Source organism: Streptomyces corynorhini (assembly GCF_003346515.1).
GTDB classification, from domain to species: Bacteria; Actinomycetota; Actinomycetes; order Streptomycetales; family Streptomycetaceae; genus Streptomyces; species Streptomyces corynorhini.
In genome coordinates this window covers 1-46,811 of sequence record NZ_QQNA01000079.1, presented here as the reverse complement: position 1 = coordinate 46,811, position 46,811 = coordinate 1, and the positions used below count along the sequence as shown (strand labels likewise).

Sequence of the window (46,811 nt, the reverse complement as noted above, 5' to 3'; positions counted from 1 at the left end):
GCGTGAGCGCCCGCGGCGGGCGGGGAAGCGCGGCCGTTCGCGGCGGGCGTGGGCCCCTTGCCCGCCGCGAGCCTCCCGGCGCCCCGGAGCCTCCCGGCGGCCCCTCGGCGAGCCTCCCGGCGCCCCCGGACCTCTCAGCGCCCCGGACCTCTCAGCGCCCCCGGACCTCTCTGCGCCCCCGGGGCCTCCTCAGTGCCCGCGTCCGCGCCGCAGTTCGCCCAGGGTGTCCTCTATCCGGGCCAACTGCGGTCCCAGGACGGCGAGGTCGTTCGGCGCGGCGCTGCGCAGCGCGTCCTCGATCGAGGACAGCCGCCCGGCGATGTCCCCCAGATGCTCCTGCTCGCGCGTCAGCGCGCGCTCCAACTCCCGCTTCTTGCGGTGCAGATCCAGAAAGACGGTGACCTTGGCGCGCAGCATCCAGGGGTCGAACGGTTTGGTCAGGAAATCCGCGGCGCCCGTCGCGTACCCCCGGAAGGCATAACCGCTGTCGGACTCCGGCCCGTTCAGAAAGATGATCGGGATGTCCTTGGACCCGTCGAGCCGCTTGATCCGGTAGGCCGTCTCGAACCCGTCCATGCCGGGCATCCGCACATCCAGCAACACCACCGCGAACGGCTCGCGCAGCAGCGCCCGCACCGCCTCCTCGCCCGAACGGGCCCGTACGAGCGGCTCGTCCAGCGAGGCCAGCACCGCTTCGAGCGCGACGAGATTGTCCTCCATGTCGTCGACGAGCAGGATGCTCGCGCGCTCGGCGGTGACTGTTGTCCTGCTCATTTCCGTACTCCTTGTCCGGCCCACTGTGTTTCGGCCAGGCAGGCAAGAATGCTCTGTTCGAAGCCGTTCCGCACGTCGTTCGGCCGGTTTCGATCGTGTCGTGGCGCGAACGCCGTCCTTGATCCCGCTGTTCGCCGCTTGTCAATGCTTGGGACAAATCTGACGCGACTTCCCTGACTCCCCGCATGGGAGCGCGTTCCGTCTGTCACGCTGTCGGGATCGTAAGCGGCACAACGCCAGAACCGGATCAGGAGCCGCAGTGGGGCCCATTCCGATTCCGCGCGAGACCCATCACCTTCCGGCACCCCAGGTGCCGTTACGCGGGGGCGCGCGGTCCATCTCTCACACCAGTCTGCCCGGCAATCCGCTCGCCCCGGCCGCCGCCCGCCGCTTCGCGCGCGCGGCGCTCGCCGACTGGACCAGCCTCGGGTCCCTCGCGACCTGCACCTTCTGCCACGGCGACGAGAGCTGCTCGCCCGGCCGCCACAGCACCGATCTGCTCGCGGACGACGCCGTGCTGATCGTCGACGAACTCGTCACCAACGCCGTGGTGCACGCCGGGACCACCGTCGAGGTGCTCTGCCGCCTGGAGGCGCCCACCGAGGCCGCCCCGGGGGAGGCCGAGGAACCGGCCGCGCTCGTCCTGGAGGTCTCCGACCACCATCCCGCCCGCGCCGTGCGCGGCGACACGGACGACCCGGACGACCCGGACGCCGCGGGCGACATGGACGGCGACGTACGCGAACGCATGCCGTCCGGCATCCCCGAGTACGGCAGGGGACTGCAACTCGTCGCGGCCCTCGCCGAACGCTGGGGCATCACCTACCGCTCGGGCCTCAAGACCGTCTGGGCCCGGCTGCCGCTCGAAGGCCGCGACACGGCGCCAGGACGCCCCGCCGAGCCCGCGCTGCGCCGGGGACTGCGCGCCGCCGAGATCCTCGCGCCCGCGACCCGGCGGCCGGTCCGCGACGCCCCGGAATGGGCGGGCCGCGGCGCCCTCTCCTTTCTCGCCGAGGCGTCCGAACTGCTCGCGGGCCAGCTCGACGAGGAACTCGTCGCCGCGCTCTCCACCCAGCTCCTCGTCCCCAGGCTCGCCGAGTGGTGCGCGGTCTGGCTGGACGGGGAGCACGGCCAGTCCGGCGCCCCGCCCCGGCTCGCCCGCGTCTGGCACGCCGACGAGTCCCGGATCGAGCCCCTGCGCGCCGCGCTGGAGAAGGAGCCGCCGCGGCTGCCGGACCCGCCCAGGGGCGAGCCGGTACCGGTGCCCTGGCCGGACGGCGGCCCCGAGGACCGGGCGGGCGGCGGCGCCGCCCTCGCCTGCCGGCTGATGGCGAACGGGCGCGCCCTCGGCACGCTGCTGCTCGGCCGGCCGGGCCGGAGCACCGTCCCCGACGAAGTCGCGGCGCTCGTCGAGGACTTCGCGCGCCGCGTCGCCCTCGCGATCGGCGCGGCCCGCCGCTACACCCGGCAGGTCACCATCAGCCGCGTCCTGCAGCGCGGACTGCTGCCCAGCCAGGTGGCGCGGATCCCCGGAGTCGCCAGCTCCCTGGTGTACGAGCCGAGCGACGACGGCCTCGCGGGCGGCGACTTCTACGACGTCTTCCCGTGCCCGCCGGGCGACCGCTGGTGCTTCATGCTCGGCGACGTCCAGGGCAGCGGCCCCGAGGCCGCCGTCGTCACCGGTCTCGCCCGCCCCTGGCTGCGGCTGCTCGCCCGCGAGGGCTACCGGGTCGGCGCCGTGCTCGACCGCCTCAACCGGCTGCTCCTCGACGACGCGACCGAGGCGGCGGAGTCGGCGTCCCTGATGGCCGCGGCGGGCGTGGTGAGCGTCCCGGGCGCGGGCCCCGGCGGCGGGCACCAGAGCGGCCCCGGAGGCGGCTCCGAGGGCGGCCAGGCCCGCTTCCTGTCGCTGCTGTACGGCGAGCTGATGCCCCTGCCGGGCGAGGGCGGCGGTATCCGCTGCACCCTCGCCAGCGCCGGACACCCGCTGCCGCTGCTGCTGCGGCCCGACGGCACCGTACGGGCGGCGGCCGAGCCCCAACTGCTCCTCGGGGTCGTCGACAAGGTCGCCTACGAGAGCAGCACCTTCGACCTGGAGCCGGGCGACACCCTGCTCTGTGTCACCGACGGCGTCACCGAGCGCCGCTCGGGCCGCCGGATGCTGGACGACGGTGACGGGCTCGCACGGGCCCTGGCGGAGTGCGTGGGGATGACCGCACAGGGCGTGGCGGAGCGGATACGGCGTGCGGTGCACGAGTTCGCGGAGACGCCGCCGGGGGACGACCTGGCGCTGCTGGTGCTCCAGGCGGAGTGAGCCGGGCCGGATTCCCGTACGGGCGGGCGGTGGCGGACCTCCCGTTCGGGCGGCCGGGCGGTGCCGGACACCGCGCCCGTACGGGACACTGGGGACATGCCTTCCGCACTGCCCGACGGTGACCCCATGCCCGAGACCGGCGCGCTGCCCCCGCACGCGCTGGCGGGCGCGGCGGACCGGCCGCTCGGCTTCTACCTGCACGTTCCGTACTGCGCGACCCGCTGCGGCTACTGCGACTTCAACACGTACACGGCGACCGAGCTGCGCGGTTCCGGCGGTGTCCTGGCCTCCCGCGACAACTACGCCGAGACCCTCGCCGACGAGGTCCGGCTGGCCAGGAAGGTGCTGGGCGACGACCCCCGGCCGGTCCGTACCGTCTTCGTCGGAGGCGGCACCCCGACGCTGCTCGCCGCCGGGGACCTCGTACGGATGCTGGGGACGATCCGCGACGAGTTCGGGCTCGCGGACGACGCCGAGATCACCACCGAGGCCAACCCGGAATCGGTCGATCCGGCGTATCTGGCGGCCCTGCGGGAGGGCGGCTTCAACCGGATCTCCTTCGGGATGCAGAGCGCCAAGCAGCACGTGCTGAAGGTCCTGGACCGTACGCACACCCCCGGGCGCCCCGAGGCGTGCGTGGCGGAGGCCCGCGCGGCCGGATTCGACCACGTCAACCTCGACCTGATCTACGGCACGCCGGGGGAGAGCGACGACGACTGGCGCGACACCCTCGCGGCGGCGCTCGGCGCCGCCCCCGACCACATCTCGGCGTACGCGCTGATCGTCGAGGAGGGCACTCAGCTGGCCCGGCGCATCCGGCGCGGCGAGGTCCCGATGACGGACGACGACGAGCACGCCGACCGCTATCTGATCGCGGACCGGGCGCTCGCCGAGGCGGGCTTCTCCTGGTACGAGGTGTCCAACTGGGCCACCTCCGAGGCCGCCCGCTGCCTCCACAACGAGCTGTACTGGCGCGGCGCCGACTGGTGGGGCGCGGGCCCCGGCGCCCACAGCCACATGGGCGGCGTGCGCTGGTGGAACGTGAAGCACCCCGGCGCGTACGCCCAGGCGCTCGCGGAGGGCCGCTCACCGGGCGCGGGCCGCGAGATCCTCACCGACGAGGACCGCCGTGTGGAGCGCGTCCTGCTGGAACTGCGCCTGGCGGACGGCTGCGAGCTGTCCCTGCTGAACCCCGCGGGTGCGGCGGCGGCCGACCGCGCGGTAAGGGACGGCCTCCTGGAAGCCGGTCCTTACACGCGGGGCCGTGCGGTGCTGACGCTGCGGGGGAGGCTGCTGGCGGACGCGGTCGTCAGGGACCTGGTGGACTGATCACTCGCCGGGGTGAATCCCGGCGGGATCGGGCGCGGCTGCTTACCCTGTTTTCCTAGTCTGCTGCCAACAGAAGCGGCGGAATGTGGAGGTTCACGGAGATGACCGCTGTGGATGAGCGACCGATCACCAGCAGCATCGCCACGTTCTTCGAGGACCTTGAGGTCCCCGAGGGATACAAGGCGGAACTCCTCAGGGGGGACATTGTGATGATGGCCGGGCCCGACCGGGTCCACAACGGAATCGTGGAGTCCGTGCAGGACCAGATCCCGCGTAAACGCTGGAGGCGGCTCCAGACCCAGGACATCGCCATCCCCGGCGAGACGAGCGAACCCCAGCCCGATCTCGTCGTGCTCGCCCGGGGCGCCGAGGACGGCCCCGGGCGGCTCATCCCCGCCCCCGCCGTCACCCTGCTGGTGGAAGTGGTCTCCAAGACCAGCGTGGACCGCGACTACGGAATCAAGCGCTCCATGTACGCGGCGGGCGGGGTGCCCGCCTATCTGATCATCGACCCCATGGCAGCGCTCTGCCTGCTGCTCACCGAGCCGGCCCGCAAGGGGGAGGCCGCCGACTACCGGACAACGCGGACCACCAAATTCGGCGAGACCGCCACGCTGGAGATGCTCGGTGTCGAGCTGGACACCTCTGATTTCGAGACGCTTCCCGACATCAGGCGTCACTACCGGCCGTGACGAAGTCGATCAGCTCCTCCACCCGCCCCAGCAGCGCCGGTTCCAGGTCCTTGTACGAGTGCACCCTCGACAGGATGTGCTGCCAGGCCGCGCCCGTGTTCTGAGGCCAGCCCAGCGCCCGGCACACGCCCGTCTTCCAGTCCTCGCCCCTCGGCACCCTGGGCCACGCCGCGATGCCCACCGAGGACGGCTTCACGGCCTCCCAGACGTCGATGTACGGGTGGCCCACCACCAAGGCGTCCGCGCCCGTCACCGACGCCGCGATACGGGACTCCTTCGAGCCGGGGACCAGGTGGTCGACCAGGACGCCCAGGCGCGCGTCCGGGGCCGGGGCGAACTCGGTGACGATGGCGGGGAGGTCGTCGATGCCGCCGAGGTACTCCACCACCACCCCCTCGATGCGCAGGTCGTCGCCCCAGACCTTCTCGACCAGCTCCGCGTCGTGCCGCCCCTCCACGTAGATGCGCCCCGCCCTGGCGACCCGCGCCCGCGCGCCCGGGACAGCGACCGAGCCGGAGGCCGTACGGGCGGAACCCGCGGCCCGGCCCGGTGCGGCGGCCGAGGGGCGTACCAGGGTCACCACCCGGCCCTCCAGCAGGAAGCCGCCCGGCACCAGCGGGAAAACCCGGTGTTTGGAGAAGCGGTCCTCAAGAGTGACCGTCGGGCCCTCCGCGGTCTTCTCGCAGCGGATCACCGCGCCGCAGAAGCCCGTGGACACCTCCTCGACCACCAGGTCCGGTTCCGCGGGCACCTCCGGCACGGGGGCGGACCGCTTCTTCCACGGCGGGGTCAGATCGGGGCTGTAGCTGCGCATCCGAAGACGATAGGCGCCCACGCGCGCGGAGGCTACGACACGCCGAACCGCGCGATCAGCGCGTCGCGTTGCTCCCGTACGAACACCGCGTCCACCACCGCCCCGTGCCCCGGCACGTACAGCGCGTCCGAGCCGCCCAGCGCGAGCAGCCGGTCCAGGGCCGCCGGCCAGCCCGCCGGGACCGCGTCCGGTCCTGCCTGCGGCTCGCCGGACTCCTCGACGAGATCGCCGCAGAAGACGACCCCCGGGTAGCCCGGTGCCAGCATCGCCAGATCGTGCCCGGTGTGCCCGGGGCCCGCGTTCGCCAGCAGCACCCGCCGGCCGCCCAGGTCCAGCGTCAGCTCCCCGGCCACCGCGTGCCCGGGTGGCTCCAGCAGCCGCACCGCCGCCGCCGACTCGGCCGGGTCCGCGCCCTCCCGCACGGCGTCCCCGTACAGCTCCTCACCGCCTGCGGCCAGCACCTGCGCCATGCCCGCCGGGCCGTACACCACCGCCCCCGCGAACGCGGCCGTACCCAGCACATGATCGAAGTGCGGATGGCTGAGTGCGACATGCGTCACGCGCCGCCCGCCGAGCAGCGACCTGACCTGCGCGTGGAGTTCGGCGCCCTCGCGGACCGAGGAGCCAGTGTCGAACAGCAGGACCCCGTCCTCCCCGGCCACCAGGCCCACCGTCGCGTCCCAGCGCGGCAGCCGCCGCCGCCCGACCCCCGGAGCCAGCTCTTCCCACCCGTGCTCTTCCCAATGGACGTCCATACCGGGACGCTACGGGAGTCACCCGGCGCCGGTCCGGGTGACGGGCGGGCAGCGTGGTCGGCCGCCCTTGCTAGGGGTGCGGTTCCCGGCCGTACACTGACACAGGGAGTACTGGCACTCCCTGTGAGCGAGTGCCAAGCAGATTCCGACGGACGACAGCTGGAGGTGTGCCGCATGCTCAGCGAACGCAGGCTTGAGGTGCTGCGCGCGATCGTCCAGGACTACGTCGGCACGGAGGAGCCCGTCGGCTCCAAGGCGCTCACCGAGCGGCACAAGCTCGGTGTCTCCCCCGCCACCGTCCGCAACGACATGGCGGTGCTGGAGGACGAGGGCTTCATCGCCCAGCCGCACACCAGCGCCGGGCGCATCCCGACCGACAAGGGCTACCGGCTCTTCGTCGACCGGCTGGCCGGGGTCAAGCCCCTGTCGCTGCCCGAGCGCCGCGCCATCCAGAATCTGCTGGACGGCGCTGTCGACCTCGACGACGTCGTGGCCCGTACGGTGCGGCTGCTGGCGCAGCTGACCCGGCAGGTCGCCGTCGTCCAGTACCCTTCGCTGACCCGCTCGACGGTGCGGCACGTGGAGCTGCTGGCGCTCGCGCCCGCCCGGCTGATGCTCGTCCTGATCACGGACACCGGACGGGTCGAGCAGCGTATGGTCGACTGTCCCGCGCCCTTCGGCGAGACGTCGCTCGCGGACCTGCGGGCGCGGCTCAACAGCCGGATCGTCGGACGCCGCTTCGCGGACGTCCCGCAGCTGGTGCAGGACCTGCCCGACTCGTTCGAGCAGGAGGACCGCGGGACCGTCTCCACGGTGCTCGCGATCCTGCTGGAAACCCTGGTCGAGGAGACCGAGGAGCGGCTGATGATCGGCGGTACCGCCAACATCACCCGCTTCGGACACGACTTCCCTCTGACCATCCGGCCGGTGCTGGAGGCGCTGGAGGAGCATGTGGTGCTCCTCAAGCTGCTCGGTGAGGCGGCCGACCCGGGCATGACCGTACGTATCGGGCACGAGAACGCCCATGAGGGCCTCAACTCCACGTCCGTCGTCGCGGTCGGCTACGGTTCGGGCGACGAGGCAGTCGCAAAACTCGGCGTGGTCGGACCGACCCGCATGGACTACCCCGGAACGATGGGAGCGGTACGCGCAGTGGCACGTTACGTCGGACAGATCCTGGCGGAGTCGTAAGTGGCCACGGACTACTACGCCGTACTCGGCGTGCGCCGCGACGCTTCACAGGACGAGATCAAGAAGGCATTCCGGCGGCTCGCCCGCGAGCTGCACCCGGATGTCAATCCCGATCCCAAGACGCAGGAGCGTTTCAAGGAGATCAACGCCGCCTACGAGGTGTTGTCGGACCCGCAGAAGAAGCAGGTCTACGACCTCGGCGGCGACCCCCTCTCGGCCAACGGCGGGGGAGGCGCCGGTGGTTTCGGCGCCGGTGGCTTCGGCAACTTCTCCGACATCATGGACGCGTTCTTCGGCACGGCGTCGCAGCGCGGCCCGCGCTCGCGCACCCGGCGCGGCCAGGACGCCATGATCCGGCTGGAGATCGACCTCAACGAGGCGGCCTTCGGCACGACCAAGGACATCCAGGTCGACACGGCCGTCGTGTGCACGACGTGCTCGGGCGAGGGCGCCGCGCCCGGCACCTCCGCCCAGACCTGCGACATGTGCCGGGGCCGGGGCGAGGTCTCGCAGGTCACCCGGTCCTTCCTGGGCCAGGTCATGACCTCGCGGCCCTGCCCGCAGTGCCAGGGCTTCGGCACGGTCGTGCCGACGCCGTGCCCCGAGTGTGCGGGCGACGGGCGTATCCGCTCGCGCCGTACCCTCACGGTCAAGATCCCGGCCGGTGTCGACAACGGCACGCGTATCCAGCTCGCGGGCGAGGGCGAGGTCGGTCCGGGCGGCGGCCCCGCGGGCGATCTCTACGTGGAGATCCACGAGTTGGCGCACGCGATGTTCCAGCGCCGCGGCGACGACCTGCACTGCACCGTCACCGTGCCCATGACGGCGGCGTCGCTGGGCACCAAGTGTCCACTGGAGACGCTGGACGGCGTGGAGGACATCGACGTGAGACCGGGCACCCAGTCCGGCCAGTCGATCCCGCTGCACGGGCGCGGCATCACGCACCTGCGGGGCGGCGGCCGGGGCGACCTGATCGTGCACGTCGAGGTGATGACGCCGTCGAAGCTCGACCCCGAGCAGGAGCGGCTGCTGCGCGAGCTGGCGAAGCTGCGGGGCGAGGAACGGCCCACGGGCCAGTTCCAGCCCGGTCAGCAGGGACTGTTCTCGCGCTTGAAGGACGCGTTCAACGGGCGTTAGGCGACCCGTTCGACGGGGTGGGGCGCTTGACCGCCCGAGGGGCCCGGGGGATCTTCCCCCGGGCCCCGCCGTTTCGTTCGCACCGTCGAGCGTCAGCTCGGCGGGGCGAAGTGCTGCGAAGTGGCTGGTGCGGGTGTGGGCCCGTGGTGTGCCGGTGAGGTGGGCGCCGATGTGGTGGCCACGTTCGTGATCAGGTTCGGACCGCCGGTGCCGCAGCCCTCGGTGAGAGGGACCTTTCTCGGTGGGATGGACCTTGTATCCGTCCCACATGGTGTCCCGCTTGACGCTGCCGCGCCCCTCGATGTCATAGGGGGTGACCAGGCGCTTCGCGCCCGGCGGCCGGTCTTTTGGGTCCCGTCTGGCCACCTCGCCCGCCACCGGGGTGGACGTACTGGACCCAGACCTGCCGCAGGATCTCGACCTCATCGAGCGCGCGAAGCCGGTGCGGTGCACCGGGAGCGAAGACCGCTTCCAGCAGCCGCGTCCCGTCCGTCCCGATCCGCAGGCCCACCTCGTCCCGCCTGGCGCGGGCCTTCGGGAACCGGGAGTCCTCGGCCCGGGTCGCGCAGCGCCGGAACCAGTCCGGCTCGGCGACTCGGCTGCGTCGACATCCACACCCACCCCATACGACAACGTCGGCTCCCAAGACCACCACCAGGTCTTGGGAGCCGACGTCGCGCACGAGCCCGAATAAACCAGCAGCGTCGGGATCCGCCGGGCCTTCGGCCTACCGCCAGGGCCACCCCAGGAACCTTGCCCGGGGGTCAGAGCGTGTCGGCGACTTTGGTCAGCACGGCGGCGCTCGCCGGGACGTCGTGGCTGAGCCGGACCGCGCGGTGGGGCAGCTCGGCGAGCCGCGCCGCCACCTCGGCCCGCGCGCTCTCCCGGCCGCCGCCGTCCACGCCCTGCGCCTGACCGAAGACGTCGGGGTACCGGTCCTCCGTCTTCCCGGACATGAAGTCCGCCTCGCCCAGCGTCCGGGTGCCGTCGCTGACGTCCGGCGCCGCGTCGGCGTCGACCTGGGGGAAGAGGAGGCCGGCCGCCCGGCCGCCGGTGGCCAGCGGCACCCCGAACAGGGCCTCGAACTGGTCCGGGAACACCTGGACCTTCCGCTCCCGCCTCGCGTTCTCCCACAGCGGTGTGTGGTCGCCGGCGAGCAGCGCCTCGGTCACCGAGTCGTGCTGCGTCGGGTGGAAGCTGCCGCCGGACCGCAGGTGCTCGCGCGCCTGCTCGTCCCAGCCGAGCGAGTGGAGCAGGCCGAGGCCGAGCGCGGCGGCGGACGGCCAGGGCACGACCTCGACGCCCCGCTCGCCGGTCGGCCGGACCAGCACCCGGTCGTTGGCGAGGAGCTGCCAGCCGTGCGAGGCGAGCAGCAGCGCCGTGGTCGTCTTCCCCGCCCCCTTGTCCCCGAAGGTCAGCAGGGTCGCACCGTCTTCCGGCCGGACGACCGCGGAGGAGTGCAGCACCGCCCACCCGTCGCGGAGGAGCCGGCCCCGGATCGCCTCCCGCGCGAGACGCGCGGCGGCCAGGGCGAGGGGCTGAGCGTCGGCACCGGCGAGGACGAGGCGGCCCGAGGACGGCGTGCTGCGGTAGGCGATCCCTTCCTCCGGCGACGTGGCGATGATGTCCTCGCCGTCCTGCGCCAGCAGCAGCGGGTGCTTGGCGTAGTCCACCTCTTCGGTAGACCGGCCGTCGTGGACCAGAAGGGTGATCTCCTCGTAGTCCTCCGGCTTGACGTCCGCGATCACCACGGCCCCGGTGCACACGGCGGCGGCGTCCACCGTCGTGGCGTTCCACCAAGGGCCGAAGTAGCGCAGGGTCCAGTCGGTGACTTCCGGCCGGTTGCTGAGCACGGTGACGGCCGCCTGGGCGGCCTCAAGGCGAGTTGCTGTGATCACGTAGCGATCCTCTCGGGGAGAGCTGGGAGTTGGGCGTATGCGTCGCGGAGACTGCTGGCCGCAGAGTCCAGACGCAGGCGTTCGGAACGGGTGAGGGGAGGCACGGACGGTACGGCCTTGCCTCCGGTGAAGCGCAACGGAATTCCGAGGTAGACGTCCCCGTACGGGACGGACAGCTCCTCGATGCCGTCGGCCAGGCCGAGGGTCTTGCGGAGCGTGGAGAGCACCGCGCCGGCGGGACCGCAGCGGGTACGGCCGATGCCACCCCGGATCAGCGCCGGGCGCCGCTGGAGGTCGGCCACGACGGTGCGCACCGGGACCGCGATCGGGCGGCTGCCGACGGTGGTCGTCGACGCGCACACGACGGCGCGGTCACCGTGCTCGCCGATGACGTGGCCGCGCACCAGCTCCGGGGAGACCTGGGCGTAGCGGGCGAGCAGGAGCCGGTAGCGGGCCGAGTCGAGGTTCGATCCGATCCCGTAGACCCGGGAGCAGCCCGAGACCTCGCCGAACCGGCGGGCCATCAGGTCGACCGGGTTCGTCACGACGAGGACGGTTCCGCGGTACCCGCGCAGCTCCCGCGCCAGCGCGTCGAGGGCTGGCGCGTTGGCCGTCGCCCCGCCGCGCCGGATGTCCCGCTGGGCCGTGTTCGTGAAGCCGGTCCGCAGGGCGATCACGAGCGCATCGCAGCCGTGCAGGTCGGCGACCTCACCGGCCTCGACCTGGGACCGCGACCGGGCGGTGTGCGCGAGGTCCTGGAGGTCGGCGGTCAGGCCGTGAACCTGGTCCGGCTGGCGGGAAACGACGAGGAGCCGACCGGGCAGCGCGGCGGCGACAAGGCTGGCGGCGAGGGTCTGCCCGACGGCGCCCGACCCGACGATCCCTACGACCGGGCCGCTCATCGAGCGCTTCCAGCGGTGTGCTCGACCTCGGAGAAGACCGCGTCCAGAAGCCGGGGCCCGGCCATCGACCCGATGAGGAGTGCGCTCACCCGGTCGACGATGCCCGCCACCGTGCGGGCCTGCGCAACGAGCGCCTGCTGATGGGGAGCCAGGGGAAGGCCCACGGGCGCGCTGAGGCAGGTACTCAGAATGCTCACGGTGTCCATGAGCCACAGGACCATGACCTCGCGGAGCCGTCTCGTACGCTCGTGCTCGGGTAACGCGGCAGCGTGCCGGGCAAGGACGGACGCGGCCCCCCGCACGATCTGCTGTCCGGCCCGCGGGTCCGGGTGCCCGAGTGCCAGCAGCAGCGTCCGGCCGGTCAGCTTGGCGAGGTCCGGCCGGGGACCGGCCGCCCACCGCACGGCGGGGTCGATGTAGGTGAGGTGCGGGCCGTCGATGTACACGTGCTTGGGCTTGAGGTCCCCGAACACCGCGGTGTCCTGACGGGACGAGATCGCACCGGACATCCGCAGCAGCCGCCCCACCGTGTTCTGGACGAGCCCCACGATCTCTTGGCGCTCGCGCTCCGGGAGTCCGAGGTCCCGGCCGAGCGCCCGCAAATAGCTGCGGGAGCTGAGGCCGTTGAACTTCCGGCGGAAGACGTCGGTCACCGATCGCTCGCCGATCGGCGCCGCTCCGCGCAGGCACACGGCACCCGCAGGGCCGTGTAGCTCGTCGAGGGGAACAAGGGCCGCGTCCAGGAGAGCGCTCGTCTCCCACGGGCGGACCATCAGTTCGTCCGCCAGAGACGTCCCGGCTACGGTCCGACTGAAGAGGACTCCGCCGTACAGGCCGGCTGTCTCACACACCCGTGGGCGCCCGAGTGTGCGTAGAAACACCAGGTTCTGACTCTCGCGTGCCGTCAGCAGCTCGGTGCTCTGGACATAGGCGCGCTGCGCTTCCTGAACCTCTTCCCAGGTCCCTCCGGCGCCCCGGAGGAGGGACACCAAGGAGATACCCAGCCAGCTGTACTTGGCGATCAGCTCCTCGCCGTCCACCGTGACCCGGCAGACGTACGAGGTGACGCTCGGGCACTGGTGGCCGACGACGACCTGCTTGTCCGACCAGAGATCTTCAGCCGCACGGACGATCGCCCGCTGGCTCGCAGCCTGCAACAGCGCTGCGCTTACTGCCGTGTTCTCGCTCGTAGTGAGTGTCACCGGCCGACTCCTTGTGGGATCGCTTGGCTTCGGTGTGCAGGGCGTGCAGTCAGCGCCCGTTATGGGCGACGATCAGATCTTCGATTCGATGGATACATGGCAAGCAGCAAGAGAAGGGGGCATCGCCGTACTCCAAGCTCTTGGCGGGTCCAAGCCACAGGACCGGCACGCCCGACGCCCCGCATCGCCAGCACAGGCCGGTGGTCCACTCACGGTCCACCACGACTGTCCGTTCTTGATGCCGATGCACAGGGCACCGAGAAGCATGGCCAGGACCGCCACGTAGAGAATCTGGCGGGTGCGCTCACTCACCAGGCTCATCCTCCGGAGCGCCCACGTCCGCCCATACGCGCTTCCCCCACGGCAGCGAGTCGACACCCCACCGCCCGCCGCTCAGCGCGTCCACGATCTCCAGCCCCCGCCCGGACTCCTCGGTCGAGTCAGCCGTCCGGGGCTGCGGGCGCTCGTGCGACAGGTCCACCACCGCGACCCGGACCCGCTCGTCGCTCAGCCGCGTCACGGTCGCCCGGACCGAGTCCCGCCGCGCGTGGACCACTGAGTTCGTCATCAGCTCGCTGATGACCACCTCAGCGGCATCCCGCATCTCCTCCATGCCCCAGACGATCAGGGCCAGGCGGAGCAGGCGCCGCGCGGCGCACACAGACTCTGCGGTCCTCGACACCGTGTGGGTGTACGCAGGCAGCACGCCCGTACCGGTTTCAACCATGACGAGAGAACCAATCCGTACGTGCCGTCGTCCTGCCGCCCGTACGAGGGCCGGCGCCTGGGAAACGGCTGGGGAAAAGGACAGGGCTTTATGCACCTGGATGCCCCTTCACGTGGGCAAGGGCGTCCCGGCCGAGTGCGGCGAAGGCCACCACGCGCGCCGGAGGGCACAGCAGAGCCGGACCGTTGAGCGGCGATACCCACAGGGGCCGCCGCTCTCGATGGGCGAGGTGACGTCAGGCGCCGGGACCGGGAGGAGGGCCTTCTGCACGACACCGGGCAGCAGCCAGGCCGCCCCGCTCTCCTCCCACTCCGTCATGGCCTGCGGATGTGACGGCGCTGACCGCAACAGCCAGTCCCCCGCCCTGGCGGTGACGGTCGACTCGCGCGCGCTTGCGGTCATCGGGCGGCCTTTCCTGTACGGGCCTTCGGCGGGTGCCCCATCGGGTAGCGACGCTCCAGAACAGACCCCATGCCTTGCGGCCTCCCAGCTAGCCTCGTTACGTGACACCACGACCGTAGGTATTCGGTCACGCACCCAGAAGTGACTGCGAGTACAGGTGGTTTGCCGAGAACCGCCGGGATCGGACCCTGTATGAGGCCACGTCCCGCCCAAACCCTGACCACAGGTAAGGGAACCCGCTCACGCCCACGCGCCGGCCTGCTCAGCGGCTACGTCCTCCGGGTAATCCGCCAGCAGAGCGGACACACCCAGGACGAAGCCGCCGAACTCCTCAGCACGTCCCCGGACACGATCGCCGGATGGGAGACAGGACGGCGTCCCCTGACCTCCATCTCTGTCGGACAAATGCTCGCGCTACGCCACCGGCTCATGCATCTGCGCACCCCGTCAGCCCTTCTCCAGGCGCTGGAACGCGCCCTGGAGGCGGACGTCCTTCTCGCCGACGTCCTGGACGAGGACAGACCCACCGCTGGCAGCCCCCTCGGCGCGATGGTGATGCAACGCGATCTCGCTGAAGTACTGGTCTGGCCCCTCAACGGAGTGGCGCCGGCCTCCGTACGCGCGCTCCCGGACCCTCCCCGTCCGCGACGAGGGCCCGCTCCGATCGGCCCCGAACTGACCGCATCCGAACGGCAGGCATTCTTCACCCGCATGCGGACCACGGCCGAGGAGGCACGCGCCCCGCACCAGTTCCTCCTCCGCCGCCAAGCTCTGTACCTGTCCGGGTACGGCGGGGCCTCCGATACAGCGGAATGGCTGAGGCAACAGCAGCGCGCGGAACGCCCGGACAACTGGCTCACTGACTGGCTAACCCGTCGGTCCGTCGCTGCTGTCGCGGCCAGACAGGGCGACCGGGACCGAATGGCCCATTTCATCAACAGTGCTCTCCGGGACAGCAATGACGGCGAGACGGCGAACCTCGCCTACTGGGCGTATTGGATCGGGGAGACCTCCGTCCCGCAGCTCTCGGACCACTTCATCGCGGACGGCTCCCTCGGCGTCTGGGCCGGCGACCGGCTCCTTGCTCACCTCGTAGAAGGCATGGCACCCCACCACGGATACGTGGACCTGAACATCCACAGTGTGTGGTCGCTCCTCCAGTTCCGCCCCAACCTCCTGCGCTCCGGAGCAGCAGCCCGCGCCCTACGCGAACGGCTCCCCCTCATGTTGGATAGCCGTGAGCTCTCAGCGCACGCGCGACGGGAGCTGGAGAACATCCGGTACGCGATCCGCCTCGCCGAGGCGTGAGAGGAGCCCGACAGTGCCCGAGGACCTGAGCGCCGTGGCCCAATTCCTGTACGAGGCAGGGACGCTGAAGTCCACCAGGCGCAGCGGATGGTGGATGGCCGGCGTCAAGGACCCCGAGTCCGTCGCCGATCATTCCTGGCGTACTGCCCTCATCGCGTCCATCATCGCGAAGTTGGAGGGAGCAGACCCAGCCCAGGCCGCGATCCTCGCCGTCTGGCACGACTCGCAGGAAACCCGCAGCGGAGATGTCAACCACCTCGGGAAGAAGTACACCAAGGGCGAGGCCGATCCTCGCGACATCACCGCCGATCAGGTGGCCGGCATGCCCAAGGTGCTAGCGGACACAGTCCGGGATCTGATCGCGGAGTACGAAGCGAAGGAATCACCAGAGGCGACCTGCGCGCGCGACGCGGACAAGTTGGAATGCATGATCCAGGGCATCGAGTACCGGGACCAGGGCTACGCCAACGCACAGCGCTGGATCGACAACAGCCGCGGCCGCATCACCACCACGTCCGGCCAAGCGCTCGCAGACGCAGTGCTGGAGACCGGCTCGCTCGACTGGCTGCGCTCAGCCCTCGGAGAGACTCCCTGACCCACGGGGCCCTACGGACCACAATCCGAGGGCCCGTCGACCTGCCCCGCTGAAATGAGCGGACGCCCGTCCCCGGAGTCGCGGGGGCAGGCGTCTCGTCAACGGCGCGTCGCTTACACCGACGGCGGTTCCTGATCGCTCGTTTCCGGGTTCGGGCACAAACGGACCAGCCGTTCGTTCGCGCGGAGGACCCGCCACACGCCGGTACCGACACCGGCGAGAACGGTCAGCGCGCCGCCCCGGACCAGCACCACGTCGAGCCCCGGAACGCCGGTCGCCGCCACCGTCAGCCTCTGTCGATGCCGTCGTCAAGCGGCGTGTGCTTCGCCTGCCACCCGGCGGCGAACGTGAGCGGCGTCGGCACGATCGCGAGGACAAACGGGCTGAGTCCGTCCGGCATCGACTCCAGCAGCCGACGGCTGGTTTGTGGACGGGGCCACGATACGGACCCCAGGCGATCAACAACAGCACCCGGCGTACCGAGCCCGCCCCACTGGCTGGACGCCCGCCCCCGGAGCCGGGGAGACGGGTGCCCCGTCGATCTTCCCCCGGGCCCCGCCGTTTCCTTCGCACCGTCTGTCACACCGCTGACGCGACACCGATTCGGAGCTGTCACGAAGGACATGGCACGATGCCTGCATGTCCTCCGTACTGACCGATCTCTGCCGGTATCCGATCGTGCAGGCCCCCATGGCGGGCGGCGCCTCCTGCCCGCAGCTGGCCGCGGCCGTCTGCGAGGCCGGCGGTCTCGGGTTCCTCGCCGCCGGGTACAAGACGGTGGACGGCATGTACGAGGAGATCAAACAGCTGCGCGGGCTCACCGCGAGACCCTTCGGCGTCAACCTCTTCATGCCGCAGCCGAACTACGCGGACCAGGCGGCCGTCGAGGTCTACCGCAACCAGCTCGCCGGCGAGGCCACCTGGTACGAGACGCCGCTCGGCGACCCCGACTCCGGCCGGGACGACGGCTACGAGGCCAAGCTGGCGATCCTGCTGGACGACCCGGTGCCGGTCGTCTCGTTCACCTTCGGCTGTCCGACCAGGACCGTCCTGGACGCGTTCGCCAAGGTCGGTACGGTCACCGTCGTCACCGTGACCACGCCGGAGGAGGCCCAGACCGCGCAGTGGTCCGGCGCCGACGCCGTCTGTGTCCAGGGTGTCGAGGCGGGCGGCCACCAGGGCACGCACCGTGACGATCCGGCGACCGACGGCGCGGGCATCGGGCTGCTGTCGCTGGTGGCGCAGGTCAGGGAGACCGTGCAGATCCCGGTCATCGCGGCCGGCGGGCTGATGCGCGGCGGCCAGATCGCGGCGGTGCTCGCGGCGGGCGCGGACTCCGCGCAGCTCGGCACGGCCTTCCTGGTGTGCCCCGAGTCGGGCGCCAACGCGCTGCACAAGCAGGCCATGACCAATCCGCTGTTCGTACGGACCGAGCTGACCCGCGCGTTCTCCGGCCGCCCCGCCCGCGGACTCGTCAACCGCTTCATGCGCGAGCACGGCCCGTACGCGCCCGCCGCCTACCCCGAGATCCACCACCTCACCTCCGGGCTGCGCAAGGCCGCCGCCCGGGTCGGCGACGCGCAGGGGATGGCGCTGTGGGCGGGACAGGGCCACCGGATGGCCCGGGAGCTGCCCGCCGGGGAGCTGGTCGAACTGCTCCACGCCGAACTCGTCGAGACGCGCGCCTCGTTGACGCACGACCCGAAGGACGGCTCGTGACCGCTCCCGTCTTCGTGGTCGACGACTTCGCGGCGGGACCCGGCGGACGGTTCGTCGTCGAGGGGCCCGAGGGACGGCACGCCGTCTCGGTGAAGCGGCTGCGGCCCGGCGAGGACGTCGTACTGACGAACGGCGGCGGGCTCTGGGCCGACTGCGTGGTGCTGGGCAGCGAAGGCAAGGACCGGCTGATCGTCCAGCTCGACTCGGTGTCCGAGGCGGAGCCGGAGAGCCCGCACATCACCGTCGTCCAGGCACTGCCCAAGGGCGATCGGGGCGAACTCGCCGTCGAGACCATGACGGAGACCGGCGTCGACGCGATCGTCCCGTGGGCCGCCTCCCGCTGCGTCACGCAGTGGAAGGGCGAGCGCGGCGCCAAGTCGCTCGCCAAGTGGCGCGCCACCGCGCGCGAGGCGGGCAAGCAGTCGCGCCGGGTGCGGTTCCCCGAGGTCGCGGGCGCGATGAGCACGAAGCAGGTCGCCGCGCTGCTGGCGACGGCGGACCTCGCCGCCGTACTGCACGAGGACCCGGAGGCCGGGAGCGCGGCGCTGGCCACGGCCGAACTGCCCTGCGCGGGCTCGATCGTGCTGGTCGTCGGCCCCGAAGGGGGCGTCTCCCCGGAGGAGTTGACGGCCTTCGCGGCGGCGGGAGCGCGTCCGTACCGGCTGGGCCCCAGCGTGCTGCGCACCTCCACGGCGGGCACGGTGGCGGCCGCGCTGGTGATGGCGCGCACCGGCCGCTGGTCCTGAGCCCACTGTCGGCGCGGGCCGGTAGCATGCCGTCCGTACGGAATCGATCATCAGCCGCGTCATCCGTCGCGTCAACGAACCGCGTCGTCAGCCGCGCCGAGTCGAGGAGGCCCCCGCCATGGCGGGAGAACCGCAGGCCGACTGCCTGTTCTGCAAGATCGTCTCGGGGGACGTGCCGGCCACGGTCGTCCGCACGTCGGACACGACCGTCGCCTTCCGGGACATAAACCCGCAGGCCCCCACACACGTCCTGGTCATCCCCAAGGCGCACTACCCGGACGCCGGTGCCCTCGCCGCCGCCGAGCCGCTGATCGCCGCCGACGTGCTGCGCGAGGCCGCCGCCGTCGCGGCCGACGAGGGCAACGCGGACACCGGCTACCGGATCGTGTTCAACACCGGTTCCGGCGCGGGCCAGACCGTCTTCCACGCGCACGCCCACGTCCTCGGCGGACGCGGGCTCAACTGGCCTCCCGGGTAGCGGTCTTGTCCGTACGGGAACTGGTGGTCCTGGGCACCGCGAGCCAGGTGCCCACCCGCCACCGCAACCACAACGGGTATCTGCTCCGCTGGGACGGCGAGGGCCTCCTCTTCGACCCCGGCGAGGGCACCCAGCGGCAGATGCTGCGCGCGGGCGTCGCCGCGCACGACATCAACCGCATCTGTGTCACCCACTTCCACGGCGACCACTCGCTGGGGCTCGCCGGGGTCGTCCAGCGCATCAACCTCGACCGGGTGCCGCACGAGATCACCGCCCACTACCCGGCGAGCGGACAGCGCTTCTTCGAACGGCTGCGGTACGCCACGGCCTACCGCGAGACCGTCGCGCTGACCGAGGCGCCGGTGCGCGCCGACGGCCTCCTCGCGCGGACCCCCGCGTACAGCCTCCTCGCACACCGGCTCTCCCACCCCGTCGAGTCCTACGGCTACCGCCTCGTGGAGCCCGACGGGCGCCGGATGGACCCGGCGCGGCTGGCCGCGCACGGGATCGCGGGGCCCGACGTCGGGCGGCTCCAGCGCGAGGGCGCGCTGAACGGGGTCACGCTGGACGAGGTCAGCGAGGTGCGGGTGGGGCAGCGGTTCGCCTTCGTGATGGACACCCGGCTCTGCGACGGGGTGCACGCGCTGGCAGAGGGGTGCGATCTGCTGGTCATCGAGTCCACGTTCCTGGACGAGGACGAACGGCTGGCGACCGAACACGGCCATCTCACGGCGGGCCAGGCCGCGCGGGCGGCCCGGGACGCGGGCGTGGCCCATCTGGTGCTCACGCACTTCTCGCAGCGCTACTCCGACCCGGCCGCCTTCGAACGGCAGGCCCGCGCCGCCGGGTTCGACGGCGAACTGACGATCGCCGCCGATCTCGTACGGGTGCCGCTGCCCAAGCGCACCCGCTGACGGGGCGCGGCGGGCGCCGAAGATCCGTTCCCGTCCCGGCGGATCGGGCAGACTGTCGGGATCCGCACGCGATCGGGAGCCCGCCGTGATCACACCCAACGGAGACCCGCTGGACCACACCGCCCATGTCGACCCGCTGGAGGGACTGCGCGCGCCGGACGATCCGGAGTACGACGTCTACCTCACGGGCACGGTCTTCCTCGACATCGTCTTCACCGGTCTGGAGAGCGCCCCCGTGCGCGGGACCGAGTCCTGGGCGCGCGGCATGGGATCGAGTCCCGGCGGGATCGCCAACATGGCCACCGCGCTGGCCCGCCTCGGGCTGCGCACCTCGCTCTCCGCCGCCTTCGGCGACGACCACTACGGCGAGTACTGCTGGGACGCGCTCGCGCACGGCGAGGGCATCGACCTGTCGCGGTCGCGCACGGTGCCCGGCTGGCACTCGCCCGTCACCGTCTCCATGGCGTACGAGGGCGAGCGCACGATGGTCTCGCACGGCCACGAGGCGCCGCCGCCCGAGGGCGCCCTGCCGGAGTGCCCGCCCCGCGCCCGTGCCGCCGTCGCCGCGCTGACACCGGGGCGCCGCGACGAGTGGATCGCCCGGTCGGCGGGGCGCGGAACCCGGATCTTCGCCGATGTCGGATGGGACGAGACCGGCCGCTGGGACCTGGCCGGGCTGGCGGACCTGGAGCACTGCGAGGCGTTCCTGCCCAACGCCGAGGAGGCGATGCGCTACACCCGCTCCGACTGCCCCAGAACGGCCGCCAGGCGGCTCGCCGAGCGGGTGCCGGTCGCCGTGGTCACGCTGGGCGCGGAGGGCGCGTACGCGGTGGACGGCTCCACCGGGGAGACCGCCGAGGTCCCGGCGATCGCCGTGGAGGCCATGGACCCGACCGGCGCGGGCGATGTCTTCGTGGCCGGATTCGTCACCGGCACCCTCGCCGGCTGGCCGCTCGCGGACCGGCTGGCCTTCGCCGGGCTGACCGCCGCGCTCTCGGTGCAGGAGTTCGGCGGGTCGCTCTCCGCGCCCGGCTGGGCCGAGGTCGCCGCCTGGTGGAGCTATGTGCACGGCTGCTCCGACCAGGATCCGGCGGCCCTGCGCCGCTACGGCTTCCTGGCGGAGCTGCTGCCCGCGCCGCCCCGGCCGTGGCCGCTGCGCAGGGCCGTACCGACGATCGGATTCGGCCGCTCGGCGTGAGCGAGGGGCGCGCGCGGGGGCGCGGGCGGGGGCGCGGGCGGTCCGCGCGGCCGTGAAACCGGCGGGCGCTTCGCCCAGGGCGCAAGGAAAAGCACTGGGGCGCTGTCCGTGCGGGGTCGTACGCTGGTAGCCCAGAGGTTGTCGAGCAGCGAGAACCCTGCAACGGGAGGTATGCGCAGGCCACAGCGCCGGCCCATGACTCAGACACCCACAGTTCGGACCCCCGCGCAGGGGCAGGCCCACGCCAGGTTCACCGTGCCCGCCAAACACCCCATGGTGATGGTCCTCGGATCGGGCGACGCCCTGCTCCGCGTGGTCGAGAAGGCATTTCCGGACGTCGACATCCACGTCCGGGGCAACGAGATCAGCGCGGCGGGCGGCGCGGCGGATGTCGCGCTCGTGCAGCGCCTGTTCGACGAGATGATGCTGGTGCTCCGCACCGGTCAGCCGATGACGGAGGACGCGGTGGAACGTTCCATTGCCATGCTCAGGGCGAGCGAGAACGGCGGTGCGGACGGTCCCGAGACCCCCGCCGACGTGCTCACGCAGAACATCCTGTCCAGCCGGGGCCGCACGATCCGCCCCAAGACGCTCAACCAGAAGCGGTACGTCGACGCGATCGACAAGCACACGATCGTCTTCGGCATCGGCCCCGCCGGTACGGGAAAGACGTACCTCGCCATGGCGAAGGCGGTCCAGGCGCTCCAGTCCAAGCAGGTCAGCCGGATCATCCTGACCCGGCCCGCCGTCGAGGCGGGGGAGCGCCTCGGCTTCCTGCCCGGCACGCTCTACGAGAAGATCGACCCGTATCTGCGCCCGCTCTACGACGCGCTGCACGACATGCTCGACCCCGACTCGATCCCCCGGCTGATGGCCGCGGGCACGATCGAGGTCGCGCCGCTGGCCTACATGCGCGGCCGGACGCTGAACGACGCCTTCATCATCCTGGACGAAGCACAGAACACCAGCACGGAACAGATGAAGATGTTCCTGACGAGGCTCGGCTTCGACTCGAAGATCGTCATCACCGGTGACGTCACCCAGGTCGACCTGCCGGGCGGCACCAAGAGCGGGCTGCGCCAGGTCCAGGACATCCTGGACGGCGTGGAGGACGTGCACTTCTCCCGGCTCACGTCCCAGGATGTCGTACGGCACAAGCTCGTCGGCCGTATCGTCGACGCGTACGAGCGGTACGACAACGAAAACGGGAAGTAGAGCAGCAGCGCACCATGTCGATCGACGTCAACAACGAGTCAGGTACCGAGGTCGACGAGCAGGCGATCCTCGACATCGCCCGCTACGCGCTCACCAGGATGCGTATCCACCCCCTCTCCGAACTCTCGGTGATCGTGGTGGACGACGCGGCGATGGAGCAACTGCACCTCCAGTGGATGGATCTGCCGGGCCCCACCGATGTCATGTCCTTCCCGATGGACGAGCTGCGTCCGCCGGTCAAGGACGACGAGGAGCCCCCGCAGGGGCTCCTCGGTGACATCGTGCTCTGCCCGGAGGTGGCCAAGCGGCAGGGCGAGGAGGCCCCCACGCAGCACACCATGGACGAGGAGCTGCACCTGCTCACCGTGCACGGCGTGCTGCACCTGCTCGGCTACGACCACGAAGTGCCCGAGGAGAAGGCCGAGATGTTCGGCCTCCAGGCCGCGATCGTGGACGGCTGGCGGGCCGAACAGGGGCTGACCGGCCCCTCTCCCGCGCCGACCGTCTCATGACCGCCCAGCTGATCGCCGGCGCGGTCGCCCTGGTCGTCGTGGCCTGGCTGGCGGCCTCCGCCGAGGCGGGGATCGCCCGCGTCTCCAGCTTCCGGGCTGCCGAGGCGGTGCGCTCGGGACGCCGGGGCGCGGCGAAGCTCGCCCAGGTCGCCGCCGACCCGACGCGCTATCTGAACGTGGCGCTGCTGGTGCGGGTCGCCTGCGAGATGGCGGCCGGGGTGCTGGTCACCTACGTATGCCTGGAGGAGTTCCGGGAGACCTGGGCGGCGCTCCTGGTCGCCATCTGCGTGATGGTCCTCGTCTCCTATGTCGCGGTGGGCGTCTCGCCGCGCACCATCGGCCGCCAGCACCCGCTGAACACCGCCACGGCCTCCGCGTACGTCCTGCTGCCGCTGGCCCGCGTGATGGGGCCCGTACCGCAGCTGCTGATCCTCCTCGGCAACGCGCTGACCCCAGGGAAGGGCTTCCGCAAGGGACCGTTCGCCAGCGAGGCCGAACTGCGCGCGATGGTCGACCTCGCCGAGGCCGAGTCCCTCATCGAGGACGACGAACGCCGCATGGTGCACTCCGTCTTCGAGCTGGGCGACACGCTCGTACGCGAGGTCATGGTGCCGCGCACGGACCTGGTCGCCATCGAGCGCTCCAAGACGATCCGTCAGGCGCTCACGCTCGCGCTGCGCTCGGGCTTCTCGCGCATCCCGGTCACCGGGGAGAACGAGGACGACATCGTCGGCATCGTCTACCTCAAGGACCTCGCGCGCAAAACCCATATCAACCGCGACTCCGAGGCCGATCTCGTCTCCACGGCGATGCGCCCGGCCGCCTTCGTGCCCGACACGAAGAACGCGGGCGACCTGCTGCGCGAGATGCAGCAGGAGCGCAGCCATGTCGCGGTCGTCATCGACGAGTACGGCGGCACGGCGGGCATCGTCACGATCGAGGACATCCTGGAGGAGATCGTCGGCGAGATCACCGACGAGTACGACCGCGAGCTGCCTCCCGTGGAGGAGCTGGGCGACGGCTCCTACCGGGTCACGGCCCGGCTGGACATCGGCGACCTCGGGGAGCTGTTCGGACTCGACGAGTACGACGACGAGGACGTCGAGACCGTCGGCGGGCTGCTGGCGAAGGCGCTCGGCCGGGTCCCGATCGCCGGGGCCAGCGCCGAGGTCGGCCTCCCCGACGGCCGTACGCTCCGGCTGACCGCCGAATCCCCGGCCGGCCGCCGCAACAAGATCGTCACGGTCCTGGCGGAGCCGGTCCGCAAGGAGGCGGCGGCCTCATGACGGGCGGTGCGCTGACGGCGACGGCACTGCGCGCGTACTGCCTCGGGCTCAACGGGACCTCCGAGGAGGTCCCGTTCCCACGCAACCCGGGACTCACGGTCTTCAAGGTCGGCGGCAAGATCTTCGCCTTCTGCGCCCTGGAGGAACGGCCGCTGACGATCTCCCTCAAGTGCGACCCCGACGACGCCATCAGACTGCGGGAGACCCACCCGGCGATCGTCCCCGGCTGGCACCTCAACAAGCGCCACTGGAACACGGTGACGGTCGGCGGGGTGCCCGCCCGGATGGCGCGCGAGCTGATCGAGGACTCCTACGACCTGGTGGTGGCGGGCCTGCCGAAGGCCCAGCGGCTCCGGCTGGACCGGCCCTGACGGAGCCCCGGCCCGGCCACTGTCAGCCCGTACGCCGCCGGCCGCGCAGCCCCAGCGCCACCAGCACCGCCGCCACCAGCACGATCGCCGCGTCGATCGCCACCACCAGCCGCACCCCGTCGTCGAGCACCTCGTGCGTGGCCGCCACCACCCCCAGCAGCGGAATGCCGATGGTCATCCCGACCTGCTGCGTCGTGGTCACCAGCCCCGTCGCGAGCCCCTGCTCACCGTTGGGGATGCCCGAGGTCGCCGTCAGGCCGTAGGAGACGAGCGCGATCAGATGGCACATGCTCGCCAGCGAGACCGCGACGGTCGCCAGCACCACCCCGCTCAGCGCGCCCGGTCCGCTCCCCGGGCCGCCGCCGCGAGGGGCCCCACGCCCCGCCCCACGCCCCGCCCCACGCGCCTGCCTATGCTCGGGGCATGACTCAGAGCACCGGCGACGCCACCGGCCTCGACCCCGAGGACCGCAAGATCATCACCCTCGCCCGCAGCGCCCGCGCCCGCAACGGCGTACCGGAGGGCGCGGCCGTACGGGACGAGACCGGGCGTACGTATGTCGCGGGCACCGTGGAGCTGGCCTCCCTCAAGCTCAGCGCGCTGCGCACCGCCGTCGCCATGGCCGTGGCCAGCGGCGCCACCTCCCTGGAGGCGGCCGCCGTCGTCACCGCCGAGTCCGGTGCGTCGGACGAGGACCGCGCCGCCGTTCGCGACCTCGGCGGCCCCGGCACACCGGTGCTGGTGGCGGGCCCGGACGGCACCCTGACGGCCACGGTCACGGCCGGCTGAGGCCGGGCGGTCCTGCGGGCCTCGGGGCGGCCACGCGGCGGCCCGGGGCGCCGGCTGGTAGGCGGCGGGTAAACGATCGGGGAGAATGGGCGCCATGAGCGCTCGTACCTCCTCTTCCGAGACTTCTCCCGAGACGGCCGAAGCCCCCCACCGGGCCGGCTTCGCCTGCTTCGTCGGTCGCCCGAACGCGGGCAAGTCCACCCTCACGAACGCTCTGGTCGGCCAGAAGGTGGCCATCACCTCGAACCGGCCGCAGACCACGCGGCACACCGTCCGGGGCATCGTGCACCGGCCCGAGGCGCAGCTGATCCTGGTCGACACCCCGGGCCTCCACAAGCCGCGCACCCTGCTCGGCGAGCGGCTGAACGATGTCGTGCGGACGACCTGGGCCGAGGTGGACGTGATCGGCTTCTGCCTGCCCGCGAACGAGAAGCTCGGCCCCGGCGACCGGTTCATCGTCAAGGAACTGGCCGCGATCAAGAAGACGCCGAAGATCGCCGTCGTCACCAAGACGGACCTCGTCGACTCCAAGACCCTGGCCGAGCAGCTCATCGCGATCGACCAGATCGGCAAGGAACTCGGCATGGAGTGGGCCGAGATCGTCCCCGTCTCCGCCGTCGGGGACCAGCAGGTCGGCCTCCTCGCCGACCTGCTGGTGCCGCTGCTCCCGCAGAGCCCGCCGCTCTACCCGGAGGGCGACCTGACGGACGAGCCGGAGCAGGTCATGGTGGCCGAGCTGATCCGTGAGGCCGCGCTGGAAGGCGTACGGGACGAGCTGCCGCACTCGATCGCGGTCGTGGTCGAGGAGATGCTCCCGCGCGAGGACCGCCCGGCGGACCGGCCGTTGCTCGACATCCACGCGAACGTGTACATCGAGCGGCCCAGCCAGAAGGGCATCATCATCGGCCCCAAGGGCAAGCGCCTCAAGGAGGTCGGGACGAAGTCCCGCAAGCACATCGAGGCGCTCCTGGGCACGCCGGTCTTCCTCGACCTGCACGTCAAGGTCGCCAAGGACTGGCAGCGCGACCCTAAGCAGCTGCGCAAGCTGGGATTCTGAGCGGACTGCGGACTGCGGACTGCGGACTGCGGACTCGCGGCGGCCGAAGGCCCGGGGCAACCTCTCTCCGGGCCCTAGGGTCTTTCGTTTGGATCAGGCCGGATGAGGGAGCGGGGTCTGGTGCCGTGGATCGCGAGGCGGAGGAGGGAGCCCACGCGGAGCGTAGGCGACCGACGACAACGCGGCGAGGCGCGGTGCCAGGGCTCGCGAGCCCGGCATGATCCAAACGAGAGGCCCTAAGCGCCTTCCTTGAGCACCCGGGAGATCAGCGCGCGCTGCGCGTCGGTCAGCCGGGGGTCCGCGCAGTGGAACGTGTGCTCGTCGATCGTGATCCGGTAGCTGAAGCCGTCCGGCACACCCGGTGGCGGGGCGTCCTGGCTGTCGGCCCGCGCACGCTCGGCCAGCTCGCGCCAGACCTCGGCATCGGGCAGATCCGACGTGTCGACCTCCGACCTGCGCTCGATGCCCGCGAAGCCGCCTGTGCGCCGTACTTGGATACGCATAGTCCTGTTCTAGTACGTGAAGGGCGGCGACGGTAGCCGCCGCCCGTGCCACGCGCCGTGCCGTCGGCCGTCCGCGCTACGCCGTGGCCACGCCGACCTGCGACCACGCCTTGGTCACGGCCTCCAGCTCCGCCGCGTCTCCGAAGCGCGCCCGCGCCGCCGCGACGGTCAGCCGGGCGAAGTCGGCGAAGTCCGCGTCGACCTCCAGTTCGCCGCCGGTCAGCACGTCGAACCAGATCTGGCCCGCCCGCTCCCACGCCTTGCCGCCCAGCTGGGTGGCGAACAGGTAGAACGCGTGGTTCGGGATGCCGGAGTTGATGTGGACCCCGCCGTTGTCGCGGCTCGTCCGTACGTAGCCCTCCATGGTGGCGGGCTGCGGGTCCTTGCCGAGGGCCGGGTCGTCGTACGCCGTGCCCGGGGCCTTCATGGAGCGCAGCGCGACGCCGCTGACGCCCGGGGCGAGCAGGCCCTCGCCGATCAGCCAGTCGGCCCGGTCGGCGGTCTGGTCCAGGGTGAACTGCTTGACCAGCACGCCGAAGACGTCCGACACCGACTCGTTCAGCGCGCCGGACTGGCCGTAGTAGGCGAGATTGGCGGTGTACTGGGTGAGGCCGTGGGTCAGCTCGTGGCCGATCACGTCGACCGGGATGGTGAAGTCGAGGAAGACCTCGCCGTCACCGTCGCCGAAGACCATCTGGTCGCCGTCCCAGAAGGCGTTGTTGTACTCCCGGTCGTAGTGGACGCTGGCGGTCAGCGGCAGCCCCGCGCCGTCCAGCGAGTCGCGTCCGTACGCGCTCAGCAGCAGCTCGAAGGTGGCGCCGAGCCCCGCGTACGCGCGGTTGACCGTGGCGTCCTGGGTGGGCGGGTCACCCTCGCCGCGGACCTTCTCGCCCGGCAGCGCGGTGCCGTGCTCGCAGTCGTGGATCGTACGGCGGGGCTTCCCGGTGGCGGACGTGTCCTGTCCGGCGGGCTCGGTGAGCACGCGCGGGCCGACGGCCGTGGTCAGCCGACGCCGCGTGCGCTGCGCGGAGTCCGCCTCCAGGGTGCGGCGGGCGGGCCCGGAGATCGCGGGATCCTCGGCCTGCGCGAGTCTGTCGAGGACGTGCGGCGGCACGATGGCGCAGAAGACGGCAGCGGTGCCGGAAGTGGATGCGGAAGCGGATGCGGGAGCGGTGGCGGGAGCGATGGCGTCCATGAAGCCAATGTGGCACTCCGTGGGAATCCTGTCACCGATTGCGACCGAGGTTGCTGAAATAGAGTGATCCGTCACCCCGCGGCGGTTAAATCCTGACTCTCTGTATAGAGGGGCCCTCCGGCCCCCGCCGGGCCGGTCCCGCATGCTGATACGGAGCCGCGCGGACCGGACGCCTCGGTTACGCTACTGAACATCATGCGTTTCGGGCTGCTTCTCCTTAGCTGCCGCGGCGAGGGCCTGTAGTCGTAGGCCGACCCCCTCCCCGCGGAGTTTGGCGTTGCGGTGATCACGCCCCGTCGGCCGTTCCAGCGGACACACGAGGAGCCCCACGCAATGTCTGATTCTTCCGTCGGTCGCCCCACGCCCCTCACCAACGCGACCCACACCCAGCGGTCCTCCGGGATGCCGATCCACAAGTACGGCCCCTACGAGGCCGTCGCCATCCCCGACCGCACCTGGCCCGGCAACCGGATCACCGCCGCCCCCCGCTGGCTCTCCACCGACCTGCGCGACGGCAACCAGGCGCTGATCGACCCGATGTCGCCCGCCCGCAAGCGCGAGATGTTCGACCTGCTGGTACGCATGGGCTACAAGGAGATCGAGGTCGGCTTCCCGGCCTCCGGCGAGACCGACTTCGCCTTCGTACGGTCGATCATCGAAGAGGGCGCGATCCCCGAGGACGTGACGATCTCCGTCCTCACCCAGGCCCGCGAGGAGCTGATCGAGCGCACCGTCGAGGCGCTGCGCGGCGCCCACCGCGCCACCGTGCACCTCTACAACGCCACCGCCCCCACCTTCCGCCGGGTCGTCTTCCGCGGCACGCGCGAGCAGGTCAAGCAGATCGCGGTGGACGGCACCCGGCTGGTGACGGAGTACGCCGAGAAGATCCTCGGGCCGGAGACGGCCTTCGGCTACCAGTACAGCCCGGAGATCTTCACCGACACCGAGCTGGACTTCGCCCTGGAGGTCTGCGAGGCCGTCATGGACGTCTGGCAGCCCGAGGCCGGCCGCGAGATCATCCTCAACCTGCCCGCCACGGTGGAGCGTTCCACGCCGTCCACGCACGCCGACCGCTTCGAGTGGATGTCGCGCAACCTCTCCCGCCGCGAGCACGTCTGCCTGTCCGTGCACCCGCACAACGACCGGGGCACGGCCGTGGCCGCCGCCGAGCTGGCGCTGATGGCCGGGGCCGACCGTGTCGAGGGCTGTCTGTTCGGCCAGGGCGAGCGCACCGGCAACGTCGACCTGGTGACCCTGGGCATGAACCTCTTCTCGCAGGGCGTCGACCCGCAGATCGACTTCTCGCAGATCGACGAGATCCGTCGTACCAGCGAGTACTGCAACCAGATGGAGATCCACCCGCGCCACCCCTACGCGGGCGATCTGGTCTACACGTCCTTCTCCGGCTCCCACCAGGACGCCATCAAGAAGGGCTTCGACGCGCTGGAGGCCGACGCGGCGGCACAGGGCAAGTCCGTCGACGAGATCACCTGGGCCGTGCCGTACCTGCCGATCGACCCGAAGGACGTGGGCCGCTCCTACGAGGCGGTCATCCGGGTCAACTCGCAGTCCGGCAAGGGCGGCATCGCGTACGTTCTGAAGAACGACCACAAGCTGGACCTGCCGCGCCGGATGCAGATCGAGTTCTCCCGCATCATTCAGGCCAAGACCGACGCCGAGGGCGGCGAGGTCACGCCCGGCCAGATCTGGTCGGTCTTCCAGGACGAGTACCTGCCGAACCCGGAGAACGCCTGGGGCCGTGTGCAGCTGCGCTCCGGCCAGTCCACGACCGACACGGACGGCCAGGACACGCTGACCGTACAGGCCGTGGTGGACGGCGAGGAGACGACGCTGAGCGGCACCGGCAACGGTCCGATCTCGGCGTTCTTCGCGGCGCTGGCCGAGGTCGGCGTGGACGCCAGGCTCCTGGACTACCAGGAGCACACGATGAGCGAGGGCGCGAGCGCCCAGGCCGCCTCGTACATCGAGTGCGCGATCGACGGAAAGATCCTCTGGGGGATCGGAATCGACGCGAACACCACGCGCGCCTCGCTCAAGGCGGTCATCTCCGCGGTGAACCGCGCAACGCGCTGACCTGAGTCTTTACCTCCGACCGCGCGAACCCCGTCCGCCACTGTGGTGGGCGGGGTTCGGCCATGTCGTGGCGATCTCACGTCGCGGTGCTGACGGCGCGCCGAAGATGTGGCTAACATCACGTCAACGCGGCGGCTCTGCATCCGGATTCCCCGAAAGGGCGCAGAGGCGAAGTGGAGTGCAACGCAACGAAGCGTTGCCGAAGCGTTACGGAGGTGCGCGACGTGCTGCCAACTCAACGATCAAGCGGCCGGAAAATGCGCGTCTGCGGCATCCGTACGTCGTGGAACACCGTCGGCGACGGTGAGTTCTTCTGCCCCGACTGCGGCGGCGACCGCAATTACCGCCGCCGTACGGGCCGTCGCCGCTTCACCGTGCTCGGCATCCCGCTGTTCCCGCGCGGCGTCGCGGGCCCCGTGATCGAATGCGCGGCCTGTCACGCCCACTTCGGCACGGACATCCTGGACCACCCCACCACGATCCGCTTCTCCGCGATGCTGCGCGACGCCGTCCACACGGTCGCCCTCGCGGTCCTCGCGGCGGGCGGCACCTCGTCCCGTACGGTCCGGGAGACCGCCGTCCTGACCGTGCGCGCCGCCGGCTTCGAGGACTGCACGGAGGACCGGCTGACGGACCTGGTCGAGGCGCTCGCGGCGGACACCGGCCGGTTCATCGTCGAGCCGGGCCCGTGCGGCGCCGCGCTCGCGATCGAGCTGCACGAAGCGCTGGAGCCCCTCGCCCCCCACCTGGCCCCGGCCGGCCGGGAGGCCATCCTCCTGCAGGGCGCGCGCATCGCCCTGGCCGACGGCGCCTACAGCCCGCCGGAGCGCGAGGTCCTGTCCACGGTCGGCGGCGCGCTCCAACTGCGGGCGGTCGACACGGAGAGGCTGCTGGCGGCGGCGGGCACGCTGTCCTGAGCTGCGGCGGGTGCGTGGCGGGGCCGGGAGCTGGGGTGCGCGGTGAGGGTCCGGCCCCGGCGCGTACGCCGGTACGTTCCCCGGTCACGCACGTCACCTTGAGCGGCCGTTCCCTCACCCGTCGGCCGGGGGCCGTCCCGCCGGACGCACCGGGGGCCGTCGCGTCGTACGCGTGCGGGAGAATGAGGCCCATGAGTCTGTTCCGGGACGACGGTGTCGTGCTGCGCACGCAGAAGCTCGGTGAGGCCGACCGCATCATCACGCTTCTGACCCGCGGCCATGGCCGGGTGCGCGCCGTCGCGCGGGGGGTACGGCGGACGAAGTCCAAGTTCGGGGCCAGGCTGGAGCCGTTCTCCCATGTCGACGTGCAGTTCTTCGCGCGGGGCAGCGAGCTGATCGGGCGGGGGCTGCCGCTGTGCACCCAGGGCGAGACCATCGCTCCGTACGGTGGCGGCATCGTGGCCGACTACGCCCGCTACACGGCGGGCACCGCCATGCTGGAGACGGCGGAACGGTTCACCGACCACGAGGGCGAGCCGGCCGTGCAGCAGTATCTGCTGCTCGTCGGCGGACTGCGCACCCTGGCGCGCGGCGAGCACGCGCCGCATCTGATCCTGGACGCCTTCCTGCTGCGCTCGCTGGCCGTCAACGGGTACGCGCCCAGCTTCGACGACTGCGCGAAGTGTGGGCTCCAGGGCCCCAACCGGTTCTTCTCGGTGGGGGCGGGCGGGGTCGTGTGCGGGGACTGCCGGGTGCCCGGCAGCGTCGTACCCTCTGCTGAGGCCGTCGGACTGCTCAGCGCGCTGTTGACGGGGGACTGGCAGACGGCCGACGCGTGCGAGGCGCGGCATGTCAGGGAGGGCAGCGGGCTGGTGTCCGCCTATCTGCACTGGCATCTGGAGCGCGGCCTGCGCTCACTCAGATACGTAGAGAAGAACTAGTACGTAGAGAAGATCTAGGAGACGAGAAGCGCATGGCACGACGCGGAATCCTCGGGCGCTCCCGCCGCGAGTACAAGACGCCGGAACCGCATCCCTCCGGCGCTGTTCCGCCGAAGATCCAGAGCGAGCTGGTGCCCAAGCACGTGGCCGTCGTCATGGACGGCAACGGGCGCTGGGCCAAGGAGCGCGGGCTGCCGCGCACCGAAGGGCACAAGGTGGGTGAGGGCGTCGTCCTCGACGTGCTCAAGGGCTGCCTGGAGATGGGCGTCAAGAACCTGTCCCTGTACGCGTTCTCCACCGAGAACTGGAAGCGGACGCCCGACGAGGTGCGCTTCCTCATGAACTTCAACCGCGATGTCATCCGCCGCCGCCGCGACGAGATGGACGAGCTGGGGATCCGGATCCGCTGGGTCGGCCGGATGCCCAAGATGTGGAAGTCGGTCGTCCAGGAACTTCAGGTCGCGCAGGAGCAGACCAAGGACAACGACGCCATGACGCTCTACTTCTGCGTCAACTACGGTGGCCGCGCCGAGATCGCGGACGCGGCGCGGGCGCTCGCGGCCGATGTCGCGGCCGGGAAGCTCGACCCGGCGAAGGTCAACGAGAAGACGTTCGCCAAGTACCTGTACTACCCGGACATGCCGGACGTGGATGTCTTCCTGCGGCCCAGCGGTGAGCAGCGGACATCCAACTACCTGATCTGGCAGAGCAGTTACGCGGAGATGGTCTTCCAGGACGTGCTGTGGCCCGACTTCGACCGGCGCGATCTGTGGCGGGCGTGCCTGGAGTTCGCCTCCCGGGACCGGCGGTTCGGCGGTGCGCTGCCCAACCAGGATTCCCTGGTGGACATCCAGGAGCAGGACGAGGCGCCCGTCGAGCAGCGGCAGAGCTGACCGACCGGCGCCGTCCGCGGTCGGTGGGCCTCGGCCCGCCGACCCGCGAACGGTGGTGGCACAGCCTGGCCCTGGAGCCGGGCCGGAGGGCCGGGGGAGGGGCAAGGGGGGCCGCCGACGGCCGCACGGACAGCGAAAAGGGGCCCCCGGCGTTCGCACCGCCTGGGGACCGCTCTGCCGGGCGGTGGCACAGCCACCGCCCGGAGGGTCAGTTCTTCCGCGCGGATTTCTTCGCGTTCTCGGCGCACTCCGCGCACTCCGCACACGTGCCGAAGATCTCCACCGTGTGGGCCACCGCCACATAGCCGTGCTGCGCGGCGATCGTCTCGGCCCACTGTTCCACCGCGGGGCCTTCGACCTCGACGGCCTTGCCGCAGACCCGGCAGACCAGATGGTGATGGTGGTCGCCGGTCGAGCAGCGCCGGTAGACCGACTCGCCGTCGTTCGTGCGCAGTACGTCGACCTCGCCCGCGTCGGCGAGGGACTGGAGGGTGCGGTAGACCGTGGTCAGACCGACCGAGTCGCCGCGGTGCTTGAGCATGTCGTGAAGCTCCTGCGCACTGCGGAACTCGTCCACCTCGTCGAGCGCCGCCGCCACCGCGGCACGCTGACGGGTCGATCGGCCGCGGACGGGGGCCGTGCTCGATCCACTGCTGGGCGCAGTCGTCACAGGTGCCTCCTTGCCTCTGCCCGTCGTCATCCGTCGGGCGTTACCCGCTTACGTCGGGCCATTGTGCCAGCTCGCGCTCAGACCGTTACCTCGTCCGTGGGGCGCCGCGCGGACGGTACGTCCACGTCCGGCGCGTCGTCGGCGGCGCGCAGCGCGCGGGCGCGTCGCGCGGCCAGTGGCGAGGCGACCGCCGTCAGCAGCACGAAGACGCCGATGGCGATGAGCACGATCGTCGCGCCGGGGGGCACGTCCTGGTAGTACGAGGTGACGGTGCCGGCCAGCGTCACGGCCGTACCGATCACGACGGCGAGGACGAAGGTCACCACGAAGGACCGGGTGACCTGCTGCGCGGCCGCCACCGGCACCACCATCAGCGCGCTGACCAGCAGCAGCCCCACCACTCGCATGGCGACGGTCACGGTCACCGCGGCCGTCACGGCGATCAGCAGGTTGAGGGTGCGCACCGGCAGCCCGGTGACCCGGGCGAACTCCTCGTCCTGGCTGACCGCGAAGAGCTGCCTGCGCAGCCCCACCGTCACCAGCACCACGAAGGCGGCGAGCAGCGAGATCGCGGTCACGTCGGCGGGCGAGACCGTCGACAGGGAGCCGAAGAGGTAGGTGCTGAGGTTGGCGTTGGAGCCGTTCGGCGCGAGGTTGATCAGCAGTACGCCGCCCGCCATGCCGCCGTAGAAGAGCATCGCGAGCGCGATGTCGCCGCGGGTGCGGCCGTACGCCCTGATCAGCTCCATCGTGACGGCGCCCGCCACCGAGACCAGCGTGGCCACCCACACGGGGCTCCAGGAGAGCAGGAAGCCCAGCCCGACCCCGGTCATCGCGACATGGCCGATGCCGTCGCCCATCAGCGCCTGGCGGCGCTGGACGAGGTAGATGCCGACGGCGGGGGCGGTGATGCCGACCAGTACGGCCGCTATCAGTGCCCGCTGCATGAACGGGGTCTGCAGTATTTCCATGGGTCAGCTCAGCAGTCCGGTGCGGAGCGGCTCGCCGGCCGCGTGGGGGTGACAGCTCGAATCGGTCAGAGGCTCGGGGGCGTGGCCGGGCAGGGCGTGCTGGCCGACGGCCCTGGGCGGCGGACCGTCGTGGGTCACACAGCCGTCGCGCAGCACCACCGCCCGGTCGATGAGCGGCTCCAGCGGGCCCAGCTCGTGCAGGACCAGCAGGACGGTCGTCCCGGCCGCCACCTGCTCGCGCAGGGTCGCCGCGAGGATCTCCTGGCTGGCCAGGTCGACGCCCGCCATCGGCTCGTCCATGATCAGCAGTTCGGGTTCTGCGGCGAGCGCGCGGGCTATCAGCACGCGCTGGTGCTGGCCGCCCGACAGGGCGCCCACGGAGTCCTTGGCGCGGTCGGCCAGCCCCACCAGCTCGATGGCCCGCTGGACGGCCGCCCGGTCGGCCTTGGAGGGCCATCCCAGCCGGGTACGGGAGAGCCGCCCCGAGGAGACGACCTCGCGGACGGTCGCGGGTACCCCGCTGGCCGCCGTGGTGCGCTGCGGTACGTAGCCGACGCGGGACCAGTCGCGAAAGCGCCGCAGCTCCGCGCCGAACAGCGAGATCTCGCCGCTCGCCAGGGCCACCTGCCCGATCACCGAGCGCACGGCCGTGGACTTGCCCGAGCCGTTGGCGCCGAGCAGCGCGACGACCTCACCGGGGTGCACGGTGAGGTCGATGCCGCGCAGCACGGGCCGCCCGCCGAGCGTGGCGGTGGCGCCGCGCAGCGCGATCACCGGCGCGGGCAGCGGCCGGGGCTCCCTGGCCCGTACCGGCCGAGGGGCGTGGCCGCGCTCCGCCGCCTCCTGGGCGTGTTCGCTCTTCACCGTCACCATGCCGGGCGCCTCCGATGCCGCTGTCCGTTTCACTTCGCGCCGAGCGCCTTCCGCAGTGCTTCGAGGTTCGACCGCATGACCTCGATGTAGTCGGCGCCCTTCGAGGCGTCCGTGATGCCCTCCAGCGGGTCCAGGACGTCGGTCTTCAGCCCCGAGTCGCCGGCGAGGGTCTTGGCGGTCCTGTCGCTGGCGAGCGTCTCGAAGAATACGGTGCTCACCTTGTCGCGCTTCGCGATGGTCTCCAGTTCCTTGACCCGGGCGGGGCTCGGCTCGGCCTCGGGGTCGATGCCGGCGATGGCCTCCTGCTCCAGGCCGTAGCGCTCGGCGAGGTAGCCGAAGGCGGCGTGGGTGGTGATGAAGGTCCTGGTGGAGGTGTCGGCGAGACCATCCTTGAAGGCGGTGTTCAGGCCGTCGAGCTTGCCGACCAGGGCCGTGGTGTTCTTCTGGTAGTCGGCGGCGTGGTCCGGGTCGGCCTTCTCCAGCGCGGCGCCGACGCCCTTGGCGACCTCGGCGAACTTCACCGGGTCGAGCCAGATGTGCGGGTCGTTGCCGTCGGCGGAGGCTTCCTCGTCCTCGGCCGCGTGGGTCTCCTCGTCGGCGTGGTCGTCGGCGTGCTCGCCGTCCTCGCCGTGGCCGTGGTCGTGACCGGCCTCGGTGCCGTGCTGCTCCATCGTGGTCAGGGTGGTCGCGTCGACGGTGTTGCGCACGCCGGACTGGGCGATGGCCTTGTCCACGGCGGGCTGTATGCCCTTGAGGTAGACGATCACGTCGGCCTCGCCGAGCTGGGCGGCCTGCCGGGGCTTCAGCTCCAGGTCGTGCGGCTCGACACCCGGCTTGGTGAGGGTGGTGACGGAGACGTGGTCGCCGCCTATCTCCTGGGCCAGGAACTGCATGGGGTAGAACGACGCGGTCACCGCGAGCTTGCCCCCGCTCTTCGTGGCGGCGTCGGAGGAGGAGCAGGCGGACAGGGCCACCAGGCCGAGCGTGACAGCTCCGGCGAGGGTGGCGGTGGGTATCAGGCGTCGTACGTTCATGACAGTCATTTTCAACAAAAGTGGAAACGATTGTCAACAACGGGTCGGAAATGGCTTGGGAAGTGGGCGGGATGTCCGATACCCAGCACCGATTTGATCGAAGGGGTGCGCCCGCCGCTAATCTGAGTCATTCGCCGTTCGTCGTCGTCGTAATGAAGAGAGCACCGTGGCCGCCGACAAGATCGACAGCATCGTCAACCTGAGCAAGCGCCGTGGCTTCGTCTACCCGTGCAGTGAGATCTACGGTGGCCAGCGCGCCGCCTGGGACTACGGGCCGCTCGGAGTCGAGCTGAAGGAGAACCTCAAGCGTCAGTGGTGGCGTTACATGGTCACCTCGCGCGAGGACGTTGTCGGTATCGACTCGTCGGTGATCCTTGCCACCGAGGTCTGGGAAGCGTCGGGCCACGTCGCGACCTTCACCGACCCGCTCACCGAGTGCACCTCCTGTCACAAGCGTTTCCGCGCCGACCACCTGGAAGAGGCGTACGAGGCCAAGCACGGCAAGGCCCCCGAGAACGGCCTGACCGACCTCAACTGCCCCAACTGCGGCAACAAGGGCACCTTCACCGAGCCCAAGCAGTTCTCCGGGCTGCTCTCCACCCACCTCGGTCCGACGCAGGACTCCGGGTCCGTCGCGTACCTGCGGCCCGAGACGGCCCAGGGCATCTTCACCAACTTCGCCCAGGTGCAGCAGACTTCCCGGAAGAAGCCGCCCTTCGGCATCGCGCAGATGGGCAAGTCCTTCCGGAACGAGATCACTCCGGGCAACTTCATCTTCCGCACGCGCGAGTTCGAGCAGATGGAGATGGAGTTCTTCGTCAAGCCGGGCGAGGACGAGCAGTGGCAGGAATACTGGATGGAGCAGCGCTGGAACTGGTACCGCGACCTGGGTCTCCGTGAGGAGAACATGCGCTGGTACGACCACCCGGCCGAGAAGCTCTCGCACTACTCCAAGCGCACCGCCGACATCGAGTACCGCTTCCAGTTCGGCGGCAGCGAGTGGGGCGAGCTGGAGGGCGTCGCCAACCGTACGGACTACGACCTCTCGGCCCACTCCAAGGCGTCCGGCCACGACCTGTCGTACTTCGACCAGGAGGCCGGTGAGCGCTGGACCCCGTACGTCATCGAGCCCGCCGCCGGTGTCGGCCGCGCGATGCTCGCCTTCCTCCTCGACGCCTACAACGAGGACGAGGCCCCCAACGCCAAGGGCGTGATGGAGAAGCGTGTCGTGATGCGCCTCGACCCGCGCCTCGCGCCGGTCAAGGTGGCCGTCCTGCCGCTCTCCCGCAACCCGCAGCTCTCGCCGAAGGCGAAGGGCCTCGCGACGGACCTGCGGCGCAACTGGAACATCGAGTTCGACGACGCGGGCGCCATCGGCCGCCGCTACCGCCGCCAGGACGAGATCGGCACGCCGTTCTGCGTCACGGTCGACTTCGACACCCTGGACGACAACGCGGTGACCGTGCGTGAGCGCGACACGATGAAGCAGGAGCGCGTCTCGCTCGACCAGATCCAGAGCTACCTGGGCGGCCGGCTCATCGGCTGCTGAACCGGACGCGACAGACGGGAAGGCCCCCGGCTCCCTCACGGTGGGGAACCGGGGGCCTTCCCGCGCGCCGGGGCCGCGCTGGGGCCGCGCCGGGGCCCTGCGGGAGCCTCGCGGCTCCCGCAACTCCCTCGGCGGATCGGGTCTGTTGACGCTGCCCGTGCGGCACACTGGGCCCCGGCCTACGAGGGGAACACGGATCATGCCGTCCACGACCACCAGCAAGGTCACCCGATGGGACCAGCACGGACGCGAACACGTCGTACGCGTCCAGAAGGCCGGTGTGCAGCGGTCGTTGGTCTGCGACACCTGCGGCTGGCGCAAGAACGCCCAGTTCCTGCCCTGGCTCAAGGCCGAGGAACACCTCACCGACGCACACCAGGCGACGGTGGATCCCACGACCGACCGGCCCTGAGCGGGCCAGGGGCCGACGGGCCGACGGGCCGACGGGCTGCGGGTTGCGGGCCGGGCCCGGTCAGGCGCGCAACCCGCGCAGCAGCAGAGCGGCCACGGCGTCGAACTCCGCGTCGATCGTGGACTTCCGCCACTCCGGTGCGTACGCCGGGTCGTGGAAGCGGGCCGTCGCGGCGAACACCGCCCCGGCGGCCTCCCTCGGGTCCGGCGCCGCGAACTCGCCCTCCCGTACGCCCTCTTCGATGATCCGGGTGAGCTGCCGGGTCAGCTCCGTCAGATGGGCGTCGACCACGTCGCTGCTCTCCTGGGAGAGCGCGCAGAACGTGGCGAACAGCTCCGGATCGTCCCCCGCCTTGAGCCGCTTGGCGTCGAACAGCGTCAGCAGCCACGCCCGCAGCTTCGCCGCGCCCGGCTCCCGCCCGCTGTCGCTGATGACCCGGGCGAGGGCCGCCTCCGTGGGGCTCAGCCACCGCTTGGTCACCGCCTCGCGCAGGGCGGCCTTCGTACGGAAGTGCCGGTAGACACTGCCGTGGCTGACACCGAGCACCCGTGCCACGTCGACGACCGTCGCCTTCGCGGGGCCGTAGCGCCGCAGCACCTCCTCCGTGGCTTCGAGGATGCGCTCGGCGGTCAGGGGCTCGGTGCTCACGGGGCCAGCCCTTTCATGGTCGTACGGCGCCGGAGGCGGTGGTGGCGTCGGTGGGACGGGTGATGACAGCTGACGGTACCCGTCAGGCGGCCCCGTACGCGCCGGTCGTCACGCCCCGCCGCGGGCCCGTCACCGCTCGCTGTCCAGCATCGCCATCTGGGCGCTCGGGTAGCGGTCCCCCGCGGCGGCGTCGGCCGGGACGGCGCGCTCGATGGCGGCGAGGTCCCCGTCGTCCAGCGTGACGTCCAGGGCGCCGAGGGCCTCGGTCAGCCGCTCACGGCTGCGGGCGCCTATGAGCGGCACGATGTCCTCGCCCCGGGACAGCACCCAGGCGATGGCGATCTGCGCGACCGTCACCCCCTTCTGCTCGGCGACCTTGCGCAGCGATTCGACCAGCGTGAGGTTGTGCTGGAGGTTCTCCCCCTGGAAGCGCGGGCTCACCGACCGGAAGTCGTCGGCGGCCAGCCGCTGGTCGCCGGTGAAGTGCCCGCCGATGAGTCCGCGCGACAGCACCCCGTACGCGGTGACGCCGATGCCCAGCTCCCGGAGCGTCGGCAGGATGTCGGCCTCGATCCCGCGTGAGATCAGGGCGTACTCCATCTGGAGGTCGCAGATCGGGGCCGTGGCGGCGGCTCGGCGGATGGTCTCCGCGCCGACCTCCGAGAGCCCGATGTGCCGCACGTACCCGGCCTGGACCAGCTCCGCGACGGCGCCGACCGTCTCTTCGATCGGCACGTCCGGGTCGAGCCGCGCGGGCCGGTAGATGTCGATGTAGTCCGTGCCCAGCCGCTGGAGGGAGTACGCGGCGAAGTTCTTCACGGCGGCGGGGCGTCCGTCGGGCCCGCCCCAGCCGTTGTCCGGATCGCGCAGGGCGCCGAACTTGACGCTGATGACGGCCCGTTCGCGGGCCGCGGGGCCGGCCGTGCGCAGGGCCTCGTTGATCAGCAGCTCGTTGTGGCCCATGCCGTAGAAGTCACCGGTGTCGAGCAGCGTGATGCCCGCGTCGAGCGCCGCGTGGATGGTGGCGACGGATTCGCCGCGCTCGTCACCGCTCCCGTACGCCCCTGACATGCCCATGCAGCCGAGGCCGAGCGCGGCGGACCGCGGGCCCGAGCCACCGAGCGCCCGGGTCGGCACGGCGGAGTGAGAGGCGGAGGAGGCGGAGAGGGAGCGGGAGGCGGAGAGGGAGGAAGAGGAGGCCGACGAGGGGGCGGGGGCGGGGGTGCTGCCCGTGTTGGCGTCGCTGGTCATGGCGGGATGCCTCCATACGGATCGCTGGGGATCGAAGAGTGACAAGACCAACGATGACATATGGAGTGACAGATTTCAATATCTGTCATCCATTCCGTGTCGGTCCACGGAAAATCAGTGCGTCGCCGGTCCCGCCCGGTGGTAGCGTCAGCGGCATGTTCTTCCAGATCTACGAGTGAGAGCGCGGCGGCGACAGTCCGCCCCCCACCGACGATTCCGCAGATCACTTCTCATCACTTCGGGAGAACCCCGTGGCAAAGAGCCGCAACAACCTTCTCGGCGTGGGCGGTCAGCGCACCAAGCCCGGCCGCACGGACCCGCAGTCCAGCGCCCCCGCCCGGGACGCCAACCGCAAGGCCGCCGCCGACCAGAAGCAGGAACTCCTGCGCAAGATGCGCGAGCGCGCCGCCGGTCAGGGCACCGCCCCCGGCGACACGGCGGAAGCGCAGGACTGACGCCGCAGGACCAGCACGGGACTGACACCGCGGCACCAGCACAGGACTGACACCGCAGGACCAGCACGCGGCCGGGCCCGGATCACCGAGGTGATCCGGGCCCGTCCGTCATGACCGGCCACGGCCGGCCCCGGCCGCTCAGCCGATCGCGCGCGGCAGCCGCAGACTCAGCAGCCCCGTCAGCGCGACCAGTCCCAGCTGCACCAGCAGTGTGACCGTCAGCGCGTCGCCCATCCCCATGGACGTCGTCAGGCTCAGGAACAGCGAGCCCATCGTCGCCACCCCGAGCGCCATCGCCGACTGCTGCGCCGTGACCATGACGCCACCGCCCACTCCCGCCCGTTCGGCCGGGATGTCGGAGAGTACGATCCGGATGATGACCGGCAGCTGGAAACCCTGGCCCAGACCGGCCAGCGCGACACCCGGCAGCAGATCCAGCGTCGTGACCGCGGGCCAGCCGTGCCAGACGGTGAACACCAGCAGCGCGACCCCGACCGCCTGGATGACCGCGCCCGCCGTCACCACCAGGCTGCCGTACCGCCGGATCAGCCGGGGCCCGGCCAGCGAGGCGGCGAAGAACGCCAGGGCCATCGGCACCAGCGCCATTCCCGCGGTGATCGCCCCCATGCGCAGGCCCTGCTGGAGCGCCACGGCGTTCACGAACATGAACCCGCCGAAGTTGATCCCGAACGGCACCAGCAGCGCCAGCCCCCGCCGGAGCGTGACCAGCGCGAACAGGCTCGGCGGCACCAGCGGCGTCCGCCCCGCCCGGTCGGCCCGCCGCTCCACCCACAGGAAGGCGTACGCCGCGACCGGGAAGGCCGCCAGCGACACCCAGGTCCACAGCGGCCACCCGGCCGCCCGGCCCTCCGTGAGCGGCGCCAGCAGCGTCACCAGGCTGACGGCCAGCAGCAGCGTTCCCGGCACGTCCACGGGCGCGGGCTCCTGCGAACGCGTCTCCGGCACCGAGCGCAGCGCCAGGAACAGCCCGACCAGCGCGACCGGCACATTGACCAGGAAGATCGCCCGCCAGCCGCTGCCCGCGATATCGGCCGCGACCAGCACCCCGCCCAGGATCTGGCCCGCCACCATCGCGAGGCCGGCCGTGGCCCCGTACAGGCTGAGCGCCTTCGCCCGGCGCGGGCCCGCCGTCGTGGACTGGATGGTGGCCAGCACCTGCGGCAGCATCAGCGCCGCCGCCGCGCCCTGCGCGACCCGCGCCCCGACCAGGGCCCAGGCGCTCGGCGCGAGTCCGCAGGCGAGCGAGGTCAGCCCGAAGGCGGCCATGCCGACAAGGAACAGCCGTCGCCGCCCGAAGGTGTCGCCGAGTCTTCCGCCGAGGACCAGCAGCACGGCATAGGCCAGCCCGTAACCGGCGACGACCAGCTCCAGCAGCGCGGGACCCGCGGCCAGATCGCGGTCGATCGTCGGCAGGGCGACATTGACGATGAAGAAATCGATCAGGGGAAGCGCCGCACCCAGCAGCACCGTGAAGAGGCCGAGCGCCCCGAGGACGGAACCGTGGTCGTGGACGACGGACGGTCCGGCGGCGGAGGGGGCGGAGGGGGCGGAGCCGGTGGTTGGTGTCTTCCGGGGGGACGCGGATATTCTGCTCACCCCACCGACGATCGCGCATCGCGCAACCTGGTACCAGAGTGTCTTTATCCTGGTACTCGGGCTACCCGGCAGACGCCGTCCGGCGCCGTTCCCGGGGGAAACCCGGTGCCGCGCGACCGGAAGTGATCTTATCGTTCGTCATGGGCACCGTTCCGGTGCCGGTGATGGAGGCGATGAGATGGCACGTACGACCCCGTCCGGGGGGCCCAAGGGGAAGCCCGCGACGCTCGCCCTGGTGGCACAACGGGCCGGTGTGTCGCCCCAGACGGTGTCCAACGCGCTCAACTCGCCCGAACTACTGGCCCCCAGGACCCTGGAGCGGGTCCGCCGGGTGATCGAGGAGATGGACTACCGGCCGCACCAGGCCGCGCGTCTGCTGCGCACCCAGTCGAGCCTGCTGATCGGTTACGGCGTCCAGCCGACGCCCGACGGGGTGTCCGGGCTCGTCCTGGAGTACTTCCTGCACGCCCTCTCGGACTCGGCGGACCAGGGCGGATACCGCGTCATGCTGTTCGCCGTGCCCGCCGACGTCGCGGACGAACCCGACGCCTACGCCGAGCTGTTACGCGAACGCTCCGTGGACGCCTTCGTCCTGAGCAACACCCACCGGTCCGACCCCCGCCCCGACTGGCTGCGCAAGCGCGGCATCCCCTACGTCTCCTTCGGCCGCCCCTGGGGCGCCCGCGACGCGGGGGACTGGGTGGACATCGACGGGGCGCACGGCACCGACGCGGCCGTCGACCACCTCGTCGCGCTCGGGCACCGCAGGATCGCCTTCCTCGGCTGGCCGAAGGGCTCGGGCGTCGGCGACGACCGGGCGCGGGGCTGGCGCGAGGCGATGGGCCGGCACGGCCTGCCCGTACGAGGGCTGCGGGCCGCGTCCCGCAACGACGTCGACGCCGCGCGCGAGGCCGTCGCCGAACTGCTCCCACTGGGCACGACGGCCGTGGTGGCGGCGAGCGACACCCTCGCCCTCGGCTGCTACCGGGCGCTGCACACCGCCGGGCTGACGCCGGGGCGGGACGTCGCCGTCGTCGGATTCGACGACTCGGCCGCTGCCGCGCTGCTCTCCCCGAGCCTGTCCTCGCTCCGCCAGCCGCTGACCGAGGCCGGCCGGGCCTGCACCCGGCTGCTCCTCGCGCGCCTCAAGGACCCGCGGGCGGAGCACGAGCGCGTCCTGCTGACGCCGGAGCTGGTGGTCAGGTCCAGCTCCTCGTCGCGCGCGCCCTCGGTCGTCGTCCCCGGCCCCCGGAGGCCCGCCGGAGAATGACGCGTCCAGGGGGAGCGTGCCGGGCCGCCGGCCCGCTCAGCCGGGTACCCGAGCGTCGTCGTCCGGGTACCGAGAGCGCCTGGCAATGGTCTCGGCTCTGCGGCACTCTTGCCGTATGAGTACTTCGGTGTGGGCCGCCCCGGAAAACCAGGCCGGCCGGGTCGGTCAGGACACGGACATCCGGCGGCACGAACTCGGGGGCTTTCTGCGCAGCCGCCGCGAGCGCATCACGCCCGAACAGGTCGGGCTGGAGCGCGGCAGACGGCGGCGTACCCCCGGGCTGCGCCGCGAGGAGGTCGCGCAGCTGTCCGCCGTGGGCGTGACCTGGTACACGTGGCTGGAGCAGGCCAGGCCCATCCAGGTCTCCGCGCAGGTCCTCGACGCCCTCGCCCGCACCCTGCTGCTCGACAGCGGTGAGCGCGCGCATCTCTTCGCCCTCGCTGCGGCCGTCGACCCGGCCCCCGGCACGCCGTGCCCGACCATCACGCCGGCGATGCGGCAGATGCTGGAGGCGCTGGAACCGTTCCCCGCCTGCGTGCAGAACAGCCGCTACGACATACTCGCGTACAACCGCGGCTACGGCGGGCTCGTGTGCGACCTGGACGCGCTGCCGCCCGAGGACCGCAACTGCTTGTGGCTGGCCTTCACCAATGACGAGTGGCGCGCCGGGCTCGTCGACCGGGAGGAGACCTGCCGGGCGATGGCGGGAAAGTTCCGTGCCGCCATGGCGGAGCATCTCGCGGAGCCGCCCTGGAAGACACTGCTCGGACGGCTGCGGGCGGCCTCGCCCGAGTTCCGGGAGTTCTGGGAGCAGCACGAGGTGGTGGCGCCCGCCGGGGACCGCACCAAGCGGTTCGCCAACGCCCGGGTCGGGCTGCTCAATCTCGTCCACACCAGCCTCTGGCTGGGGCCCTCCGCGGGGCCCCGGCTGGTCACCTACGTGCCGACGGACGAGGTGAGCCGGGTCCGGCTGGAGCGGCTTCAGGCCCTGCTGTCCGGGCCGGTGCCCGACTCCGGCCCGGCGCTCGACCCCGGCCCCGATCCGCTGCCCGCCGTGCTGCCGCTGCCGGTGGCCGCCGGGGGCTGAGCCGGGGCGTGCGCGGGCTCCAGCAGCCGCGCCGTGTCGCGCGCCGTACGGCTGGCCCAGGACCCGCTGGTCAGCGCGCCGACGACCAGGACGCTCGCCCCGCACGCCGTGATGATCCACCAGGCCGGGTGGCTCGCGTCGGTGAACCCCGTACGGTACGAGGCCGAGCCGATCATGCCCGCCACCCCGCCCGCCAGCACCGCGCCGATCACCGCGACGCCCAGCGTCTGGCCGATCTGGCGGCTGGTGGAGGCGACGGCCGCCGCGACGCCCGCCTGGGAGCGGGGCATGCCGGAGACGGCGGTGTTGGTGATGGGGGCGTTGACCATGCCGAAGCCGAGGCCGAACAGGACGTAGCCGGTGAACAGCAGCGCATTGGTCCGCTCCGCGTCGAACGCCGCGAACAGGACGCCGCTCGCCGTCATCGCGACCCCCGCGATCAGCAGCGGCAGCCGCGGTCCCCGGCTGCCGACCAGTCGGCCCGAGACCGGCGCGCAGAGAAACGTCATGGCGGCCATCGGCAGCATGTAGAGCCCGGCGTGCAGCGCGGAGAGCCCCCGTACGTTCTGCAGATAGAGCGTGTTGAGGAAGAGGAACCCGCCCAGCGCGGCGAACGCGGACACGGCGATGACGGTCGCCCCGCTGAACGGCGCGCTGCGGAAGAAGCGCAGGTCGATCAGGGGTTCGGCGCGCCTCGGCTCGTACAGCACGAGCCCCGCGAGACAGAGCGCCGCGACGACGGCGAAGGACACGATCAGCGGCGAGGCCAGGCCCGCCGACGGCGCCTCGATGATCGCGTAGGTCAGCGCGCCCAGCGCCCCGATGACCAGCAGCTGGCCCACGGGGTCGGGGCGGCGCGGCTTGGGCGCGCGGGACTCGGGGACGTAACGCCAGGTCAGCAATAGGGCCGCGACGCCGATCGGCAGATTGATCCAGAAGATCGACCGCCAGCCGACGGAGTCCACCAGCAGCCCGCCGATCAGCGGCCCCGCCGCCATCGAGATGCCCACCACGGCGCCCCAGACGCCGATCGCGCGGGCCCGCTCGCGCGGTTCGGTGAAGGTGTTGGTGATGATCGACATGGCGACGGGGTTGAGCATCGAGCCCCCGACGGCCTGCACCATCCGGAAGGCGACCAGGGATTCGAGGCTGGGGGCGACCGAGCAGAGCGCCGAGCCGAGGGTGAAGAGGACCAGTCCGATCTTGAAGACCCGGCGTCGGCCGATCCGGTCGGCCGTGGAGCCCGAGAGCATCAGCAGGGAGGCCAGGACGAGCGTGTACGCGTCGATGGTCCATTGCAGCCCGGACACGGAGGCGTGCAGCTCGCGCTGCATGGACGGCAGGGCGACGTTGAGGATGGTGTTGTCGAGGCTGACTAGGAGCAGGCTCATGCAGCAGATCGCCAGTACCAGCAGTTTCCGTCGGTGGCTCAGCTCGGGCATGCGTCGATAGTACGACTAACTAACAACTTCTCGCGTGAGGGACAATGGCCGCATGACCGCTCCGTTCCCGGCCGCCACGCTTGTGGCCGCCCCGCTTCCGGCCGCCCCGCTCGCCATCGGCCCGTACACCGTCCAGCCGCCGGTGGTGCTCGCCCCGATGGCGGGTATCACCAACGCTCCCTTCCGGACGCTGTGCAGGGAGTTCGCCGAAGGCGCGCGGGGGTTCGGGGGTCGTCCCCCGGCGGGCGCCGCCAGCGGTGGCAAGGGGCTGTTCGTCAGCGAGATGATCACCACGCGGGCGCTGGTCGAGCGCAACGAGAAGACCATGCAGCTCATTCACTTCGACGCGACCGAGACGCCCCGCTCGATCCAGCTGTACGGAGTGGACCCGGTCACCGTCGGCAAGGCCGTCCGCATGATCGTGGACGAGGACCTCGCCGACCACATCGACCTCAACTTCGGCTGCCCGGTGCCCAAGGTGACCCGCAGGGGCGGCGGCTCGGCCCTCCCGTACAAGCGGCCCCTGCTCCGGGCGATCCTGCGCGAGGCCGTGTCGAACGCGGGGGACCTGCCGGTCACCATGAAGATGCGCAAGGGCATCGACGACGACCACCTCACCGCCCTCGACGCGGGCCGGATCGCCGTCGAGGGCGGTGAGGTGGTC

The 46,811-nt window shown here is 71.5% G+C and carries 46 protein-coding genes and 2 pseudogenes; 28 read left to right on the top strand and 20 right to left on the bottom strand.

Features of this window, described 5'->3' with window-relative positions; all coding sequences use genetic code 11:
* Positions 1-189: 189 nt before the first annotated feature.
* Complete coding sequence (locus DVH02_RS11470; protein ID WP_114623670.1) at positions 190-774, bottom strand: response regulator; 585 nt, start codon at positions 772-774, stop codon at positions 190-192.
* A 259-nt stretch (positions 775-1,033) separates the two neighbouring features.
* Here DVH02_RS11470 and DVH02_RS11465 point away from each other — a divergent pair, with 259 nt between their 5' ends.
* The 3 genes from DVH02_RS11465 to DVH02_RS11455 all read left to right on the top strand — a co-directional run bounded on the left by DVH02_RS11465 (position 1,034) and on the right by DVH02_RS11455 (position 5,109).
* Positions 1,034-3,088: a SpoIIE family protein phosphatase gene (locus DVH02_RS11465; RefSeq protein ID WP_114623669.1), complete on the top strand. Its 2,055-nt coding sequence runs from the start codon at positions 1,034-1,036 to the stop codon at positions 3,086-3,088.
* 96 nt (positions 3,089-3,184) lie between these two features.
* A complete protein-coding gene (gene hemW, locus DVH02_RS11460) occupies positions 3,185-4,417 on the top strand; it encodes a radical SAM family heme chaperone HemW (protein WP_114623668.1) in 1,233 nt (410 codons plus the stop codon).
* 101 nt (positions 4,418-4,518) lie between these two features.
* Positions 4,519-5,109, top strand: a complete 591-nt coding sequence (locus DVH02_RS11455; protein WP_114623674.1) for a Uma2 family endonuclease — start codon at positions 4,519-4,521, stop codon at positions 5,107-5,109.
* Here DVH02_RS11455 and DVH02_RS11450 read toward each other — a convergent pair.
* Both DVH02_RS11450 and DVH02_RS11445 read right to left on the bottom strand, forming a co-directional pair.
* Positions 5,087-5,923, bottom strand: a complete 837-nt coding sequence (locus tag DVH02_RS11450) for a DUF3097 domain-containing protein (protein WP_114623667.1) — start codon at positions 5,921-5,923, stop codon at positions 5,087-5,089. The two genes, DVH02_RS11455 and DVH02_RS11450, sit on opposite strands and share 23 nt — an antisense overlap.
* A 32-nt stretch (positions 5,924-5,955) precedes the next feature.
* Positions 5,956-6,678 (bottom strand): MBL fold metallo-hydrolase, encoded by a 723-nt coding sequence (locus tag DVH02_RS11445; RefSeq protein ID WP_114623666.1) that lies wholly within the window; start codon positions 6,676-6,678, stop codon positions 5,956-5,958.
* A gap of 174 nt (positions 6,679-6,852) precedes the next feature.
* Here DVH02_RS11445 and hrcA point away from each other — a divergent pair, with 174 nt between their 5' ends.
* Both hrcA and dnaJ read left to right on the top strand, forming a co-directional pair.
* Positions 6,853-7,869 (top strand): heat-inducible transcriptional repressor HrcA, encoded by a 1,017-nt coding sequence (gene hrcA / locus DVH02_RS11440; protein ID WP_114623665.1) that lies wholly within the window; start codon positions 6,853-6,855, stop codon positions 7,867-7,869.
* Positions 7,870-9,006: a molecular chaperone DnaJ gene (gene dnaJ, locus DVH02_RS11435; protein ID WP_114623664.1), complete on the top strand. Its 1,137-nt coding sequence runs from the start codon at positions 7,870-7,872 to the stop codon at positions 9,004-9,006.
* 155 nt (positions 9,007-9,161) lie between these two features.
* Here the strand turns inward: dnaJ and DVH02_RS11430 are convergent.
* The 5 genes and pseudogenes from DVH02_RS11430 to DVH02_RS11410 all read right to left on the bottom strand — a co-directional run.
* Positions 9,162-9,607: pseudogene (locus tag DVH02_RS11430) on the bottom strand (IS5/IS1182 family transposase); the annotation flags it as partial.
* A gap of 163 nt (positions 9,608-9,770) precedes the next feature.
* Complete coding sequence (locus DVH02_RS11425) at positions 9,771-10,904, bottom strand: phosphoenolpyruvate carboxykinase (ATP) (RefSeq protein WP_114623663.1); 1,134 nt, start codon at positions 10,902-10,904, stop codon at positions 9,771-9,773.
* Positions 10,901-11,806 (bottom strand): lactate/malate family dehydrogenase, encoded by a 906-nt coding sequence (locus DVH02_RS11420; RefSeq protein WP_114623662.1) that lies wholly within the window; start codon positions 11,804-11,806, stop codon positions 10,901-10,903. The genes DVH02_RS11425 and DVH02_RS11420 overlap by 4 nt, the downstream gene beginning before the upstream one ends.
* Entirely contained in the window at positions 11,803-13,008 is a 1,206-nt protein-coding gene (locus tag DVH02_RS11415; protein WP_114623661.1) for a hypothetical protein, read from the bottom strand. Before DVH02_RS11415 ends, DVH02_RS11420 begins: the two co-directional genes overlap by 4 nt.
* Positions 13,009-13,312: 304 nt before the next feature.
* Positions 13,313-13,690 carry an ATP-binding protein gene (locus DVH02_RS11410; protein WP_233518158.1) on the bottom strand — a complete coding sequence of 126 codons (378 nt, stop codon included), beginning with the start codon at positions 13,688-13,690 and terminating at the stop codon, positions 13,313-13,315.
* Positions 13,691-14,329: 639 nt separating this feature from the next.
* Here DVH02_RS11410 and DVH02_RS11400 point away from each other — a divergent pair.
* Both DVH02_RS11400 and DVH02_RS11395 read left to right on the top strand, forming a co-directional pair.
* Positions 14,330-15,445 (top strand): helix-turn-helix domain-containing protein, encoded by a 1,116-nt coding sequence (locus DVH02_RS11400; protein WP_114623659.1) that lies wholly within the window; start codon positions 14,330-14,332, stop codon positions 15,443-15,445.
* A 13-nt stretch (positions 15,446-15,458) separates the two neighbouring features.
* Positions 15,459-16,040, top strand: coding sequence for an HD domain-containing protein (locus tag DVH02_RS11395; RefSeq protein ID WP_114623658.1), 582 nt, complete (start codon positions 15,459-15,461; stop codon positions 16,038-16,040).
* Positions 16,041-16,153: 113 nt separating this feature from the next.
* On the opposite strand, the gene DVH02_RS35095 is transcribed toward DVH02_RS11395, so the two are convergent.
* Positions 16,154-16,324, bottom strand: coding sequence for a hypothetical protein (locus DVH02_RS35095; RefSeq protein ID WP_158575861.1), 171 nt, complete (start codon positions 16,322-16,324; stop codon positions 16,154-16,156).
* A gap of 355 nt (positions 16,325-16,679) precedes the next feature.
* Between DVH02_RS35095 and DVH02_RS11385 the strand changes: the two genes are divergently transcribed.
* The 9 genes from DVH02_RS11385 to DVH02_RS11345 all read left to right on the top strand — a co-directional run bounded on the left by DVH02_RS11385 (position 16,680) and on the right by DVH02_RS11345 (position 24,479).
* Positions 16,680-17,759 carry a nitronate monooxygenase gene (locus DVH02_RS11385; protein ID WP_114623656.1) on the top strand — a complete coding sequence of 360 codons (1,080 nt, stop codon included), beginning with the start codon at positions 16,680-16,682 and terminating at the stop codon, positions 17,757-17,759.
* The gene (locus DVH02_RS11380; protein WP_114623655.1) at positions 17,756-18,505 is read left to right on the top strand and encodes a 16S rRNA (uracil(1498)-N(3))-methyltransferase; all 750 of its coding nucleotides are present in this window, start codon (positions 17,756-17,758) and stop codon (positions 18,503-18,505) included. Before DVH02_RS11385 ends, DVH02_RS11380 begins: the two co-directional genes overlap by 4 nt.
* Positions 18,506-18,623: 118 nt before the next feature.
* Positions 18,624-18,983 (top strand): histidine triad nucleotide-binding protein, encoded by a 360-nt coding sequence (locus tag DVH02_RS11375; protein WP_114623654.1) that lies wholly within the window; start codon positions 18,624-18,626, stop codon positions 18,981-18,983.
* Between the two features lie 5 nt (positions 18,984-18,988).
* The gene (locus DVH02_RS11370) at positions 18,989-19,897 is read left to right on the top strand and encodes a ribonuclease Z (protein ID WP_114623653.1); all 909 of its coding nucleotides are present in this window, start codon (positions 18,989-18,991) and stop codon (positions 19,895-19,897) included.
* Between the two features lie 85 nt (positions 19,898-19,982).
* Positions 19,983-21,095, top strand: a complete 1,113-nt coding sequence (locus DVH02_RS11365; RefSeq protein ID WP_114623652.1) for a carbohydrate kinase family protein — start codon at positions 19,983-19,985, stop codon at positions 21,093-21,095.
* A 195-nt stretch (positions 21,096-21,290) separates the two neighbouring features.
* On the top strand, positions 21,291-22,310 hold the full coding sequence (locus DVH02_RS11360) for a PhoH family protein (RefSeq protein WP_114623651.1): 1,020 nt from the start codon (positions 21,291-21,293) through the stop codon (positions 22,308-22,310).
* Positions 22,311-22,324: 14 nt separating this feature from the next.
* Positions 22,325-22,822: an rRNA maturation RNase YbeY gene (gene ybeY, locus DVH02_RS11355; RefSeq protein WP_114623650.1), complete on the top strand. Its 498-nt coding sequence runs from the start codon at positions 22,325-22,327 to the stop codon at positions 22,820-22,822.
* Positions 22,819-24,108, top strand: a complete 1,290-nt coding sequence (locus DVH02_RS11350) for a hemolysin family protein (protein WP_114623649.1) — start codon at positions 22,819-22,821, stop codon at positions 24,106-24,108. Before ybeY ends, DVH02_RS11350 begins: the two co-directional genes overlap by 4 nt.
* 11 nt (positions 24,109-24,119) lie before the next feature.
* Entirely contained in the window at positions 24,120-24,479 is a 360-nt protein-coding gene (locus DVH02_RS11345; RefSeq protein ID WP_114623672.1) for an MmcQ/YjbR family DNA-binding protein, read from the top strand.
* Between the two features lie 22 nt (positions 24,480-24,501).
* Here the strand turns inward: DVH02_RS11345 and DVH02_RS11340 are convergent.
* Positions 24,502-24,825: pseudogene (locus DVH02_RS11340) on the bottom strand (MFS transporter); the annotation flags it as partial.
* Between the two features lie 77 nt (positions 24,826-24,902).
* Between DVH02_RS11340 and DVH02_RS11335 the strand changes: the two are divergent.
* Together DVH02_RS11335 and era are read left to right on the top strand one after the other, a co-directional pair.
* A complete protein-coding gene (locus DVH02_RS11335; protein WP_114623648.1) occupies positions 24,903-25,268 on the top strand; it encodes a cytidine deaminase in 366 nt (121 codons plus the stop codon).
* 85 nt (positions 25,269-25,353) lie between these two features.
* Complete coding sequence (gene era / locus DVH02_RS11330) at positions 25,354-26,325, top strand: GTPase Era (RefSeq protein ID WP_199566242.1); 972 nt, start codon at positions 25,354-25,356, stop codon at positions 26,323-26,325.
* 236 nt (positions 26,326-26,561) lie between these two features.
* Here era and DVH02_RS11320 read toward each other — a convergent pair whose 3' ends face one another.
* Positions 26,562-26,828, bottom strand: a complete 267-nt coding sequence (locus DVH02_RS11320) for a protealysin inhibitor emfourin (protein ID WP_114623647.1) — start codon at positions 26,826-26,828, stop codon at positions 26,562-26,564.
* Positions 26,829-26,904: 76 nt separating this feature from the next.
* A complete protein-coding gene (locus tag DVH02_RS11315) occupies positions 26,905-28,023 on the bottom strand; it encodes a M4 family metallopeptidase (protein WP_114623646.1) in 1,119 nt (372 codons plus the stop codon).
* A 333-nt stretch (positions 28,024-28,356) separates the two neighbouring features.
* Between DVH02_RS11315 and leuA the strand changes: the two genes are divergently transcribed.
* From leuA to DVH02_RS11290, 4 genes are all read left to right on the top strand, one after another.
* Positions 28,357-30,117, top strand: coding sequence for a 2-isopropylmalate synthase (gene leuA, locus DVH02_RS11305; RefSeq protein ID WP_114623645.1), 1,761 nt, complete (start codon positions 28,357-28,359; stop codon positions 30,115-30,117).
* Between the two features lie 257 nt (positions 30,118-30,374).
* Entirely contained in the window at positions 30,375-31,034 is a 660-nt protein-coding gene (locus tag DVH02_RS11300) for a TerB family tellurite resistance protein (protein WP_114623644.1), read from the top strand.
* A 191-nt stretch (positions 31,035-31,225) separates the two neighbouring features.
* Positions 31,226-31,975: a DNA repair protein RecO gene (recO, locus tag DVH02_RS11295; RefSeq protein ID WP_114623643.1), complete on the top strand. Its 750-nt coding sequence runs from the start codon at positions 31,226-31,228 to the stop codon at positions 31,973-31,975.
* A gap of 32 nt (positions 31,976-32,007) precedes the next feature.
* Positions 32,008-32,868: an isoprenyl transferase gene (locus DVH02_RS11290; RefSeq protein WP_114623642.1), complete on the top strand. Its 861-nt coding sequence runs from the start codon at positions 32,008-32,010 to the stop codon at positions 32,866-32,868.
* 208 nt (positions 32,869-33,076) lie between these two features.
* Here DVH02_RS11290 and DVH02_RS11285 read toward each other — a convergent pair whose 3' ends face one another.
* The 4 genes from DVH02_RS11285 to DVH02_RS11270 form a co-directional block, all read right to left on the bottom strand.
* Positions 33,077-33,538, bottom strand: a complete 462-nt coding sequence (locus DVH02_RS11285; protein WP_114623641.1) for a Fur family transcriptional regulator — start codon at positions 33,536-33,538, stop codon at positions 33,077-33,079.
* A 77-nt stretch (positions 33,539-33,615) separates the two neighbouring features.
* Positions 33,616-34,509: a metal ABC transporter permease gene (locus DVH02_RS11280; protein WP_114623640.1), complete on the bottom strand. Its 894-nt coding sequence runs from the start codon at positions 34,507-34,509 to the stop codon at positions 33,616-33,618.
* A 3-nt stretch (positions 34,510-34,512) separates the two neighbouring features.
* Positions 34,513-35,382, bottom strand: coding sequence for a metal ABC transporter ATP-binding protein (locus tag DVH02_RS11275; RefSeq protein WP_114623639.1), 870 nt, complete (start codon positions 35,380-35,382; stop codon positions 34,513-34,515).
* Positions 35,383-35,411: 29 nt separating this feature from the next.
* Entirely contained in the window at positions 35,412-36,416 is a 1,005-nt protein-coding gene (locus tag DVH02_RS11270) for a metal ABC transporter substrate-binding protein (protein WP_114623638.1), read from the bottom strand.
* A gap of 166 nt (positions 36,417-36,582) precedes the next feature.
* Between DVH02_RS11270 and DVH02_RS11265 the strand changes: the two genes are divergently transcribed.
* Together DVH02_RS11265 and DVH02_RS11260 are read left to right on the top strand one after the other, a co-directional pair.
* Positions 36,583-37,965, top strand: a complete 1,383-nt coding sequence (locus DVH02_RS11265; protein ID WP_114623637.1) for a glycine--tRNA ligase — start codon at positions 36,583-36,585, stop codon at positions 37,963-37,965.
* A gap of 199 nt (positions 37,966-38,164) precedes the next feature.
* Positions 38,165-38,377: a hypothetical protein gene (locus tag DVH02_RS11260; protein WP_114623636.1), complete on the top strand. Its 213-nt coding sequence runs from the start codon at positions 38,165-38,167 to the stop codon at positions 38,375-38,377.
* 60 nt (positions 38,378-38,437) lie between these two features.
* Here the strand turns inward: DVH02_RS11260 and DVH02_RS11255 are convergent, their stop codons facing one another.
* Both DVH02_RS11255 and DVH02_RS11250 read right to left on the bottom strand, forming a co-directional pair.
* On the bottom strand, positions 38,438-39,025 hold the full coding sequence (locus DVH02_RS11255; RefSeq protein WP_114623635.1) for a TetR/AcrR family transcriptional regulator: 588 nt from the start codon (positions 39,023-39,025) through the stop codon (positions 38,438-38,440).
* 129 nt (positions 39,026-39,154) lie between these two features.
* Positions 39,155-40,162, bottom strand: a complete 1,008-nt coding sequence (locus DVH02_RS11250) for an aldo/keto reductase (protein WP_407697613.1) — start codon at positions 40,160-40,162, stop codon at positions 39,155-39,157.
* Positions 40,163-40,527: 365 nt separating this feature from the next.
* Between DVH02_RS11250 and DVH02_RS11245 the strand changes: the two genes are divergently transcribed.
* Entirely contained in the window at positions 40,528-40,731 is a 204-nt protein-coding gene (locus tag DVH02_RS11245; protein WP_114623633.1) for a DUF6243 family protein, read from the top strand.
* Between the two features lie 138 nt (positions 40,732-40,869).
* Here the strand turns inward: DVH02_RS11245 and DVH02_RS11240 are convergent, their stop codons facing one another.
* The gene (locus DVH02_RS11240) at positions 40,870-42,219 is read right to left on the bottom strand and encodes an MFS transporter (protein WP_233518159.1); all 1,350 of its coding nucleotides are present in this window, start codon (positions 42,217-42,219) and stop codon (positions 40,870-40,872) included.
* 307 nt (positions 42,220-42,526) lie between these two features.
* On the opposite strand from DVH02_RS11240, the gene DVH02_RS11235 reads away from it, so the two are divergent.
* A complete protein-coding gene (locus DVH02_RS11235) occupies positions 42,527-43,618 on the top strand; it encodes a LacI family DNA-binding transcriptional regulator (RefSeq protein ID WP_114623631.1) in 1,092 nt (363 codons plus the stop codon).
* Positions 43,619-43,733: 115 nt separating this feature from the next.
* Positions 43,734-44,705, top strand: coding sequence for a helix-turn-helix transcriptional regulator (locus DVH02_RS11230; protein ID WP_114623630.1), 972 nt, complete (start codon positions 43,734-43,736; stop codon positions 44,703-44,705).
* Here DVH02_RS11230 and DVH02_RS11225 read toward each other — a convergent pair.
* Positions 44,600-46,147: an MFS transporter gene (locus DVH02_RS11225; protein ID WP_114623629.1), complete on the bottom strand. Its 1,548-nt coding sequence runs from the start codon at positions 46,145-46,147 to the stop codon at positions 44,600-44,602. The two genes, DVH02_RS11230 and DVH02_RS11225, sit on opposite strands and share 106 nt — an antisense overlap.
* A gap of 52 nt (positions 46,148-46,199) precedes the next feature.
* Between DVH02_RS11225 and DVH02_RS11220 the strand changes: the two genes are divergently transcribed.
* Positions 46,200-46,811 (top strand): tRNA dihydrouridine synthase (locus tag DVH02_RS11220; RefSeq protein WP_199566241.1); only part of this gene is annotated, 612 nt, incomplete at its 3' end.

Excerpts from the sequence above, each read along its gene's own strand:
- DVH02_RS11350 (WP_114623649.1), top strand. The coding sequence starts at position 22,819 with ATGACCGCCCAGCTGATCGCCGGCGCGGTCGCCCTGGTCGTCGTGGCC.
- DVH02_RS11260 (WP_114623636.1), top strand. The coding sequence starts at position 38,165 with ATGCCGTCCACGACCACCAGCAAGGTCACCCGATGGGACCAGCACGGA.
- DVH02_RS11290 (WP_114623642.1), top strand. The coding sequence starts at position 32,008 with ATGGCACGACGCGGAATCCTCGGGCGCTCCCGCCGCGAGTACAAGACG.
- DVH02_RS11230 (WP_114623630.1), top strand. The coding sequence starts at position 43,734 with ATGAGTACTTCGGTGTGGGCCGCCCCGGAAAACCAGGCCGGCCGGGTC.
- leuA (WP_114623645.1), top strand. The coding sequence starts at position 28,357 with ATGTCTGATTCTTCCGTCGGTCGCCCCACGCCCCTCACCAACGCGACC.
- recO (WP_114623643.1), top strand. The coding sequence starts at position 31,226 with ATGAGTCTGTTCCGGGACGACGGTGTCGTGCTGCGCACGCAGAAGCTC.
- DVH02_RS11400 (WP_114623659.1), top strand. The coding sequence starts at position 14,330 with ATGAGGCCACGTCCCGCCCAAACCCTGACCACAGGTAAGGGAACCCGC.
- DVH02_RS11445 (WP_114623666.1), bottom strand. The coding sequence starts at position 6,678 with ATGGACGTCCATTGGGAAGAGCACGGGTGGGAAGAGCTGGCTCCGGGG.
- DVH02_RS11375 (WP_114623654.1), top strand. The coding sequence starts at position 18,624 with ATGGCGGGAGAACCGCAGGCCGACTGCCTGTTCTGCAAGATCGTCTCG.
- DVH02_RS11335 (WP_114623648.1), top strand. The coding sequence starts at position 24,903 with ATGACTCAGAGCACCGGCGACGCCACCGGCCTCGACCCCGAGGACCGC.
- hemW (WP_114623668.1), top strand. The coding sequence starts at position 3,185 with ATGCCTTCCGCACTGCCCGACGGTGACCCCATGCCCGAGACCGGCGCG.
- DVH02_RS11280 (WP_114623640.1), bottom strand. The coding sequence starts at position 34,509 with ATGGAAATACTGCAGACCCCGTTCATGCAGCGGGCACTGATAGCGGCC.
- DVH02_RS11270 (WP_114623638.1), bottom strand. The coding sequence starts at position 36,416 with ATGAACGTACGACGCCTGATACCCACCGCCACCCTCGCCGGAGCTGTC.
- DVH02_RS11225 (WP_114623629.1), bottom strand. The coding sequence starts at position 46,147 with ATGCCCGAGCTGAGCCACCGACGGAAACTGCTGGTACTGGCGATCTGC.
- DVH02_RS11315 (WP_114623646.1), bottom strand. The coding sequence starts at position 28,023 with ATGGACGCCATCGCTCCCGCCACCGCTCCCGCATCCGCTTCCGCATCC.
- DVH02_RS11470 (WP_114623670.1), bottom strand. The coding sequence starts at position 774 with ATGAGCAGGACAACAGTCACCGCCGAGCGCGCGAGCATCCTGCTCGTC.
- DVH02_RS11420 (WP_114623662.1), bottom strand. The coding sequence starts at position 11,806 with ATGAGCGGCCCGGTCGTAGGGATCGTCGGGTCGGGCGCCGTCGGGCAG.
- DVH02_RS11300 (WP_114623644.1), top strand. The coding sequence starts at position 30,375 with ATGCGCGTCTGCGGCATCCGTACGTCGTGGAACACCGTCGGCGACGGT.
- DVH02_RS11360 (WP_114623651.1), top strand. The coding sequence starts at position 21,291 with ATGACTCAGACACCCACAGTTCGGACCCCCGCGCAGGGGCAGGCCCAC.
- DVH02_RS11450 (WP_114623667.1), bottom strand. The coding sequence starts at position 5,923 with ATGCGCAGCTACAGCCCCGATCTGACCCCGCCGTGGAAGAAGCGGTCC.
- DVH02_RS11320 (WP_114623647.1), bottom strand. The coding sequence starts at position 26,828 with ATGCGTATCCAAGTACGGCGCACAGGCGGCTTCGCGGGCATCGAGCGC.
- era (WP_199566242.1), top strand. The coding sequence starts at position 25,354 with ATGGGCGCCATGAGCGCTCGTACCTCCTCTTCCGAGACTTCTCCCGAG.
- DVH02_RS11455 (WP_114623674.1), top strand. The coding sequence starts at position 4,519 with ATGACCGCTGTGGATGAGCGACCGATCACCAGCAGCATCGCCACGTTC.
- DVH02_RS11235 (WP_114623631.1), top strand. The coding sequence starts at position 42,527 with ATGGCACGTACGACCCCGTCCGGGGGGCCCAAGGGGAAGCCCGCGACG.
- hrcA (WP_114623665.1), top strand. The coding sequence starts at position 6,853 with ATGCTCAGCGAACGCAGGCTTGAGGTGCTGCGCGCGATCGTCCAGGAC.
- ybeY (WP_114623650.1), top strand. The coding sequence starts at position 22,325 with ATGTCGATCGACGTCAACAACGAGTCAGGTACCGAGGTCGACGAGCAG.
- DVH02_RS11275 (WP_114623639.1), bottom strand. The coding sequence starts at position 35,382 with ATGGTGACGGTGAAGAGCGAACACGCCCAGGAGGCGGCGGAGCGCGGC.
- DVH02_RS11385 (WP_114623656.1), top strand. The coding sequence starts at position 16,680 with ATGTCCTCCGTACTGACCGATCTCTGCCGGTATCCGATCGTGCAGGCC.